Source organism: Paenibacillus ginsengarvi (assembly GCF_003626695.1).
Taxonomy (GTDB): Bacteria; Bacillota; Bacilli; order Paenibacillales; family NBRC-103111; genus Paenibacillus_AB; species Paenibacillus_AB ginsengarvi.
In genome coordinates this window covers 1-57671 of record NZ_RBAH01000022.1, presented here as the reverse complement: position 1 = coordinate 57671, position 57671 = coordinate 1, and the positions used below count along the sequence as shown (strand labels likewise).

The following is a 57671-nucleotide window of genomic DNA, read 5'->3' as shown; positions in this document are numbered from 1 at the left end:
TGCCGGCTCGCGCAAATCGCACTCCTTCAGATGATCGCGGTTGTAGCATACGACAAGCGGAGAAAAAATGAGCGGCCGCACCAGCAGCCTGCCGTCTACCGTAAACGGCTCGCTGGCGAATGGGTATTGACCGGGATTCGGCGCAAGCGGTTCGAGCAGCTCGGCTCTCATCTCTCTCGAAAACTGCCGGATTGTATTGTGGTTCATGATCGCGGCATCGAGCGTTCCTTCGGCCATATGCCGCTGAATGTATCCCGCGTACTCGCTCGTCGGAATCATCACCGTTTCCACGCGGACATTCGGATACCGCTGATGAAATTTCTCAAGCAGATCAGGCAGATCCATTTCCAGTTCGGTCGTACTATATACGCCCAGCCTGACGGTCGCCTCCTCCGCTGGCGGCATTCCGACGACAAGATTGCCCACGCGCGGAATTTTGCGAATAAGCCCTTCCCGGACAAGCTGCTCGAGCCCTTTGCGGACCGAGGTGTTGCCGAGCTTGAACCGCTTCTCCAGATCGCTTTCCGACGGCAAATGCGTCCCGATCGCCTGTACGTTCGTTATAATTTCGCCGCGAATCGTTTGAACCATCTCTTCAATCCGCGACTGGGAATGTTTGCGCACCACTTTTTTTTGCATCGTCCAACCTCGCCCCGACTTGTTGCTTGCTTCTACCAGGTGATCCGAGCGGCTCCGTTATCCGGACGGTAATGCCGCAGCTGGAAAACCTTTTCCAAGCTATAGTCTAGCACCAAGTAACCTTTTACCGCAACAAGCCTTATACAGACTACTTCGATAAAGATCAGGTTTCTCGCAGTCAAGCTCGGCCTGAATCCAGCAGCGTATTCTGCGGGCAAACGGCTCCACGGTCCAGCCGCCGGAGGAACTCAAGTACACGATGGAGAAGCAGCGCCGCCGAGTCCGCGTCATAGGAAGAAGACAAGCTGCAGTCGGCAAAAAGATGCCGGTCGCCCGGATATACATAAAGCTCGGCATGTTGGGCTGCCTTCGCGAGCTCCCGTGCTGCTTCTAAATCTCCCTCATGAGCGAAAAAAGGATCGGCGTCCATTCCATGAATCTGCACCGGCATATCCGCAGGCCAAGGGGATCCGAAAGCCGAGGGCGGAACACAGGCGTCAAAGAACAACGCGCCGCGGGCGCCTTCACGGGTTTGGGAAAGGCTCTGGGCCGCCAATACACCGAGCGAAAACCCCGCATAAACCATCTCGCGGGGAAGTGCTGAGACCGCGCGTTCGCCGCGCGCGATAATCGTTTCGACCCCCACCTCGCTGACGTAAGCCATACCGCTTTCGATCGTTGTAAATAAATGACCTTCGAATAAATCAGGAACATGCACGGTGTGTCCTTCTGCTTCAAGCTTATCCGCGAAAGCGTACATGCCTTTGGTCAATCCTAATGCGTGATGAAATAGTACAACCTCTGCCACATCGTCTCCCTCCCTTTATCGGTACTTCCTTACCGTTGAAGCCGGTATTTGAAGTCGAATATCTCATCAACCGCTCTGCGGTACCCGCCCGATTGCCGAAAGGATGCCCCGACCTGTGCGGTGGCGTTTCTGTAAGAGGAGTCGCTTAGCACTTGATCTGCGGCATCACGCAGTCCGGGAACCGTCAAAGTTTGCATACTCAGCTCAACCCCTGCGCCGATGCTCGCAACTTGTCCGGCAATGACCGGCTGATCCGCGCTTTGCGGGATGACAACGAGCGGAACGCCGTAGTAAAGAGCTTCGTGCGTACTGTTCATGCCGCCGTGCGTAATGAATAGTTTCGTTTTTTGCAACACATCGTTCTGCGGAACATACGGTTTGACGATAAAGTTGCCCGGGATCTCCCCTAAATCGGAAAGCGGCGTTCTGGCGCCAATGGACATCACGACCGTATGGTCCGTGTTCCCAAACGCCTCTATGCTCAGCTTATAAAACTCAATCGCGCGGTTAAAAACGGTACCGAGCGAAATGTAAATGGGACGTTTTCCCTCGATGGCAGCCAGGTCAAAGCGCTCCGGATTCGAGCTCGAAGTGACGGACGGGCCTACAAATTTGTAGGATTCGTCGAATGCTTCTCCATGCGGTTGAAACTCCCTCGTCGTATAGACGAGCGTAAGCGGCGCAGGATTACAAAACACTTCATAGGGGGATTCAATCTCGACCCCGTATTTTTGCTTCACTTTTTCTGTAAGACTGTGGTACGTATCGCTTACAGGTTTAGCGATTTCAGCAGGAACTGTTGTAAAAAACGGCTCCATCACCCGATCGAAATCCGCTTTTGTTTGCGCGAACGACGTACAGGAGTTGATGGCAGGAAGTTTCAAAATCTGCGCAAGCATGCGTCCGCACCCGAACATCGAATCATGGATCATGTAATCGAAGCTCTCACCCTGGATCTGCTCCAGAACGCTCGGTAAAACGATATCCGCCGTAAGCAGAAGACCGTTAATTCTCTGAAGCGCGTATTCCCTTCCGCTCGAGATAAAGGCTTGAATAAACTGCTGACCGTCAAAGGTTCGAACGGTAGCCCCCGTCTTCTCGATCCGCTCCCGAAAAGCTTCGATACAAAAATACACGACCTCCTCGCCGCGTGAAATAAGCTCTTGTACCACTCCGATCGTCGGGTTGATATGTCCTTCCGAGCCGCCGTTCACAAATAAAACGCGCGCCACTTCTATCACTCCTCGTATATCGTCTTGTCTCGCGGTCCGATAACCGCATTATCGCCAATCGTGATTACGGACCCGTCGCTTCATACGTTTGTGGCTATGAAGTTATAGTAACATGTTCTCTCCCTTTCAACTAATTCCCCTTGCTTTTCTCGATACTCAGTTTTATTGCTTTTGTTACATAAGAAGGGATTATTATCCTCAATCGCGAATGTTGATTTATATAAATTTGTTACGGAGCTGGTTTTAAAATGAAGCATAAAATTGCAGACCTGCATATTCACTCTTTATTTTCCGACGGAACATTGTCTCCCGAAGAAATTATAGCTATAGCAGTAGAGAAAGGGTTGGGTTTAATAGCGATTACTGACCACAATGTGCTAGAAGGTTCAAGAGAAATACAAAAGCTGAATGATCAAAAAGAACTATTGTTCATATCTGGTGTAGAACTGGACGCATTAGATAGGGGAAAAAATCTGCATATATTGGGTTATGGAATGGATTTAACTAATGAAAGGTTCAGAGAATTTACTGAAAAAAACAGATTGCTTCTTGAGTCTATAGATGAGCGGCTCCTAGTAAGGATGCAAAGGGAATACAATAACATATCTCTAGAGGAATACTTAAATTATAATTACGACCGAAAAAACGGTGGTTGGAAGGCATTGCATTATTTCATGGAAAAGGGGATTACCAACAGTTTGACAGCAGGCTTTGCATTCTATTCAAAGTACGAACAATCATATAATTGTATGGAGTTTCCCTCTGTTAGCATGGTATGTAATCATATTCACAGTGCAGGTGGGAAGGCAATTCTTGCTCATCCAGGAAGAGTTATAGATGTTACTGAGAGGAACGATTTTAAGAGAGAAGTAACTAGATTAATTAATTTGGGGATTGATGGGATTGAGTGTTATTATCCAACACATTCTCCTGAAGTCACGGAAGATTGCCTGTCCATTTGCAAAGAACTTGGCTTGTTAATTACAGCAGGTTCTGATTGCCACGGTTATTTTGGAAAAACCGAAATTGGAGAGCCGGATATTCCGATTTCCTGGTTAAATCTAGGGGATATTTTAAGTCACAAGTTAGCAAACAAATTCGCCACATGATTGAACTAACGGGAAACGCTCGCTTAATAAACCGCCTTTTTATCAAGGCGGTTTTTCTTATCGCAAAAAATCAATATTGGAATTTAACATAACCATCGTTCAAAAAGACTTCAGCCGCACGGGCTGAAGCCTTTTCGTCAACCTTTCGATGAAGCTTGAAGCTGCCGACCGACCCGGTCTCCCAATTCGGCCGATGCCTGGTGCAAATAGCTTAGAACGACGCTTTGCGTCTCGGCGGATATGCCGGCTAGGCCCCCGGCGAGGTTGTCGACGAGATGCTGCTGTTGTATAGGAGGAAGTGCGGCGTAATATTCGCCCGCTTGCGTGAAGTTATCAGGCCTGGGCAATTCCGAGCGCACAAGGTGTCCTTCTACGAATCTGCCGCTACCGCTCGTTATCTGCGAGTCGGGTGTCCAGTCGGATTGATGGTTGATCGGAATGTGCCGAAAGTCCGGTCCGAGCCGCCGCCGCTGGGAATCCCAGTATATATTCGCCCTTCCCTGCAGCATCTTGTCGTCCGACAATTCTGCGCCCTTAAGCAGATTAGACGGCGAAAAGGCGAGCTTCTCGACTTGCTCCATATAGTTGTCGGGATTGCGGTTCAACACGAGCCGACCGACCGGCAGCAGCGGATACAACCGGTCATCCCATACCTTCGTGTCGTCCAGCGGATCGAAGGGCAGACGCGTTTCGTCCTCGGGATTCATGAGCTGCACATAAAGACCGTATTCGACAGTCTGCCCTGAAGCGAGCGTGTCATATAAATCCTGCGCGGCGTAGTCTGGATTTTGACCCGCCAGCTTGTCGGCTTCCCGGCTGTCGATGTACTGGATGCCCGCCGCCGGGTACCAGTGATACTTGACATAGGTGCGGACGCCTTGCGCATTTTTCCATACATACGTATTGACGCCGTGGCCGGGGATGTGCCGGAGGCTCTTGACCGTTCCCGCGTCCGAATAAAGCCGCACGAGAAAATGAGTCGCTTCCGGCGCGCGGGCGATAAAGCTCCAGAACCGCTCGGGATCGATCAGATTGTTCACCGGCGAGGGCAGAAAAGCTTGGATCGATTCCGGGAAACGGACCGCATCCCGGACCAGAAATACTGGAATATGATTGCATAACAGATCGAAAACGCCATCATCCGTATAAAACTTCGTAGAGAACCCGCGGACATTGCGGGAAGTATCCGGCGTCCCCTTGTTGCTGACGGCGAGGGAAAATCGGACGGTCACCGGAACCTGCTGCCCGGGATGCTGCAAAAAGCCAAGCTCGGTATAGGCCGCCATGGAATGAACGGTTTGAAAATAGCCGAAAGCGCCGCAGCCCTTCACGTGAACGGGCCTTTCGATGATTTTGCTATGTACGAATGTTTCCAGCGTTTCATGTAACAAGCTGTCCTGCTCCAGCACAGGACCTCTCGGACCTACTGTTTGCGAATGGAGCGGTGCCGACGTGTTCGCAGGCCACTTCCGGTAAGGATGCTGTTTCTCATGCGCCTGATCGGGGGGATGCCGGGGAACCTCGCCCCTGTAATCATTTTCGTTGTACTTCACGCTCGAACCTCCTTGTACATAGAGTCACTCTACAAATGTATGTCCGCGATCCGGCTGTCATGAATCCCGATATTCACTCACTCCAAAAACGCGAAATACCGCCGCATCGCTTCGGCGATTGCAGCGGTATCTCTAGATCGTTAACCGGTGTTACGGCTCCGTCGGGGCGTTCGTGGTGGGGGTCAGCACGAGCAGTGTAACCGCGTTCCTTTCCAGGTAAGCGGTCTTGAGGAAGGAGTCGCTACCCGCCGCGACATAGTCCCCCACCTTCGTAAAAGCGGCTTGCGCGGGATTGTACCGGTAATTGCTGTGCGCCGAGTCGATCAGGTAACGTTCTACCCGGATGTTGTTGCCGCTGAACGCGGCCGGAAGGTGCTCGATTGCGATAGTCGTATCGTAATCCGGGCCTGTCGAGGTATACTTCTTCGTCCCCGAGCTGTTCGTCCAAATATGCTCGTACCAGTTGAAGTTCCAGGCCATGACCGCAACTCCGCTGCTGTCCGCGCTAGCAATCCCGTATACGCCGAAGCCGTCGGCGTTCTGCCCGTCGGATGCAGCCGCTACTCCGTTTGCTTTCAGCATGCTTTGCATTTTCATCATGTTGCCGTACGGGGTCAGCACGCCCTGCACATCGGGAGCGAGTATGTTCTTGATCGTGTTGGAAGAATGGCGGTCCACCCAATGGAACGGGGCAAGCCCCTGCATCGCGTATTTGTAATGGATCGTCGCCATGCCGGAAGCTTGCAGCAGCACGTCGCGGTCGTAGCTGTCGGAATGCTCGTTGCCGCCGAAGATGCCGGCTTCGGTTACGTATACGGGCGTGTTCGGGTCCAGTCCTTTGGCGGCAAGCCAGCCTTGCAGCGTTGCCTTCTGCCCCTCTAGCGATATGGGCTTCGCATGGCGTATATACGTATGATAGCTAATAAAATCGAGCCGTTTGTCCGGATTCGGATCGCCGGCAAAATCGTCCAAAAACTGCTCCGTCCAGCCGCTAAGCTGCTCTTCCACGGCCCCGCCCACTTGCAGCGGAATGGCAGGGGTTAGCTGAGCGTTTACGGTACGGACGGCGCGGTCGTACACCTGATAAAAATCGTAGTACGAGTAGTTCACGATATTTTTATAGCCCAGATTCCACTCGTTCAGCGCCTCGACGTATTTGATTTTCGGGTACAGCTGCTTATAGTGGGTCAGGATGTTGACGAGAATCGTTTCGTACTGCTGAAGCGTTATCGTGCCGTTATCGACTTTGTCTACGCCCTTCAAAATGTTCAGCATGATCTCGTCGGACATCGAGCCGACCAGATTGAAATAGGCGTCATAGTAGTTGTAGCTGTATTGACCGGTCGAATAGTTGTAGACGGAGTCCATCGGAATCCACATCCGGTACACCTGAAATCCGAATGGCTGAAGCTGCTGCTTATCCGGGGTATTGTTCACCAGTTGCCAATAGTTCGCGTTCGTCCGTTTCGGCCGGAACAGGTCGAGCGCCGGTTCATAGACGGAAGCGTCAACGCTAATCGTAGCCGTAGCGGCAGCGTTAACGCTCTCAGTTCCGCTCTGTACAGCTGGGACACCAGCAGCGGCTTCTTTTTGCGCCGGAGCCGGAGCCGCAGCAGCTACGGCTCCGGATAGCGAAGCGACAAGCAGCAGAGACATGAGCGCCTTCGCCCTGCTCAAACCGCTGCGGCTTCGCTTGTTTGGCGAATTGTTATGCGACAAGATCATCTCGGGGTTACCTCCCTGTCTTGTAAACGCCGTCCTTCCCGTCTCGCAGCTCGTACAGCCGCTGCTCCAGGGGATGGTAGTAATAGCCGCCGCATTCCCCGGTCCGCTCAGGGACCGAGGCAAACCGGCGATATTGGATATCGTCCCAGTTGATGTCTCCCGTATGCTGGGCGAGCGCCGCATGGGGGATGATGGCCCCATCCCGGACGAGCAGGACGACAGGCACGTTCCCTGCCTCGATCGTTTGCCAGCGCCTCCCCTCGTAATGGAGTCCGCTCTGGTAGTCGATCCAGCGTCCGGGCGGCAAGTACACGTCTCTGGCGGAACCTTCCTCCAGAAGCGGGGCAACCAGCAGGTCGGAGCCGAATAAATAAGCGTCCTCAATCGTCCATGAGGTTTGGTCGTCGGGAAATTCGAAGAACAAGGTGCGTATCATCGGATGTCCGGTCTTCGAGCTCAGCCACGCCTGCGTATAAATGTACGGCATGAGCTTGTAGCGAAGCTCGGCCGCCTCACGGAAACTTTCGACGAAACCGTCCCCATACTCCCACGGTTCCTTCGGCGGAGCGCCATGACAACGGCTGTGCGAGACGAGAAGACCGAACGGCAGCCAGCGGCGGTATAACGCCTCCGGACTTTGCCGGGTAAAGCCGCCGATATCATGGCTCCAGTAGGTGAATCCGCTAAGGCCGAGCGACAGTCCGCCGCGCAGCGACGCCGCCATCGCGCTATCGGATATTTCCGCATCGCCGCCCCAGTGGAGCGGGTAGCGCTGGCTGCCGGCCCAGGCGCTGCGCGCCCAAATGATCGCCTCCCCGGTCGTTTGCCGCGTGATGTCCGCCGCCGCCTGATTGTACCGCAGCGGGTACAGATTGTGCTCGTAGAACCCGCTTTTGCCGGAGTGGTATTGGCCGCCTCGCGGTGCCGCTTCGCCAAAATCGACCTTAAACGCGCCGACGCCGAGCTTAAGTAAACCGGCCAGCTTTTGCTGGTACCACCTGACCGTCTCCGGGTTGGAGAAATCCAGAATCGCATCCTCGGTCGGCAGTTCCCCGTCGGCGTCGCGAATGGCAAGACCCCGGTCGATAATTTCCGCGAACAACTCATTGCTTGGCGTGAAATAGGGCAGCTGCCACAAGCTCGTGCGAAAGCCTTGCCGGTGCAGATCGGCGATCATCGTCTGCGCATCGTTAAATCGCGACGGGGAAAATGTATAATCGCACTGCCAGTCTTTCTCGAACCAGCCGGTATCGAGATGCAGCACGTCGCAAGGAATGCGGTGCTGCCGCAGCAGCCCGGCGGTCTCTCGCACCTCCCGCTCGGACTTGTACGTAATCCGGCTCATCCACAAGCCGAACGACCATAGCGGAGGCACCGGGCTTCGGCCGGTTAGCGCCGTATACTCGGACAGGATGTCCTTCGGCTGGCCGAAGAAAAAGAACAGGTCCAGCGTTTCGTCGGCGCAGTACAGCACGTTGGCTTCATCATACGAACAGCCCATATCGAAGGTCATCGGCGCCGAAGAATGGACGAACATGCCGTACCCGCGGCTGCTGAGCAACAGCGGAACCGGTTTGTACATTTGCGACGTTTGCACGCCGTGGGCATCCTTCACCCACAGGTCGATTTTTTGTCCGCGCTTGTCGAGCCGGGTGAACGATTCCCCGCAGCCGTACAGCTTCTCCCCGGGACTCAAGCAAAAGCTGGCCGCCAGCGCCTGCCGCATGTCGGACGTCGAGCGGACGAACGAGAAAGGTGTCGGTTCGGAATTGACGAGGCATGTGGTGTCGCTGTAATGATACGTCCCCGTCAGCTTGCGGCCTTGCCCGTCGCGGAACACGAAACGAAGCGGATCGCGCTCGATCGTAACGGAGCCGAACGGACTGCTCCATACGATCGGGCCCGCAGTCTCGCCGCCCTCTCCGGCATCGCCGGAAGCGGACCGAGACCAGCTTTCATGTTCATCGCCGGGAAGCTCCCCGTCCAGCATGACGGACGATCGGCTGTCCAAAACGCCCGGTCTAGTTTTCACTCGCAGCCGGACCGTTCTCGGCGATACGAACGACAGCTCGAACGGGAGCGCCGGCTCTTCGGCGTATTCGTTCGGAAACGTCCACGGCCGCGTCGGCTCGAAGCGGAAGTCCCCCTGATTGAAGGCGAACCGCGGCTTTTTGGCGAACCGTTTCCAGCGCAGCAGGCCGGAGCGGCCTGACGGGTCGATGCGGTCCACTCGGGCTCCGAGGAAAAACGTATTGTCTGTTTTTTTGAACTCGCGGATTATATCGATCGATTGATTCAAGCTTTCCGTTTCAAAGGAACTCATTCGTTGCTCTCCTACCCGTATGATGTCGGGACCGTTATTTTTTCAGCTCGGCGAGCTTTTTCTCGGTCATCTCCTGCGTTTCGCGCAAATAATCGTTTATATTTTTTTTGCCCAGCACGACATCGGATATCGCCCGCGTATAAACGGCGTCGATGCGCAGATCGTATATCGTCTTCGCCGGAATCGGAGCCGGCTTCAAGGCGAACATCGACTTGATGTTTTTACCTTTCACCTTCGACTCCTGTCCGGTCGGTCAGATCGCGGATTTTATCGTTCTTGAGCACCGTCATGAAGCCTTGCTTGGACGCGGCAGTCTGGTATTCGTCGGAGATCAAATATTTGATCACCACCAGCGCCTCCTCTTTATGCTGGCTGATCGAGGCGATGCTAAAGTAAACCGGATAATGCTGCGAACCGACTCCCGGCTGTTCCTGGAACGTGGGGAGGGTGACCATGTCCCAATTCATGCTTTCGAGGTCCCGGCTTGTGTAAAAGCTGGACAAAAAGGCGAACATCGCCAAGCTGCGATCCTTCACGAATTCGTTCTGGAACGGGTTTTCATTCGCCTTGTGCGCGAGGTACCAGTTTTTGTACTGCTCCTGCTGGGCTGGATCGACGTACAGCTTCTGGAAAAGCAGCTTCCACTTCTCGTCGTTGTAGGTCGGCTTCTGCGTCTGCGGATCGAGGACCGGCAGGGAGAATTGGCTCATCCGGGCGACGTGCTGCACCGAAGCGGCGAGGCCGAGGAAATCGACGCCTCCGTCGGAGCGGGTTACTTTTTTGCCCAACGCGATCGCTTCGTCCCAAGTCATCCCATCCTTCGGGTAAGGGACGCCGAACTTGTCGAAGATGTCTTTGTTGTAGAACAAAACCAGGTTTTGCGTTTGCACGGGCAAGCCGTATAGGCCGGAAGCCGACATGTTCTTGATGCCTTCCACGAGCGTCGGCTCGAACCGGTTCAGGTCGATCTGATGGGTTTTGACCGCATCCGTCAAATCGTACTGCAAGTTGTAGCGCATGACCGTATCCGGGAAATATCCGATCGTATCCCAGATCAGGTCGATTTTCGTGCCGGCGCTGAGCAGCTCCTCGACATTGCCGTTTTGGGGCCGTTTGATGTAATGGATCGTATAATTCGGGAATTTCTTGCGAATCGCGTCGCCGAACTTGTCGTTGAACCCTTCGTCGGTGTCGCCGCTGTTGGAAAATACGTTCAGCTCTACATGACGATTCGCAATTTCCGCCGAATTCGGCTTGGCCGCGTCATTTGGGCCGCCCTGCGGCGATGCCTCCGGCTTCGATCCTCCGCATGCCGTCAGTCCGATCATGGAGACGGCCAGCAGTGTGCAGGTCACGGTTGTTCTCTTCATGCTTACTCCCCCTTGTCGCAATCGTACGAGTATTAAGCGCTTTCACCTCTTTATCATAGAAAATCGCCCGCTTCCCCGCTAGGCACGTTATTCTCGATCATTCGGACGATATTCCGGTTCTGCTTTTTCTGTATGGGACGCTGCAAAACAAACAACCCTCCCGATTCAGGAGGGCTGCCGCTATGTCGACCTGATGTTCTTGCGAAGCTCCGTCGGACTCATGCTGCGGTATTTGCGGAAGATGCGCCCGAAATAAGTAATATCGTTAAACCCCACCTGCTCGGCGATTTCCGTAATGTAGCGGTCGGTTTCCTTGAGCAGACGTTCCGCCTCGTTAATGCGCAGCAGATGGACGTATTCGATCAGCGTTTTGCCCGTCATCTTCTTGAACATCGTGCAGAAATGATGCGGACTCAAATTAACCGCCCGGGCCGCCTCCTCCACGGTCATGTTCGCCCGGATATTGCCGCGGATCGTTTGCAGCAGCTCGTTAAAGGCGTAGTCGCGCGGACTCATCGTCTTCGCCGGAGGGGCCAGCTCCCGATGATGTCGGAAAATAAGGCCGAAGATGCGGTACAGCTCCGCCTTGACGAACAGCTCGTACCCGTTCGAGCGGTTATCCAGCTCGTCAATCAGCCGGGAGACAGCGCCAAGTATGTCGCTCGACAGCGGGTCGTCCCGCCGCAAAATAACCGGTAATTTCAGCCGGTGGGTAAGGATCGGCAGTATATACCGCTCCTCCGTACTGTCCAGACCGCTGTTGCGCAGCAGCGCCTCGTTAAAGACGATTGCCGCCATATGCGAATCCGGCTCCAACGGATGAGCCGCGTGCAGCTGCCTGGAATTGACGAACACGAGCTCGCCTTCCTTCGCTTCGCCGACAAAAGCATCGACCTGAATGGACACGCGCCCTTTTCTCACGTACACCCATTCCAGATGATCGTGCCAATGCAAATAAAACAGCTTCGTCTTGAATACGTTGATCGGAAACGTTTTGTCGGGAATGCGCGTAACTTCCTTTAAGGCATCCGTAGTCGTTGGTGTGGTCGTCGCCGTTCCCTCCTCCTCGCAAGCGGCTGTTTTTGTATACCATTATACCGCTTACGGGCGGGTTACCAACGTTTATTTTTCGAATCCCGCTGGCTCTCCTCGCGAAATCGCTGCACCCATTGCTCTGCCGTCTCATCGGCCAGTTTATCCAGCGCCGGCGAAGCCACGCTAACATTTAGCAGCGGGATGCCCAGAAACTCCAGCACGTTCAAGACCGTCCCCTCGTAATTCTGAATAAAATCCTCGTATACGATTGTCAGCGGTACGATGCCCGACTCCGAAAAAAAGTCCTCTAAGGCCGCTTCGCGCATCATACTTTCGAAGACCAGATGATGGATCGCTTCATAGTTATACTTGTCTGCAAGCTCGTGCTCCAACGGCTTCTCCCCGAACTTGCGATGCCATTCGCCGGAGACGATCGCACGCCACCAGGAGACCGCGAGTCTGACTTTATTGCGGCGCGTCATGTAAATATGCTTCGTGCAGTTCGGGAAGGCGGCGCTCCATACCTCCGCCCTCGTAACATGCTCCGGAAGCTCAAACATCGTGCGGAAAGCATCGATCCAATCCTGCTTGAAACTTGTTTTTAACCCAAACACACCGTTTGGCGTTGTTCCGTATTGCCACATCTGTTCCAGATGTTCGCGTTTGAACGCAGCCGGGTCATTGTGCTTGTGATGCAGCCATTCGGCAGGATTACCTGCCACTCCGGTCGAAGCCAGCGCATAATTAAGCAAAGTGCTGCCCGTACGCTGCGAAAACCAGATCGTATAGCTAAGTTTCGGTTTCGTCATCTAGGTTCCTCTCTTTCCATCCTGGGATTGATCATTCTGATGATAACGGCTCAGAACCGCTTGATGATATAGCAAAAACAGCTTAAAACGATTTTCTACGCAAAAAAGCCACATCGGCAATGAATCCGATGTGATCGCTCGTGAAGGAAACCATTTAACTCACACTATTTCGCATCATGCGTTCATCCCTGAAGCACAAGGAACGTCCATAAATTGTTGGAATTCGCCCTTTACTGGAGCAGGTTATGCGATATACTTGATATGGTCTTCTGATTCGATTGCGGGTGCCGCCCCACAACGCTCGGTATCCGCATTCCTATGCCCTGCTGCTCTTGTAATCCGGTATCATTTTACTGTGGAAGGACGCGACACCCATGAATAACGCCGCCAGTGAGAAGCCGCAAGCTCTGAAAGCCAGTGCCGTATTAAACGCCATCGAGTTATCGCTTGCGATGATTCAATTCAATACGCAGGGAGATGTCCTGTGGGCGAATGATTTGTTCGCTAAAGCTATGGGGTATCGGGCGTCGGAGATGCCCGGTATGCATCATCGGCAATTTTGCACGCCGGTATTCGCGGCAAGCGCGGAGTATGAGCAGCTATGGGACAACTTGCGCAAAGGGACGAAATTCCAGGAAAAGATCGTTCGCGTTAGCCGGAACGGCGATTTCCTCTGGCTGGAAGCGACATATATGCCGGTTTTCGATGAGGACGAGCGGGTAACGGGTGTACTAAAGGTTGCGACGGATATTACAGCGCGGGAAAAGGCAGCAGCAGCCATGACGACCGAGCTTCAGCGCATGGCGGAACAGTTATTCGGCCGTGCCGTGGAAGGCACGGATCGAAGCTTGCAGGCCGCTGCCGCATATGAAAATATCGTGCGGGACAACAGGAAAAGTCTGGAGCGTCTTCAGGAGCTGGAGCATCACACGAAAAACATTAGGCGGATCGTGCAGCTAATCCGGGAGTTCGCCTCCCAGACGGATCTTCTTGCCTTAAACGCGGCGATCGAGGCCGCTCACGCAGGCCAGTTTGCGCGCGGCTTCAACGTGATCGCGGCGGAAGTAAAGCGGCTGGCGCAAAGTGTACACGCGGCGACCAAAGACATACAAGACACGACGGAAAACATATCCCGCCACGTTCATCTGATCAGCAGCGGCACGAAAGAGGCTCAGAACATCATAGAAAACAGTCGTGACACCATCCGACTCGTGGTCGACGAGTTTGCCGGTATCCGTGAAGCGGCGGACCGGTTGGAGGAACAGGCGAATCATTTGAGCCGGATGCTTTAAGGGTCAGTCGTTGGACCTCTTCTCCAGCAATTTCAAGAAAGCGATATGTATTGCTCTGAGATAACTGATTATACAGATGAAGCCGACAATTAGAATAATGATAACTTCCAATACTCGCTCTCCCTTCGAGCCTTAGTTTTCTACGGTAATTCTACTTATTCGGCTAGAACGCTCTCAGCGTTTATTATCCAGCTCGTCCAATAATTCCAGGTTTTAGCTTGAAGGACCGAACTTTCCGTAGCTTTGCCAGCTGCCCGGATATCTGGCTTGCAAAACAACATACCCGGCATTTGCAAGAGGAATCGCCATATCTTCGGCGACAGGGTGTTTGGCAAGCCCGGGCACCAAACGATACCGACTCCGTTTGCGTGTTTAGGATCGGGTAAAAACAAATCGCCAAGTATGTCACCGTTACGGTCGAAAGCAGGCAAGGATCATACACCTCGCTATACGAATTTGGCTTTAACTGAATCCACTCAGCAATGATACCCCCTGTCTCCCAACTGCTTGAAATAGTTTCCCATTTCTCTAGCATCGAATCTGATCTGGAGCGGCGTTTTGTCCTTCCATGCGCCAATATGGACGTGTGGGTTTCGGGAGTAGCCGTTGTTGCCGACTCTTGCTACCAGGTCTCCTGCCTTGACCGAATCGCCCTCCGTTACAAGTACGTTCTGCACATGTCCTAAGAACACACGGACCCCGTCATTTCTTAAAAAGGTGATGCTGCTCGATCTCGACGGATTAATCTCCCCTACCAGGTTCGTGACCGGATTGAGGTAGACGGATTCGACGATCCCGTCGAACGGAGCGAGCACCTCGGCATCCCAGCCGTACCAGTCTTCGTTTTGTTTGCCGTCGCTTCTGTACTTCCTCATGAAGCCATCGACAAACTTCTCGATCATGCAATCGCAGCCCAGCGCATCGCCGATGTGCTGGTACTGCCCTTCCGGATGTTCGATTACGGAGAACGCATGTTTATGCACCGGGTGTATCGTAATAAACTCTATTTCGGTAGTCATTGGCAGATAGCTCCTTTTCCTACATCGACTTTCTTACCTAGTTCTCCAAAATTATCCATATTCCTGCCCAGAGCCGTTAAGAAAAGCTTCTATCGACGTAATTCGATGAAGTGCATTGGTATTTTTAGCAGCAGTTTCACTTCCTCTTCGCAGGGCAGCGCCGTTCTGTCAACGATAGCAGAACTTCTGCTTCCGTTATCGCTGTCTCAGCGGAACCGCCAGTTCCGTTATCGCCGCTTCACTAGCTTATTAAGCTTGCATAGAGGAAGCCGCTCTTCCTTTATTGCTCCACTTGCCCGGCTCCACTCGAGCTATTGGTCGCTTTAACGGAACTTTTGCTTCCGTTAAAGCCCGGACAGCACCGTTTTTCCAGCTTTAGCGGAACTTTTACTTCCGCTTCCCTGCCCCTGCGTCTAATCGAAGTCTTTCGATGACGCGCATCGAAAAAAAGCCGCAATCCATGCGGCTTTTCATCGGAGCTTCAGTATATTTTTCGCCCATGTTTTCGGGCATGAGCCATCGAAGACCTACAAGCAAGACAGACTACCGCTTCTCCTTACTCGCAAACGATCTCAACCACTCGCGCATGGTCCAACCCGTTTGTGGAGAGAACCTCCAGACGAAGCTTCTTCAACTGCTTCAGCTCAACCGGCAGGTGGATCATCCGCTGATAATGGTCCCGAATAAACGCGATCTCCGTCCACTCTTGCCCGTCAAACGCCATCAGCTTGAACTCCTTCAGCGTCTCGGCTTGCGGCCGCCCCCACTGCATATGCTTCTGGAGCGAATCCAGGTGGCACAGCATGAGCAGCCGGTGAAGCCCCGTATCCAGCACGAGCGTAATCCGGGAAACCTCAATCGGCTCCTTCCATTCCAGCTCCAGCCAAGGACGGGCGTCCCCCGGCTGCGACATCCAGCGATGCGTACCAGCTGTCGTGAGGTCGGGACGTACCCCCTTCTCCCCGTAAATGGCGCGGGTATGACCGTCGACCACATTGCCGCATGCTCCTGCCTCCTGCTCGGACGAAGCGGAAATCCGGGCTTGCCTCGCAAGATTGCGCTCGAGCTTGAGACCGGGCAAAAAAGCGCCCTGCCGAAGCAATTGCTGCTGGGCCTCCTTCACAACGCCGTCATCGCGCCAAGCGCGCTCCAGCGACAGGTTTCGCTTGATCGCCGTCGCCGCAAACGTGCCGAGGCCTTCGCCCATTACCGCGCAAGTCGCCATAACCCGGGTGCTGGAGAAAGCGATATGGGTAGCGGACAGATTGCGGCCGGCGAACATCAGGTTCCCGATGTTCCGGCTGATCATCGAGCGCAGCGGTATGCCATACAAATACGGTGTAAATGGCTGGTTGCACGGCTTCTCGTCTTTCGCGTCGATCCCCTGAGGCGGATGGGTGTCCATCGACCAGCCGCCATAAGCGATCACATCGTCGAAATCCACCGCCTGCTGAATATCGTTTTGGGTCAGCACGTGCTGACCGAGAAACCGTCTGGACTCCCGTTTGCCCGGAACAAAGCCGAACCAATCGAGCGCCCAATTGGCGGAATCGGGGTGATTGCCGCTATTTTTGATGTGATCCCATACCCCCAGCATAATCGCCAGCAGCTCGTCGCGAATCGACTCGTTATCCTTGATCGTATCCAGCGTGCCGCCGAACTCCACCCACCAGTAACCGAACTCCCAGGCGTTGTGATTTCTGAACTTCAAATCTTCCTCCGAAAATTTGCGGGCCCATGGCGGCGGCGTGAATGGCATCGGCCGTCCCATATCCTTCGAGGTGAACAACAGCGAAGAACCGAGCCGGTAAGCGTCTCTGTTCAGGCTCGCGCCGGACTCGTTATATTCGTCGATCCCTTCCCGACCGGTCGTATAATCGGCTCCCGCCTCAAAGCCGAGCCTGCCGTCTCCCGTGCAGTCGACAAACATCTCAGCCCGAATCGCGAACCGGTCTTCCGTGCTCTCCCGCACCGCCGTTACGGAACGAATCCGGGAGTCCTCGACATCGGCACCAACAATCGCCGTGTTCAGCAGCAGCGTTATATTCGGCTCGGCGCGGCATTTCTCGTACAAGATCAGATCCAGCATACTCGCGCTTCGCTGCGGATTGCGCACCGAACATTCGAGCACGATTTCTTCGATAATGCCGCTTTCCCTGCGCTCCGTCTCCAATATCTTCCCGATCGCTGACGCGCCGGATATATTCATACGAATCTCCGACGACGCGTTCCCGCCAAGCACGGGCCGGTCCTGACATAAAATAACCCGGGCGCCATTACGGGCCGCCGCCAGTGCAGCCGCTACCCCCGTCATCCCCCCGCCTGCAATCAAAAGGTCCGTATCCAGCCAGTTCACTTCGTTTCTCTCCATTGTCCATTGACTCCTTCCCAATCCATGATATCTTTAATTACATAGTAAGACCTCCCGCTATCATATTGGAATTCATATAATTTCTTCTTCATATCCAAAATTTCAGAAAACGAACGAGGTGAAGCAATGCTCGCAGAGCTGCCGGAAATCTTATACCTGGTATACTGGCATAAAAAAGAACAGTTTTTGTACGAGACGGATACCTACGTCACTTGGGTTTTATTCGCTGTAGAGGAGGGGAAGTTCGAATATCGGATCGGAGAACATTACGGCGAAGCGGAGTTCGGCGACGTCGTCGTATGCCCGCCGCAGCTCCCTTTTTGGCGAAACGTGCTGGTTCCTTTAAGCTTCCACTCCATTACATTCACTTTGCCTAATGGAATACCGCAACAGCTTCAGCAGCTTCTCGCGTTGCGGAAAATCCGGCTGCCCCAAGTCCGGCGCCTGACCGAAAACTACGACTGCCTCAGGCAGGCAAGCCAGCAGCTGCCCAGCTCGGAACTGCAAAAGCTGAAGCAGCACTACTTGGCGGACCTTTGGCTGATGATCGCACAGCAGGCGGAACAATCTACCGACACCGGCCTAATGCGTCAGCAAGACGAATCCATTCGCGATGTGGCCCATTACTTGAAGGACCATGCCCATGAATCGATCGAAATCCGGGACGTCGCCGGCCGGTTCGGGATGACTCCTGTGCAGCTCATACGTAAGTTCAAAAGCGTCTACGGCGTCAACCCGCTGCAATACTTGACGGCCATCCGGGTCAAGACGGCATCAGGGCTGCTGCTGCAAACGGAGTGGACCCTCGATACGATCGCGGCGGAATGCGGTTACGAAAACGGCTTCTACCTCAGCCGCGTCTTCCGCAAGGCGATGGGACTCAGCCCGTCCGAGTTCCGCAAAATCAACAGATACTAGCGGCGAATCCGGCTTCGCCGCATACAAAAAAGCACAGACATCGGCATGTCTGTGCCATACGCCGGAATCGTTCCCGTTAAGCTAGGTAGATTCCCCTAATCAGGATGTAGAGACCTACACCTATAATGACCACCCCGCCGAAGCGGGTTTGCATCAGAAAGAGATCGCTCGGTTCCGAATCGCCTTCCACCATCCATCCAACCCTCAGCTCCCACAAAAATGCAGGGAACAGCAGCATAACGAGCCCCGGCACGAAAAAAAGCAATGAGAAGAATATCAATATAAACATCACTCATCACCTCTCGCCTTTTTTGAACGAAAATACTCCCTATGATAGTATACGCATCCAAGTTATGGAAGTTTCGTCCAATCGTTCGCGGTGACAAGCAGCATAACTCCGCTTCCCTTTACACTTCATCCCAAACGCGTCTGGCGTAATCGAACCCTTGCTTCGTAGCGCTGCGGCACTCTTCCACACCTTCGAATTCGATTGAGATAGGCCCGTCGTAGCCGGAGCACTTGATCAGCCTGATCATCTCGCGGACGTTCAGATCGCCTTGCCCCAGAATCGCTCCGCGCAGCCGGTTGCCTCCGGCTGTATGAAGCCATCCCGAAAGGTTCTCGCCCGGGCTTCGATCGGGCGTTCGAATATAGAAATCTTTCAGATGCACCATCGAGGCAAGGCCGATCGTTTTTCGCGCCCCCGACAGCGGGTCCTCGTCAACACACAAAAAGTTGCCGGTATCGAGCGTTACCCGGTAATTGTCGCGACCGACCGCATGAACCAGGCTCTGCAAGCGCTCGCTCGCCTGAACATAGTAACTGTGGTTTTCTACGCTGGTCGTAATGCCGTACTGTGCCGCGTAGTCGGCTATCGTCCGGCAAGCCTCGGCGAGTTTCGGCAGATCGCGATTATAGTCCAGGATCGAAGTTTCCGCAAGCGGTCTTGACGCGACGTCGTGCCGCATTCGTTTGGCCCCTAAACGAAACGCCACATCGACATGCCGTTTCACGTGATCGATCACCCGGTCGTATTCGGCTTCGTCTGCCGTAATAAAATTGGCCCGAACGCAGTAGTTGGACACTTCGATTCCGACCTGCTGCGCTTGATGGCGAATGCTATCAGCCAGTTCGGGCTGTTCCAGCAGATCGAATCCGACCGGCACGATTTCGACGTGTTCCCCACCCGCTTCCGCAATCCATTCGATCCCCTCGAGCGGAGTCATTTGTTTCGAGTCGATCGCTTGACGCAAGCAGTGCAGGCCTATTCCGAGCTTCATCCGTTCTCTCCCCCCGTCTCCGGCTGCGCTCGAACCGAATTTCGTTTGTTTTTGGCGAAATCCGGAAAGGAAGCCGGATATCCGCCACGGGCGGCGGATTGCACCGACAGCGGCAGCACACAGCTTACCGCAACCGAGTCATACACGTCGAAGTCCGGCGAGCGGTTCTGAATAATAGCGCTGCTAAATTCTTTCATCACAAAATAATCGCCGAACCGGGAGGCCGACACCGCATTTGCTCTATCGCTTTCGCTCTTCCACCAGGGGTGCTCGAATTCCCCCGCGTATTCGGACAGTTTGGACCAGACCGCGTTCCCGAGATACGACTTGCCGGGTGATCGTCCGTCCAGCCAAACGAGCGGCTCTTCTTGAATATCCCGTCCGGACAAATAAGAGCCTTTCGTTCCTTGCAGCCCGTAATACAAGTAGTTGAACGGACGCGGCGAAGAGAAGTCGTTGCGCAAATAAATGACGGCGCCTTGCTTCGTGCGGATGAGCGAGAGGCAGGAATCCCCCTGCTTCCAAAATTCTGGCTTGGAGCCCGGATGATCCGGACCGAATATTTCGCTAAAGTAGTCGCTCTGCGACGCCGGCTTCGAGACGATCGTCGTCATATAGTCGAACGAATCGCTGCGATTGATGCCGAGCCACTGCGATACCGGACCGAGCGAATGCGTCGGGTAATTGTTACCGTTAAAGTCGCGCATCATTTCGCCGCGCCATTTGATGTTGCCCTGCGCATCATGCGTAGCGGTCCGCACATCATGCACATAGCCGCACTCGGCATGGGTCAGCTCGCCGAAAACGCCCGATTCGGCCATGTGGCGAATCATCATCGCCGAACGGGTGTAGCAGAAATTTTCGGCCAGCATATAAACGGCGCCGGTCTGCTCCACCGTTTCGACGAGCTCCCAGCTTTCCTCGATCGTCATGGCCGACGCTACTTCGCACAGCACATGCTTGCCCGCCTTCATCGCCTGCACGGCTTGAGCGGCGTGAACCTGCATCGGAGTGGCCAGCAGAACCGCATCGATGTCCGGATCGTCCAGAAGCTTCTCGAAGCTGGTGAACGTTCGAATGTTCGGAAAGGTTTGTTTCCATTTCGCAAAAACAGCTTCATTCAGATCGCAGATTGCGTTCACTTCTACGATATCAGATAACAACTCGCATGATTTGCTGTATCCGAAGCCGCGGTTTCCACCCACGACAGCTAACCGGACTTGTTTCTTCGTCATTGGTCAGGCTCCTTTTATACGGGTTTATTCAACGTTTTACTTGCCGAGCTCGCTATTTACAGCCTTCTGCATCCCTTCGGTTGCGTCGCGCAAAGCGACGTTTAAATCTTTGGTGCCGTTGATATAATCTGCGTACGCCGCGGCTAACGGCGTGAGCACCGTGCCTTTTCGGTCGAGCGGATGGATATCGTGCGGCGGCGCCATTTTCGTTTCCATAATCGCCTTGAGCGCTTCCTCCGTACCGAGGCCGGAATCTTTTCCCCACAGCGCCGTAATATCTTTGTTTTTAAGTACCGTCACTTTGCCCGAGCGCGTAATCAAGCTTTGGATTTCCTCCGACTGTATCATCCAGGCGATGACCTCGAACGCCTGATCCGGATATTTGGTCGTTTTCGTTACATAAGAGCTGTGGAAGTCGACTTCGGTTTGATAGGGCCGGTCTTTGAATTCCGGGTAGGTGACCATGCCCCACTTCATATCCCGGTATACAGCCGCATTTTGCACCACCGACGCCAGCCACTCCGTATACATGGCGAGCGTTTTGTCCGTATTAAACGCTTTCGTGGTCGACAAGCCTTGCATACCGGGGATCGTCATTGCCGCCTTCAGCGTCTCGAACACCTTTTCCATCCCGCTTAAGCTTACTTTGTTCGTCTTGTCGATATAACTGAGCGAATATTGCCCGCCCAGATTGATATAGCTGTCGGCGCCGTATCCGTAATATTGGACGCCCCCGTCGGACCGGGTCAGCTTTTTGGAAAGCTCGATCGCCTCATCGTGTGTCATATGGTTTTTCGGATAAGGCACGGCGAACTTATCGAACAAGTCTTTGTTGTACAGCAGCACCTTGAAGTTGATATACAGCGGAAGCGTAACCGTCTCCATGTTGTAGATCGGCGAATACTTTTTAAGTGTCTCTACCGCGGTATTGTCGTACGCGGTCATATCGAGCTTGTTTTTCTTGATATACGGCGCCAAATCTTGAGCCAGTCCGAGCGGAGCCATCAGCTGTGATTGGACAACGCCGCTCAGCACAATGTCCGGCACATTTCCGCCCGCGATCGTATCTTCGAGAAATTTCTGGTCGGCGGTACGGGCTACACCGGAGCCCTGATCGAGCGTAATATGGGGGAATTTCTTTTTTAGCGGTTCCACTACGACGGTCTGCCAATCTTTCTCGTTAAACAAGCCGTTCATCACCTTCAGCGTAATCGGCTGCGGCGGTGCCGCTTTGTCCGTTTCGCCCGCTTTCGGTTCTTCCTTCGTCGTACTGCTTGAGCTGCATGCCGGCAATAAGACGGCAGCCGTTGCCAGAAAAGCGGCCACTCGCCAAAAAAACCTTCGGACCTTCAAAAGAACCCCTCCATAACCGTAATGACATGTACAGCCTCTGTCCCGCCTATTCCGCCTTCCCTTTCTCTCTCAATCGGGCCGATTCAAGATCCGTTATCACCTCCGCTTCGATCTATTTCATTATCAGAAATACGGGCGGTAAAGCATATGGAAATCAGTCAGATGATCCAGGAAAATATTCAGGTTCGTATGTTTCGCATGTTGCTGCTCACCGCCGCATACATTTGGAGCATGCCGGATTCCGCTATGTACGCGGAGCAAATGTCGGGTTATAATGCAAGTGGATAGCGCTTTCAACAAGAAACCTGCCCGAGGGGGAATGTAGGAATGCAGATGTCGCAACGGCAGAAGGAACATTTCGGCACCTACCTTGCCAATGTACAAACCGGTATTCGTGTATCCTCCTATCGCACGCTGGGCGCCGAATGGATTCATTACAATATGAAGTATGAATACAACATGCTGTATTACATCGTTTCCGGCCGCTGCAACATCTGGGTGAACGGACTCCATCTGTTTCCAACCTCGGGAAAACTCCTGCTGCTGCCCGCCGGATCTACGATTTCCGCTACGCCCTACAACAACGAAAATTTCGTGAAATATTACTGCCATTTCACCTCGACAATCGGCGGAACGCGACTGTTCGATCTGCTGCATACGTCGGCGATGATTGAGGTCGGGGACAGGCCGTTCATTGAAAAACAGTTTCGGGAGCTTACCGACAGCTTCACCTCCAAAGGATTAACATCCGCGCTGCGGGCCAAATCCACGCTGCTTCAGCTACTCTGCTATTTTGTCGAGAATAATCCCACTCTCTCTCTTCACGATTCCAGCCATTTCGATATCCAGAGCATCAACCGCGTACTGGAGCATATCGACGAGCATTTATCCGATCGCTTGACCGTTGACGATCTGGCCGGACTGGTTCATTTTCACCCGCATTATTTCATCCAAGTGTTCAAGTCGATGATCGGCTTCTCGCCGATGCAGTTTATTGCCAAGGTCCGCTATGAACGAGCTTGCACGCTGCTTGCGTCGACCGGACTGAGCATGCATGAGATTGCCGTGAGCGTAGGGATCGAACCGGAATATTTCACCAAGTTTTTCAAGCAGCATAGCGGCGTTAGTCCGACCGGCTACCGCGATAATCCGGTTCAGCGAGATTTGGAGCATTCCGTTTTGCGGGCCGGCTTGCATAGAGGCCGATCCAACAAGTGAGTTAACGTTGGAAACGTAACAAAACAAAAAAGGATAGAGCTTCGGAAACGATCCGAATCCCTATCCAAGGCAGGCGCGTGTTACAAATGTTTTAAAACCGCTGCCGCTTAGCACCGAACATATTTGCGTTTAAAACCGAGCTGCCCTTTGAGCTCGGCTTTTTGTATCATTTCGGAGGCGTTCAAAAACTTGCTCTTGACCTTGTCCCGATTGACTTCTACCGGCCCAACGGCCTTCGCGGTTTCAACCGCTTGATCATGCAGGGGCACGTAGGATATCCCTACAGTATATATAAATTGGTTCATGGCGTATTGGGCTCGGTCGGGCGCATCGTGAATCGTTTGCTGCGCCGTTTCCAGCATAGCTGCAAGCTTGCTTTCGCTAAATTCGCGGTCCGGCCGACTGCCGAGCAGCCAGCAGTAGCAGCTCCAGCCCGCCGACCTTCTCAGTTCCTCCCCGCTTGCGATCCATGCATCGGCAACCTCCTGAGCGATATCGGTTTCCGCCAAGGTTACGGCCACCACATAATCGGACAGCATATAAAAATAAGCCCCATCGATCCAGCGCTCGAAATCCGCTTGACTCATCGCTTTCGGGTCGGCAATTACGCCGGCAAAGTACATGGCGTCGTAGTTTCCCGTCGCGTACAGCTGCTCGGCAAGCGGCTGATTGAATTTGATTGTTTTGGCAAGCGGCTTCATTGCACCTGTCGCTACACCAAACAGCGGTTCATGCGCGCCGTTGGACATATATATTTTTTTCGTGCGCTCCTTACCGAGAGCTTCAAGCTCCTGCATAACCGTTTCGAGGTTCATTGCTTTACACTTCCTTATTTTAGGGATATCTTTACTTATCGTCCCCATTTGCCGGACAAATATAGTGTACCGCATTTGCCCCTTGCAATCGAATGGAGGAACCCGGGATACAACGAAAAAAGCCGGATCAGGACGATATCAGCCCTGAACCCGACCTTCATAAAACCGCATCACATCACACCGGCACGGTCCGCTGCGTAAATCTCCCGATCCGCTCCAGCGCCCGCTCCAAATCGACGAGCGAGGTTGCATAGGAACAGCGAACGAAACCTTCTCCGCCTGTTCCGAACACATGTCCCGGTACGACCGCCACCTTCGCTTCCTTCAGCAGCCGAAGCGCAAACTGTTCGGACGAGAACCCGGTAGAAGCAATCGAAGGGAAAGCGTAGAAGGCCCCCTCGGGCTCGTGACAGATCAGTCCGATCGCATTCAAGCCGGCCACGAACAGTTTACGGCGCTCGTTGTAGCTCGCCATCATCTCGTCCTTTGCCTCCATCCCGTATCGCAGCGATTCGAGCGCGGCGATCTGCGCCAGAGTGGGAGCGCACATGGCCGTGTATTGGTGGATTTTCAGCATACCGGCAATCAGCTCATAAGGCCCGCACGCATAACCCACCCGCCAGCCGGTCATGGCAAAAGCTTTGGAAAACCCGCTGACGACGATCGTACGCTCCTTCATGCCCGGCAAGGAGGCGATGCTGACATGCTGACGCCCATAGGTCAGCTCGGCGTATACTTCATCCGAAATGACGACCAGATTATGGCGAATAATCAGCTCGGTCACCGGCAGCCAATCGCTTTCGGTCATTACCGCTCCGGTCGGATTACACGGATAGTTGATCATTAACACTTTCGAGCGGGGCGTGATGACCGCTTGCAGTGCTTCCGCAGTCAGCTTGAACCGTCCCTCCGCCGTTTCGGGCACCTCGACGATCACACCGCCATGCAGATGAGTGATCGGTTCGTAGGCGATATAGCTCGGCGCCGGAATCAGCACCTCGTCGCCCGGGTCGATCACGGCCCGCAGCGCCAGGTCGACGGCTTCGCTGCTGCCCATCGTCACGAATATTTCCCGCACGGGATCATAAGAAACCGCGAAGCTGCCGGACATATAAGCGGATATTTCCTCCCGCAGCTCCATCAGGCCGGCATTCGAAGTATATTTCGTCTGCCCTTCGCGCAATGCCTGGATGCAAGCTTCGCGTACCCGCTCCGGCGTAACGAAATCCGGCTCCCCGATCCCGAGAGAGATCGTATCGCCCCCAGCTTCATTCAAATCGAAAAAAGCGCGAATGCCCGACGGCCGAATATCCCGTACGCGCGATGATAAAAACCGCCCGTTCCCTTCATCACGAAGCATAAGTCTCCCTCCCCCATTCCCGGCAGCGCTCTTGAAGCGAGCAGCTAATGATCTTCTCAAGCAATTGGGCAAAGCTCATTCCAGCAGCAGCCGCACTTTTCGGTAACAAGCTGTTCGCCGTCATGCCCGGCAAAGTGTTCACTTCCAGCACATAGGGAATATCCCCCTGCAAAATGATGTCGACCCTTGCATATACCTTGCATTGCAGCAGCCGGTAACAGGCCAGCGCCGTCTCGCGCACTCGCTGCTCCACAGCGGATGGAAGCCGGATCACCTTCTCCTCGGCACCCCCGGTTTCATATTTCGCTTTATAGTCGAACCACTCCGAATGAGCGGCGCGAATGCCAATGATCGGCAGCGCCTCACCGTCCACGATCGAACAGGTCAGCTCCGTGCCTTGGATGTAAGGCTCGATCAAGATCGCCTGATCCAAGCGGCAAGCCTCTTGAACTGCCGCCAGCAGCTCTTGCTCGCTTCGCACAAGCTGAATGCCGATACTGGAACCGCCCGCATTCGGCTTTACGATAACCGGATAGCCGAGCCGCTCCACCGTTTGCGGATCGTAATCGTCCATCCCCTGCCAGACGAGGCCGGCAGGCGTACACACACACGCTGCCTGGAGCAGCATTTTGGTCAGTCTCTTATTCATGCATAAGCTGCTTGCCAGCACGCCGCTGCCCGTGTACGGAATGCCCAGCGTCTCCAGCGCCCCCTGAACCGTGCCGTCCTCGCCGTACGTACCGTGCAGAGCCAGCAGCGCCATATCGATGCCCGCTCTCTGCACTTGAGCGATGAAATCCTCGCGCCGCTCGATTACGATCGGAACGACCTCATAACGGCTGCGATCCAAATACCGCATCATCTCTTGACCGGTCTGCAATGAAACCTCCCGTTCGGAGGAAAAACCGCCCATGATAACGCCTATCTTCATCTTGGCACCTCATTTTCCAAGTAATCGTAAGGTTAGTCTCTAAAGAAAACTCCGCGCCTGTTCGCCGATGATACGAATCCCGCGTTCGATCAACTCATCCGTTACCCGCGAAAAACCGAGCCTGAGCGTATTCGTCCCTTCGCCCGGATGAATAAAAAATTTGTCTCCCGGTGTGAAAATGACGCCGCGCTCCATGCAAGCTTCCAGCAGTTCTTGCGTATTCACGCTCGGCGGGAACGTCAGGAACAGATGCAAGCCTCCGTCGCCGGAAAGCCGGGCTTCGGGGAGATAGGCTTCGCAGCACGCTTTTGTCAGCTCGTACTTGCGCTTGTACTCGGCTCTCGCCTTCCTCACGTATTTATCGAAATTTCCGTTAATCAAATATTGGTACAAAATCGATTGATCGATTGTCGACGTATGGATGGTGCGCGCTCTTTTGATGCTTTCCAAAGCATCGATTAGCGTCCGGTCGCCGAGCACCCAGCCGACCCTTAGGCCGGGAAAAAGCACTTTGGAGAAGCTGCCGATGTAGATGACTCCGTTTCCCTGCCCCACCGTCGCTATTAACGGCGCCACATGCGCCCCCGAGTAACGCAGCTCCTCGTTGAAGCCGTCCTCGATCACGGGAACCTGATGGCGCATCAATAAGTTCATGACGGCGCTGCGTTTGGCAGGTGACATGACGATGCCGGTCGGGTTGTGGTAAGAAGGCGTCAAATACGCCAGATCGAAACAGCCCGTTTGCAGTACCGCCTCCAGCCGCTGTACATCAATGCCATCGCGCTCCATCGGAATGCCGGTAATCTCAAAACCTTGCAGCTTCATATTGTTGATCGCCGTGTGATGGGTCGGATTTTCACAAATGGCCGCTCCGCTTCGCGCGGCGGGACGCAATGCCGACAGCACAATGTCAAAGCCTTCAGTAAATCCGCTAGTGATCAGCATATCTTTGCCGCGCGTATCGACACCTTTGTTCTCCATATACCGCATCAGGTAATCGATCAGCGGCTTGTAGCCTTTGGCATAGCCGTAGTTGAGCAGCACCTGTCCTTCGATCGCCATCCGGTCCATAAACGCTCGCTTCACATCGCCCAGATCGAACAGCGACTCATCCGGAGCGATGCTGGTGAACGATATCGTGCCCTTAGGGGCGCGAATGCCGTGCTTGATCCTGTCCAGCGCTACAGCCGCTTCGGCGTACTCGTTTACTTTCGTCTTCCAGTCGATCCGCCAGGGGGCGGACTCGCCGGCGCTTCCGTGCTCCTCTGCCGATTGATCCGCCATAGCGGCAACATAGCTGCCTTTGCCCGGGATCGCGTACGTAAACCCGGCATCCTCCAAATCTTCATAGGCGGCAATGACCGTGTTGCGGCTCACCTTGAGGAGCAGGCTCATTTCCCGTGTGGAGGGAAGCTTCTGTCCGGCTTGAAGCGCCCCTTTTATAATTAATCGATTGATGTATTCTTTGACTTGTATCGCGACCGGGCGGTCTTCGACGAGCTTGAAATCCTGGAACATCCTTATCGCCCCCCATTCCTAATGATGGCATAGAACGGTACGCAAAAAAAGAACCGCCGCATTGGATTTTTCATCCTGCGGTGGTTCCTCCGGGTTTTGTGAATTACAACGAAAATCCCAAGTGACCGCGCGTTAATTGGAAATCGGTGTACCCTTTCTGATAAAGGCGCGGCGTATAAGTATGTTCGAGGATTTGTTTGCAGCGCTCCATAATCTGCGCCGTCCACCCGTCCGAGTCTCCGGTGAGCTGCAAATCCAGATCGCTTTCATAAGTTTGCTGAATCGCCGGCTCGGCTGCCAATTGCAGCATCGGCACGAACGGATGCGTCTGCACCGGACGATTGCCGACCAGCGTTATCAACAGCTCTACGCCCGTGGCGGCGAGTCCCGTAACCGTCTCGATAAAATGCTCGGTCGGGCTCTCCATAATATGGAATCCATTATGTCTAGCATGTTCACCGTAAGCAATGGACGGCTTGATCTCGGGCGACACAAGCACATTGTTGCGGTAAGCGTCCGTCGTTAGCAGTCCGCTGTTCTCGGGAACGACTACCAAGCCTCCGGCTCCGGCAACCATTCGGGTCAGCTTCGCCAGCTGCTCTGCGGCTTCAGCAGAGACGGGCCCATCGCTTACGATGCCGATTCGCAGTCCTTCCAGACCGGCGGTCACCTTTTGCGCTTCTCCGTCCGACTTAAGGCGCTCCTTAAACCACGCTTCCACCTTCTCCGAAACTTTTGCAATGCCGCCGTCAAGCTGGATACTTGCATAACCAAGCCGGCTCCCGTCAATGCCCGCTTCCTCCATCTGATGGCGCATGTAGTCGTTGTGGGTTTTCTCGCAGCCGTGCTCCAGCAGCAGACAATGCTTCACCATCGGATGGGTGATATAGCCGATCATCGTCCGGGCGTGCAGCTGTTCGGCTTGTCCCCCCGAATTGCCGCAGCCTTCCGTATGAGCCAAAGCGACAAAACGCGAAACCACGGGCTGGCCGAGCCCTTGCTTGTTCAGTCTTTGCGTAATCATCCCCGCCACTTGGCCGGCGCACAGACTGGTCGGCATAATCAGGCCGATGTTGTCGCTGGATAAACGATCCTGGTAACGGTTGAACGTAAACGCGATGGGGCTGGAAGCCGCTCCCGCCTCCGCTTCTTTCCGGACTTCAATCGGCTCACCCGTCGGGGCCGGAGAATGAAGCAGGGCCTCCAGCCGGCTCGCATCGTTTTGCCGCCAATTGCGCCAGATCTGCACCTGGGCATGGCCTGCCTGCTCGCCTACGCTGCGCTGGCCGGAGGCGATCCGGATCGTTCTCTCGAAAACGTCCTTGCCCAGCTCCTCCATCGAAGCCCCTTCCAGATACAGTCCCGCGTTCACATCCATATCGTTCGACAGCAGCTGGAAGCGGCGCGTCGTCGTAACCACCTTGACCGTCGGCACATAAGGGAAGTTGGTGATCGAGCCGTTGCCCGTCGTAAAAAAGATCATATTGCAGCCGGCGGCAACTTGTCCGGCGATGCTTTCAAGGTCGTTTCCGGGGCTGTCCATGAAATAAAAGCCGCCTTCCTTCATACGCTCCCCGTACTCGGTGGCATAGTCAAGGCGGGTGAACGGATCTTTCTTGCGGGCTGCGCCGATCGATTTGAGATAAATGTTGTACAGCCCGCGGTATTTATTGCCGCCGGAAGGATTGCCTTCCGCACTCGTGCCGTGCCAGGACGTAACCTCCCGAAAGCGCTCAAGCAACTCCAGAAACTTGCGGGCGGTTTCCACATTGCGAACCTTCGACAGCACATAAGCCTCCGCGCCGATTAATTCATCGGTTTCGGCGAGACTGGCGGAGCCGCCGTAGCGCACCAATTCCTCGGATAACCAGCCCAGCAGCGGATTCGCGGATACCCCGGAAAAAGCATCCGAACCGCCGCATTGCAGCCCGATTTTCAGGTGGCTGATCGATTCGCTTGTCCGCTGCATCGCACCGACGATAGGCAGCCACTCGCGTACAAGAGCCTCGCCTTCGTTCAAGCTATCTTCAAAGCCGCCTTGGAGCGACACAAACTTATGCAGCACTTCATCGATCGGGTAACCGTGTTCCCGCGCATACGCTTCCACCATCGCGTTCGTTACCGGTTCGTTGCCGTAATCGGCGATCAGCACGGCGCCGACGTTAGGGTTAACGGTAAACCCAGCTAGCGTCCGAAGAAGCACTTCCAGATTATTCGGCTTTTCCGTCGCGCCTTCCGTATGCGCCGCAGGAACAATTCCATCGATATTCGGGTAGTTTTGGAGTTCGCCCTGCATTCGCGCAGCAAGCTTCTTCACATAGCTGCCGGTCCGGGAAGTCGTGCCGAGCAGCACCACATAATTGCGGGTACCGACGCCTCGGGCTTCGCTGCGGCGATATCCCATGAACGTGCGGGCTTCCGTGTACGCGGGCGATGCCGGGGCAGGCTGGAAGCTCAACTCGTCCAGAACAAACGGTTTGATCTGATCCGTAAAGTTCGGTTCGTCCGGCAGTGCGAATTTCAACTGACGCACGCGAAGCTCACCGAGCACGGCGTCATTGACGACGTATTGTCCGGGCTGAATCGCTTGCAAAGCGACACCAAACGGCAATTCCCAGGACAGCAGCTCTTCGCCGGGAGTTATCGCTTTTACCGCGAAACGGTGGCCTTCCATCACAGCGTAGTCCAGGGTCAGCCTTTGGTCTTCGTAAATAATGAGGGCGCCGGCGTCCAGATCGCGAATCGCGACGGCACAATTATCCCCGGGCAAGGGAAGCCGGGCCACTTCGTCAAATTGGTAAACTGCGTTCATCCTGTTCCAGCTCCTTAGTTATAGTGGGTTTCATCTGGCTGGCAGCTCATAGCAGGAAGCGCCCCGCGGAGGTCTTGCATCAGATGCTCCAGATTCGCTGTTAGTTCAGATTATATACCAAGATCACGCAACGATGATATACATAACTCGATTATTACTTAAAAGTTAATAGGAGCTGCCCCTGCGGCAGCCCCTTGTTATTCCGATTCTCGATATGGAGTTTCGCCAAACTTCACAACGATTTTCGCACGAATTGCATGGTATAAGTTTCTTGAAAGCCAAGGCTGTCGTACAATTTCCTGGCATAATTCCCGACTACGCACCACAAAGTGACGTCAGCGTTGCCGCGCCGGTAAATCTCGTTGCACATCCTCATCGCAAACTTTCTTCCGATCCCGCGACTTTGCATGTCGATACGGACGGAAATGCTGCCAATCTCGTTGCCGGAGATGTGGCTGTACGCGACGATTTCTCCGCCCATCTCGTAAACGAAACGGTCCTCCGCATCCTCCTGCCACGCTCTCCGTTCTTTCTCGCTCGGCGGGGCAATTACGGAATCCGGAAAATGCCCGACACGGACGCGCATGTCGTGAAAAGCCTTGGCATAAAACGATTGAGTGGCGATATAGTCTTCGTCCTTATACACCCTGACCGGAAGCTCCCCCAGGGGGAAGGGACCGCCGCTTCGCTTCATGAGCAGCGATGAAAAATACGGGTCATACCCGAGCGAACGCGCAAACGCCATAGACGTCGGGGAACCGGCGCGGAAGGAACTCCTGATTAGATGGGTTCCTCCCTCTCTTAATACGGACTCCGCCTGACGGACCAGAGCGGTAGCGATTCCTCTCCTTCGCATCGAAGGAGCGACATACACGGTGACGTAGGCTTGGGGGGATGGTTCGGTTACTTGAGCGAGTGCGACCAGCTTATCCTCAAGCTTTGCAGTCCTAAACAATTCCGGCGCTTTAACAAGCACCCGTAGGATGTCTTCGCCCGCCTCCGCGTCTTCGCTTAACAACAGTTTGACGGAATCATAATCGGTTTCGCTGTAATGTTCAATGCGAATACGATCTGTTATCATTCGTTTCGCTCCCTCCCTTAGTTGTTCGGCCAAACAACGATACCAGATCGTCATGCCAAAAGTAAGGGAAAAAACAATTACACTTATGTATCCTGCGCATGGCAAATCCGATTGCATTGCCCTTTCGAGCTAAGTTTTCGATCGGCCGGCCCACCCCGTAAAAATAGCGGAACCGATTTTCCGCTATAAAAGCCGCCGAAAACGGCGGCCGAACTTGTTACTCTCTTCCGTGCAATTCGTTCAAAAGCTCCAGCGCCGCCTGGACGAACAGTTCTCCGGCTTCTTCGGCGAATTTGGTGCCGGTAGGCTCATAGCCGCCGCGATCATAAGCTTCCCGCGTACAGACGTACCCGTTGCCGGAGCCGCCGGACAGCTCGTTAATGATCGTATACGCATACGGCGACTTCGCCTTGATCTCAAGCCCGAATTCGACGAAAATTTCCGCCGGCAGCGCCACGACAGCCAGTTCGCCGATAGCGGCTGCTTGAACTTCGTAATCCCGGGAAGCTAACGGCCGGCCGGCGGCGGCGAGTCTTAACTCAGCCCGCGCTTTTTCCATCGCCTGCCTGCTGCTGAGCGTATCGGCCGGCATACCACCCAGCTCCGCCAGTGTATGCTCCGCCCACTCGATCTCATGCTGCCGCAGCGCCCGCTCCGATACGTTCATGAATCGGCTGGCGACAGCCAGATCAGCCTCCTCGGAGGCCGCTTTCGTTTTCTCGCGCACTCTGGCGATTTCCCGGCCGAGAATGTTGCCCATGCGTACCCGATGCGGGACCACCTTCGGATCGTGGCGGCCTTCGACATCGATATGGTTGATGTTCCCGCAAGCGCCTTGCATAAACAGGCTGACGACCGACTCGCCATACAACTGCTTGATCGTTCGGCTGATGAAGGCCGGATAGTCGCCGCTGTACTCCGTTCCGCTCACGCAATCCGTATGAACGGCGTAATTGCTGACGATTCCGAGCGGTTCCCCTAACGCGTTATCGATCCGGACGACGAGCACCTCCGGGTCGATCGGCCCTTCCGTCCGGTCGATATTCGGATTGCGGATGCCCGGATTCGTCTGAACCGTGCCGTCCTTCATGAAGAAGCGGCGATTAAAAGCGACGCTGTCCTCGCTTCCCCGTCCGCAGCCGATCCTCGCTTCCTCCCGTTTGCCGTAGGCCAATATTGCCGCATCCGCGGACTTCGCCTCCAGTGTCGGATAAAAGGCCAGCGCAGCCTCATCCAGAGGACGCGGCGGACCGGTATGCGTATGCGTGCACGCAACCATCACCTGCTCGGAAGGAATCCCGGTATAATCACGGACCCGACTGCGGATTCGCTGGCACGAATCCAGCTCGAGCGACACGATATCGATCACGATAAACGCAAGCAGCGTCTCCCCCGACTCGATCACCATCGCTTTGGCAAACAGCTCATCCTTCACTCCCGACGCCAGCCGCTCCTTCGGACCGTAACCCGGAATTTGCATCCCCAGCGGCGGTGTAATATTTACTTCCGCCAATCCGATCTTCATCGCAATCCCTCCTTGATTGGACGTGCTTTACACGCTCGCCTTTCCCTCATTTACTGCACACTTCTCCCATATTTTACATGCGCGCCCACCGTATCGTAAATGTTTGTTTCACAAAAAACGGATTGACTAATGCCGAAATCCAATATACAATGATCCAGTAGTTTAGTAAATTACTAATTTAGTAAACGGAGAGAAGGAGAAAAAAATGAAAATACCGACTACTTTACACCATAAGCCTGTTGTCGTCGCCGAAAACTATGAGCGAATTGACGGCAGACTCGCCCGAAATACGGATGCCAAAGGCCTTTCTTTAGGTTTAGCGCAGTGGAACGATCGGGATACGGTCGACATTTCCGCCAAGGTGTGGAGATATACGGGGGAGAAATGGTCCAGACAATCGGAGGAGCTGCCCCTGCATCGCGTGCTGGACTTGTCCATTCTGCTATGCCGGTCGCTTGCGCACTTTCGCGAGGCATACCGCTATGAGCATTTGTACGATCCGCAGAACCCTGTCATCGACCGGGTCGGGCTGCAAGGGGATGCCATGACGGTGTCGGTCTGCACGGATAATGAGAGAATTAACGAGGATTTGAAACTGTTTTATCAGGCGCTGAGCGAAGACGATGAGATGATCGGCGAGCGTCTGCGCACGTTATCGACTATTTTGCAGGAGATGGGGTATTAAAGTGTTAGCCAATCGTTATGTACGGACCATTATTCTCTCTCGCGTGCTGCTGCAGCTCGGGATCTGGGTCCGCAATTATGCCGTTTTACTTTATGTTACCGATTTGACCCATAATGATCCGGTAAGCGTATCTCTCATTTCGGTAGCCGAATTTGCTCCGATCTTTCTACTCGGCCTCATCGGCGGGACGTTTGCCGACCGGTGGCGGCCCAAGCGCACCATGGTCTGGAGCGACTTGATGTCCGGCTTGTCCGTTGCTGCCGTCCTGCTTGCCATTCTGAATGGCGGATGGATCGCGCTTCTGATCGGATCGTTCGTCTCCGCCAGCCTGTCTCAATTTTCCCAGCCTTCGGCGATGAAGCTGTATAAACGGCATGTGCCCGCAGAGCAGCTTCAAGGCGTGATGGCGATGTCTCAAACGATTGTCGCCGTCTTTATGGTGCTGGGGCCGGTCATCGGCACCTTTGTTTTCATTCGTTTTGGCATTCATGCCTCTCTGATCATGACGGCCATCCTGTTTCTGGGGTCATCCATGATCTTAGCGATGCTTCCCCGCGACGAGGAGGAGCCGAGGTCCGGCCATGCCGGGGGTTTCATCAAGGAATTGACAGCCGGGCTGCGCTATATCGGCTCCAGTTTGCCTTTGCGAACGCTTTGCCTGACCTTCTCGGCAATCGGTTTGGCATCGGGACTAACTCAGCCGCTGCAAATTTTTCTTGTCATGGAACAATTGGGTCAAGACAAATCGTTTTTGCAATGGCTCGTCATGACGAACGGCGCTGCTATGTTAGTAGGCGGAATAGCGATCATGGGAATAGCCAAAAAAATAAAACCGCAGCAGCTGCTGCTGATCGGGTTGCTCGTTATTGCCGTCTGTACGATTGGAATCGGGGCATCGACGAACATTGCGGTAACGATGCTGCTTTTGGCAATCAGCGGTTTATTTTTCCCCTGTATTCAAGGCGGTATCCAGACGCTTCTGGTTCGGAACACGGAAGGCGCTTTTATCGGCAGGGTATCTGGAGCGATTACGCCCGTTTTTATGGGGATGATGGTGCTTGGAATGTTTGTCTCCGGATATATGCTGAAAGTCTTTTCTCTGCTGACGATTTATGCGATGAGCGGCGGTTTGATTCTAATAGGAGCGCTTCTGCTGCTCCCTCTTTTCCCCAGGAAGAGAACAAGCACAACGGAAACAGCAAAGCCTACTAACGGAGGAGAACGAATTGGAACACGATGAATGTTATATATTGTCGCCAGAGCGAAGATGGACCGATGAGGAGAAAAAACTGCTTTGGCAAAAGCCGTTATCGCACAAGGTCAGCGAAGAAGAACACCGCATCAGCAAAGAGATCAAGCGCAACTGGAACCGCGGAGAAATGAAAATCGCCAATATTTTGCTGGAGGGCGACGCCGGTTCCGGCAAAACGCAGCTGGCCAAAGCTTTGTCGGCCAACCTCGGGCTGCCTTATACGAAGGTGACTTGCTTTGCCGATATGGATAAATCGGATATTATCGGCGCCATATTGCCGGTCCTTTCTACAGAACGCTTAGCGGCAATGGAGCCTGCGGATCAAGCGGTGTTGAAGGCTCTATACGATAGCGACGGCTTAGGCAGTATCGCGGCAATTTTGACGGACGTTCTGGGAATGACGCAGGAGCAGGCCGCTTCCAAAATGAAGCGGGTAGTAAAGCTGGCTGCCGAACAGCCCGCCGGCGAAGCGGTCGAGTACCGGTTCTATCCGTCGGAAATCGTCCGAGCGTATCGGAACGGTTATTTGCTGGAAATTCAGGAACCTAACGTGATTCGCGACGCTGCGGTATTGATGGCTTTAAACGCTGCCCTGGAGCTGGACGGGAGTTTCAATCTGCCCACGGAAATCGTTCACAGACACTCCGATTTCATCGCCGTCATTACATCAAACCGAAGCTATGCGGGTACCAGGCCGTTAAACGAAGCACTGCGCGACCGCGTACAGCATACGGAAAAGATGGATTTGCCCACAAAGGAAATCATGATGGAACGTGTAATGGCCAAAACCGGATACAGAGACGAACAAGTATTGGGCCTGCTGGCGGATATCATTATCGTTTTGGACAAAACGGCCCGGGCCAATGCGATCAAAGGTGTCGCCGGCATGCGTTCCTACTTCTACTGGGCCGATGCAGTTGCCGAAGGGGCTTCCGCCAAACAGTCCCTTTATTATAAGGTCATCTACAAAATCACAACCGATTCCGAAGAAATCAAGCTATTGGAGGAAGCTCTCGAAAAGAGTGGGTTAATCGGCAGGCTGGATACGGTCGCAATCGAAGTAAAAAAAAACGAGAAATGAAGGAAGCCGTAGAAATTAAGACTTGGGGAACTATCGAGGATACCGATGCCGATGCGGATAGGGGCGGCCATGATGAGGAACAGGGGATCATACTCAAAAAATATACCGATAGTGAGGAAAATGGCTCATCTGCCATCGACAATTCGACCAAAATGGAAAAGTCGGATGACGAACAACAGGTAACTCCGAAATACCATCAATCCAATCCCGAGCCTATCGGGGATGAGGAGAAACAAAAAGAGCGCGATTTCCGCAAAAAGCTGAATCAAACCGCAAGGGAGACGGTGTCGGATTCGATCCATCAGAGGGTGAAACTTATTGTTCATCGTCCGGATTACGATCAGGAAAACTGGCAGGAATATGCCACATTAAGTCAAGGCATTATGCCCATCGTGAAGGAGCTTGCCAGGCGAACACAGCTGTTTCTGGAACATGAAATACGTTCCGAGCTTGCGAGGAATCATTACTACGGCAGCAAATTTCTGGCGGACAGCATCGCTTACAAGGATTACAGGTTCTTCGCCAAGAAACGCCCTCCCTCCGACTCCCCTTCTCTTGCGGTCGGTGTAAGAATAGACGAATCGGCGTCTATGTCGGCTATGGGAAGACTGGAAGCGGCTAAACGAGCCGTAATCGCCGTCTACGAATTTTGTCAAAGGTGTCAGATTCCCGTCCTCATCTACGGCGATACGGCGGATGTGTCACGAATGGAGCAAATGTCGATCTATGCTTATGCAGACTGGGAGCGCACGGACTCCAGCGATCGTTACCGGCTCATGGGCATTCGGGCCCGAAGCAATAATCGCGATGGAATGGCTCTCCGAATTATGGCGCAGCGATTGGCGGAAGCTCCTCAGCAGACGAAGCTGCTGATTAGCATCAGCGACGGGCAGCCGAAAGCAATGGACGACTATACAGACCGCTACGCCGTTCAAGACATGCAGCAAACCATAGAACAATATGAACGGAAAGGCATCACCTTTTTAGCGGCGGCTATAGGTCAGGACAAAGAGAAAATCGCCGAAATCTACGGGAAGGAGCGATTTCTGGATATAACCGATCTGCAGGAGTTCCCTTCCCGATTAGTTCGGATTATTGCCCGGTATTTGTGATCCGTCCGGGTACGAGCCTTAAGATTTAGGCTGGTTCGGGCTAGTATTGACTACGACGGCAAGCATACGCTCGCTCTTGACCATCTTGGATTGACATTTGGGACATACGGGAACGTTGGAAAAAGCGAAGTTTTCCCTCATCCATCCGTTGCAATTTTCATCCGAGCAAGACCATATAACAGTCCGTTCAGTAGGCAGATCCTCTGAAGGTCTTTTTCGAGAATTATACATGTGCATCCCTCTTTCCAACCGGTTTATTCATCAGTGGCGCCGTGTAGCGTCATGATACTCTCTAATGATAAAAATAATGCCCCGAACCGAATGTTCGGGGCATTTCCGCTGATCTTACAGCCTTACGACATTCTCGGCTTGAGGTCCGCGATTGCCTTGAACAATATTCAGCTCAACGCGTTGGCCTTCATCCAAAGATTTGTAGCCGTCGCCTACGATCGCACTGAAATGTACGAACACGTCGTTGCCGCCATCTACGGAAATAAAACCATAACCTTTTTCTGCGTTAAACCATTTCACTACGCCTGTTTGCATACTGTTTACCACCTTGTGTTATTATTTTACATGAAATTCCTTATTCGTTTACAAATAAAAAATTCACATATTGTACAAGGTTATTAATATCAACAAGAACAACCCTCTACATTATGTGAATTAGGTTAGTTTCAATGTGCCAATGCACTTATAATACTACATTCCATTTCAAAAAGCAACCCCCTGAACCCGGCTTCGCACCGCAAATGGTGGTTTGCCCAGCATCCCCGCAAGGGAAAGCTCAGCATCGCAATCGCTTGCGGCGCAAGAGCTTTTCCTTGTCGCCGATTTCATCCTGCATGAAATTCGGCGTGCCGGGAGCTTCTTTTTTGTAGGTTCCTTTATATAACGGCTACCTACGTCTGCGGCGCATTTGCGCCAAGTACACATCCTCCAGCGTCGGTTCCCATTCGGACCAAGAGCCGGAAGCAGCACCGTCCAGAACATCCTCATGGAGAAGAGCCGATTTCCACTGCCGGGGCGTCTTCGGCCCTTCCACACGTCCGTCGGAGAGAAACAGCACCTGCTCGACCCAATGCTCGATTTCGGTAAGGATGTGGCTCGCCATAATAACGACACCGTCGCCTGCAAGCTCCAGCAGCCGCTCCATGACGTTCGCCCGCTCTTCCGTATCGAGTCCCTCGAGCGGTTCGTCCATTAACAGCAGATGCGGGTCGTTCAGCATCGCCTGAGCGATCGAGAGCCTCCGCCGCTGTCCGGTCGACAGCGAACGGATGCGGAATTTGCGATAGTCGGCGAGACCGAAGCTTTCCAGCACCTCCGTCACCCGATCCGCGATCAGATGGGAAGGGATCAGCTTCATGCCGGCCACATATGTCAAGTATCGATCCGCCCTCATCTCTTCATAAAACGCAAACTGCTGGGATACGTAGCCGAGCCGCTCCCGGAGCCGCTTTCCCGCAAGCGGACTGTCCCGCAGCACGAAACGGGCCTCGCCCGCGCCGAACGGCCGGATGCCGGCCATGCATTCCAGCAGCGTCGTTTTGCCGCTGCCGTTTGGTCCGAATAAGCCGTATATGCCGGGGGAAAGCGCCAGCTCGACGTCTTCGAATAGCCACGGCGCGGATGCCGTGTGACGGACCGAAACGCCGCAAAGCTCAAATCTGGTCATAACGTCCGCCCTCCCCTACTGCTTCGCGCCTGACGGTGCGATACGCGATAACCGCGAGCACGATCGTAATCCCGAGCGCCAGAAGGCGGCTGCTCCCCCAGAACGCATACCCGGGGTTGCTGTACACATAAAACGGCCCCAGAACGTCCTTCATCACAAGCTGGATCACCCAAACCGCCGTAGACAATCCCGCTCCAAGCCAAGGACCTAGACGCACAACGGCGACAAACGTCAGCAGCGTGCACATGCACAGCGGAACGAGCCAACTGACGATAAAAGCAAACAGAGGGCCGGTCTGTCCGCCCAGCGATAACACGAGACTTGCCGCCAGCGCCAGCACAATGTCGTAAAATACGACGATGGCGAGCCGGCCCGTCATCACCTCGACCGGATTCGCCGGAAACGTCGATTCCAGCCGGGCCATCGGCGTGCCGAACGAGCGCAGCGCATAAAAAACACCGGCTCCGGAGACAAATGACGATACGAGGAAAAAGCTGTTTGAGCCGCCCCCCTCTACCGGTTGGAGAAACGCGCCCAGTACGATAATGACGGCGGAGGCAATCCAGAACGATGCGGAAAACAGCCTGACTTGCGAGGCGATCATGCGGACCAGCCGGAGCCATATCGTCGTTTTCCCCGACTCCGCAAGCAGCAGCCGATCCGCGAACTTGACCCGCTCCGGTTCGGCCATCAGCGTGGTCAACCGGCCGACCAGCTCTCTGGTTTGCTCCGACGACGGTCCTGCCACCTGATACCGTTCCAGCGTCGTGGCGGTTTGCCCAAACTTCTCCCGATCCAGCCCCTCCACCTCTTTCGGCGACGAATCGTCTAACTCGCTCAGCTCCTCCCACAGCCGCTGCAGCCGTTCACTTCGGTCGCTTCGCCGCTCCATACGGCCCCGCCTCCTCTTCCTCCAGCATAAGCGCCAGCTTCTTAAACGATTTGTACAGCTTCGTCTTCACCGATCCGAGCGACAGTTCCAGCGTTTCGGCGATTTCGTCCAGCTTCAGCTCGTGGTAGAACCGGAGCACGACAATTTCTTTCTCGTCCTCCGCCAAACGGCCGAGCGCGCGAATGACCGCCTCCCGCTCCCATTGGCGCTCCAATAAGGACGTTACGGTTTCCCCGTCTTCGTGTTGAGACATTTTGTCCGCTCCCCACAGCGCTTCTCTGCGATACGACGACGACTTCCAGACGTCCTTGCAGAGATTGGTTGCGATGCGGTATATCCAGGGGCGGAACCGGCTGGGCAGCCTTCCCGAGCGAACGGTCCGGTACAGCCGGATGAAGCATTCCTGAGCGAGGTCCTCAGCAAGCGAAGCGTCGCCCAGCATACGCTGCAAATATTCGTAAATCGGCTTGTGATACCGGTATACGAGTGCCTCCATACCGGCCCCGCTGCCCGAGGCGATCATCTTCAGCAGCTCCTCGTCGGAATCCACCGGCACCCCTCCTTTCTTTTTTCCGCGAGCGGGATTGAACCACCTTACCGAGTACCCGGCAACCCATTCAAGAAGGCGATAAAATCGGCGTCCGTCCGTTCCTCATTTCCTTTATAATCGCGCGCAAACTCGTATATCGCAACCATCGTCTTGCGGAACTGTTCTGTGTCCGCTTGTGCCAATACGTCGTTCATCTTCATATAAACCGGATGCGGACGGCCGTTGTACCGGTACGCATCGGGAGCGAACAATCGTCCCTCGGACGGATGTCCGTCCGTTTCGATCCATTTCGTAACGGCGGCCGTCATATAGCGGAACAAGGCAGCAATCGAATCGGAGAGCGGCCCTTCCGGTAAAACCGTCTTCGCCAGCAAATATTCGTCGAAGCGAGCGAGCCGGTCGCGGGTCATCGATGCCGGAGTAATCTCCGCCGGCAAATAAACGAGGCCGTTTTTATCGATAGGCTCCCGCGGCCGCTCGTTTAAAGACACGCCGGTCAAGCTTTGGCTGCCTGCCGTGACGCCCTCATCGTCCCTCTCCAGCTCATCTAAGCGGATAAACCGGACACGGTCAGGAAACGTAACGTCCGGACTCAGACGTTTGGCAAGCGCGGACAATTCCGTGTAATGACGGAGCATGAGCCCCGCAAGCCGCTTCCCCGTCTCGGGAGAGGTTTGGCCGGAGGTGATCATCGTAAGCTCCTTGCCTGCGCCGGCTGCCGTCCACTCCGCGATGTCTCCTCCAAACAGCGAGAACACACGAGCGCCCTGCGCCTCAAACATGACACGCTGGCGACCTCCCGCAGACTGCACGGTGCTTCTGCTCCCGCTGGCGATCAGATTCGCCGCAGCGCTCGTTTCCACCTCCACGCGGAACTCGGCAGGCAGACGGAGCGGTTCGGCAGGCAGGACCGTTTCGCTTCTCACCTTCATCGGCGCTCCTTCGGTGTGAATCTGCTTCAGCTCAGCTACCCTCACGGTTCCCGGATACGGATACCAGCCGTATTCGCCCGGCAGAAGCAGGTTATGGTCGTCTACGAAGGCGGGCCGCATCCAGTGCATATTCAAGATGTCATCGATGCCCTTCGCGCCACTCGAGTCGAACCAGCGCCATTCGTTGACCGCGCCACTGTAGCGCATCGCGACGTCCGCTTTCGTCCCGGGCAGCACGGGGCGCTCCGGCACGACCCATACGACGTCGTGACCGGGCTCCCAGTCGAAGGCGGCTTTCACGCCGTTTACCGTCATATCCGTGATCCGGAACGAATGCCGCAGCATAAGCGGAAAGCGGTCCAGCTGTTCCCGTCCCTCATGGCTCAGGCGAAGTGTCGTCGAAACGTCCATCTGATGCTTCTCCGCCGTCGTTACCTTCATATCGTAGCTGACCGGCTTAAGCGAGCTGTAACGCCGATTCAGCTCGAGCATCCGTTTGTGTTCATCCGCAAGCGGCTTCCAGACCGGATTCGCCGCTTCCCCCGCCATATACCGGCGAACGGCTTCCTCCTGAATGCCCGGCGCATTTTCCCGCACGAGTCCGCGATAAAAGTCGATGCTGCTTGCATAAGCGGCAGACCGCTCGTTCCACACGGCCGTATTCGCGATAAGCGACAGCACGATTGTGAGAGCAGCCCCGGCGAACAGCGGGAAATAAATCGCGATCCGCCGCCGTTCCTTCCGGCGTCTTTGTTCGCGATAAACGATTGCGGCGAAGAAAAGTACTACTAGCGAAGCGTACGCAAGCCGGTGGAGCCAGTAAGTCGCATCACCGGTAAACCCCCACAATCCCGAGTAAAATCCGGTTTTGATGAAGTCAAATAACCCGTAATCGAGCAGATGGGTCCACGATAACGGAAAGACTCCTTGCAGCGCCGCCTTTGCGAACAAGAGCAGCAGCAGCACCGCGCCGAAGCTGTATACGTAAACAAGTCGGCGGTGATTCCATGCACCCATCCAATAGCCGAGCAGGACGGTAAATGCCGTCGGCACCGTCATGGAGGCGAGCATGGCGATTCCCGGCGCCGAGGCCTGCAGTGCAAGGCCCGATATCCAGGAGGCACCGGTGTAAAAAACGGCCGGAACCAAGGCGAGTGAGCCGAACAGAACAAGCAGGACGGTCAGTTTGGCGCCTACGAGCGCCCCCGAGCTGTAAGGCAAAGCGGCTTGTAACAGGTAGACCTTCGACGCCGTTTCCCGCCGCGCCGCCGAAACGGCCCAAAACTGCGCCAGCAGCGAAAGCCCCCACATGTAACGATACGCTGCCTCCGAAGTAAACCGGCCGATATCCGCGCCGTATGGATTGTCGATAAAAGCGACAAGCACCGACAGAAACAATCCAACGAGCAAAAAAATAACGGATGGGCTGCGCAGCGTCAGCTTCCATTCGACTTTTACATACGTCCAATACTCACTCACTTTCCATCCCCTCCGATCGCAAAACATACAGATAGGCGTCTTCCAGAGCGGCTGGCGCGAGCGTTGCTCCTTCGAACGGCCTGGTGCCCGACAACACTCGAATGTCGTAGCCGTAGGCTGCTTTTCGGGCGGAGATGACGTTCGACTCCATTCTGACCCCGTCAAAACGCGACTCCGAAACGTACCCGGTCCATACCCGTCCCCTCACCGTCTCCAGAAGCCGCTCCAGAGAACCATCGTAGACGAGCCGTCCGCGTTTCATAACCGCCAGCCCGCAACATGTTGCGGCGATATCGGCTACGATATGCGTCGACAGGAGGACCGTCCGGTTTGCGCTCAGCTCGCTGAGCAAGCTGCGAAACCGCATCCGCTCCTCCGGATCGAGCCCGGCCGTCGGTTCGTCGACAACGATCAACTCGGGAGACCCGAGCAGCGCCTGAGCGATGCCGATTCGCTGCTTCATGCCGCCGGAATACGTTCCGGTCCTCTCTTTCGCTCTGGCGGACATATTCACTTTCTCAAGCACCGATTCGACTTCCGTCCTCCGCCGCTGCGAATGCCGGAACCCCTTCATCACCGCCGCATAATCCAAATACTCGTAGCCCGTCAACTGCTTGGGCAAGCCAAACTCCTGCGGCAAATAGCCAAGCAGCGAACGGATCGCCTGATCGTCCCGGCCCAGTCTGTAATTGCCGATCGTCACGCTTCCCCCGGATGGCGGCAGCGTCGTGGACAATACGCGCAAAAGCGTCGTTTTGCCCGCGCCATTCGGGCCGAGCAGCCCGAACATGCCTTTGCCGATCGTAAGCGTCACGTCTTGAACCGCCTGAAACTTGCCGTATCTTTTACTTAAGACGTCCATATGAATAAACACCTGCCGATGCCTCCCAGCGAATGAGGGCCGTTTCCTGCGCATGCTAGCCTGCGCCGGCAGCCTTCCGACCGTATAACGAGCGAACGGGCAAAAAGTTTTCGCTGTCGCCGCTTTTTGGCAAAAAAATCCCGGCGTCCGCTCTATCGAGCATGAACGCACGGGACTTCGTTGCCGACAGTCCGTTTACACGAACTGGCGAATATCGTTGTTGCGGCCGAACCGGAAGATCGCGATCAGGGCGAACACGGCGGCGAAAGCGATCAGGATCGCCATGTTGAGAGACAAGCTTGCGATCGATACCCCTTGCTGGAGCTTGTTAATCATATCGAGCAGCCAATGCTGCGGCATAAATTTCGAGATGTCGCGCACCGTTTCCGGCATGATGTCCATCGGGAAGAAGCAGCCTGCGAGCAGGCATGTCGGCGTGATGATGAGCGTTTGCATGGCGCCTGCGCCTCTGCTTGTTTTAGCGAAAGCGACGATCATCAGCGACAGTGCGATCGCGGTCAGCGCGAACAACAGCAGCGCCGGGACGAACCGGCCGTACGGGATGCCCGAATCGATATGGAACACCTGTTTCATGACGATCAGCGTCACGATGATCTGCACAAGCATGATGACTATGTTGACGACTACGTTGGAGAGCACGTACATCTTCGCCGACAGTGGCGACGACAGCAGACGAAGGAAGGTGAGGTTTTCCTTCTCCTTAAGGATCATCTCCGACATATTCACCGCAGAGAACATCATGAACGTAATCAGAAACCCGATCGCTTGATACGTAATCGCCTTCGTATTCGACGAATCCTGAAGCGTCTCCGCGGTTACCTGGAAGCTTTGCCGGGTATAGGCGGCGTACAAAGAGTCGAACCGGCCTGCATCGCCTTGTGCGTTTCTGGCTATCGCGGCAATATTGCCGACATAGTCGTTCAGCATGGCCTTGACGTATCCGGTTGCCTGCGCCCCTTTCACGGATATGATGCTCAGATGGTCCGGAGCGCCCTGCCGCACGCTCGCGGCAAACCCCTGGCCCAACACGATCCCGCTGTCCAGCTTGCCCGCCGCGATCTGATCGTTCAACGTTTGTTCGTCCGCCACCGGCGTTACCTTGACCTGGCCGAGCCGTTCCAGAAACCGAATCGCGTCCTGCGTAATCGCCTGATTGCCGTCCTTGTTCAAGGTGCCGACGCGCAGTGTGCCGCTGGTGTCGCCGCTCACGAACAAGGAGACAAATATGCCGACGATTGGCAATCCGATATAAATAAACCAGCTTTTTTTGCTGCGGAATGTGCGCGCAAGCATTTTACGGACGAGCCATATCATTTCTTTCATCTTATAACGCCTCCCGTTTGTGCATGGAGTAAACGGCGACGATCAGAAAAGCGACGGCGACGCCGATATTGACCAGTACTACCGGCCAGACGGCTGCGGCATTGTCGTTGTAAATGATTTGCATCAAAGCCGTATTCGCCCAGCGCAGCGGCGACAGCTGCGTCAGCACGCTCATAAACCCTTCCGTATCGCCGATCGGAAAATACGCCCCGCCGATAAAAGAAGCGATCTGCGTGAAAATGGTCATGACCGAGCTTGCTCCGTCGCCCTTGACCAAGAAGCTTACGCCAAGCCCGAGGCTGACGGCGAGTATCACTTCGGTGAGCAGAACGAGAATCACCGCTCCGTAATGCGTGCCCCAATCGGCGCCAAACGCGAATTTGCTGAACAGGAACACGGCCATAATGCAAAGCAGGTTGATGAAGGTGCAGCCGGCGATTTTGCCGATGAAAATTTCCCCTCTGCTGACGGGAGCCGCCATCAGCCGGATCGACGTGTGGCGGGTGCGCTCGCCGCGGAACAACGAGCTGGCGGACATGACGGAATACAGCGCGATCATCGTCGTCATCGCAATGGCATAATAGTCGATCGAGCCCGGCTTTTTGCCCGGATTCAGCGCCGTCTCCTTGACGAAATCGCCGCTTGGCCCGGAGCCGCTCGCGAGGGCCGGCGCCGAAGCGGGGTCGATTCCGTAAGCGGCGGACACAAGCGAGTAACGTCCCGCGAACGCCGTCAGCATGCCTTGCAAAATATCGCTTTCGATCCTATTTTTGCTGCTGCCGTAAAAGCGGATGCCGTCATCGCCCACTTCCGCATAAGCGGCGTAACGACCTGTGCGAACTTCCTCCCGGCCGTCAACGCCCGGCTCCGCACGGTCGATCTTGACGCCTTCCCGGCCGAGCGATTCCGCGAATCCGACCCATGCAGTCGCAAGCTGCGTATTCGACGTTTGCTGCTTCACCAGCAGCCACAAGTCGCCAACGTTCGAACCCGACCCGAACGCGTTCGAGAGCGCCGTACCGAGTATGAGCATCATTACGATTGGAAAGGCCAGCATAAACAGAAACGTCCGGGTGTCGCGAAGGTTCGAGCGGATTTCCTTGACCGCAATATGCCAGATGTTCATCGCCATCTCCCCCTAGTCCCGCAAGTTCCGGCCGGTCAAGGTCAGGAACACCGTTTCCAGGTTCGGCGCCTGCTCCTCGACCGAGCGAATCTCCACCTGGTCTTTGATCAGCTGCTGAATGATCCGGTTTAAATTGCCCACCTCCGCCTTGGAGACGATCTTCAGCATGTGCTCCTCCAGCCGGACCGAGTCGACGCCTTGAATACCCTTCAGCGGCTCGATCGGCAGCGAGACGTTCGTTTTTACGCCGATCCAGATTTCCTTCGAATCGGTAATGATCGCCTTGAGCTGCTCCTTCGTTCCTTCCGCGATCACTTTGCCGTGATCGACGATGGCGATGCGGGTACAGATTTCTTCGACTTCCTCCATGTAGTGGCTCGTATAAATGATCGTGCAGCCCATCTCGTTGAGCTTGCGCACCGAGTTCAAAATGTAGTTGCGCGAATGGGGGTCGATCCCCACCGTCGGTTCATCCATAATAATCAGCTTCGGCCGGTGCGCGATCGCGCAGGCGATATTCAGTCGGCGCTTCATGCCGCCCGAGAAGTTTTTCGGAAAGCTCTTGTGCTTGTCGCCGAGCCCGACGAATTCGAGCGCTTCCTCGGTCCGTTCCTTCAGCAGCGCCCCGCGAAGCCCGTACAAGCCGGCGAAAAAGCTCACATTCTCATAAGCGGTCATATCCTCATAGATAGCCAGATCCTGCGGTACGATGCCGATGTTCATTTTGGCGAATTTGCCGTTTTTTTCGATATTTTTGCCGAGCAGCCCGATTTCGCCCTTCGTATAGCGCAGCAGCGATGCGATCATGTTGATCGTCGTGCTTTTGCCCGCTCCGTTTGCGCCGAGGAAGCCGAAAATTTCCCCTTCGCGCACGTTCAGCGTCATATTGTCGACGGCAATGAAATCGCCGAATTTTTTGGTCAAGCCGCGAATTTCCAGTACGTTGCTCACTCGAATCTCTCCTCGCTTCTATTATGTCTGTATTGTAATAAAAGAGGATGCCCTTATGTCAGTGCATAAGTTCATCCTCCGACTATGAGAATATTCACATTGTATACGCGTGATTATATTCACCGGCTCTCGTACGGCAGCAGCGTCGTAACGCTAAACCCCTTCGCCCCGTCGACGATCACGGTTCCCCCCACCGACGCGGCCCGCTCCTCCATGCCGACGATGCCGAGCCCTTTGACGACCTTCTCCGCCCCGACCCCGTTGTCGGAAACAACCGCCTTGATGAATTTGTTCAGCACCCGGATTTCGATATGAATAGCGGAAGCTTTCGCGTATTTGAGCGCATTCGTTACCGCTTCGGTAGCGTTCTGCTGAATGATCTTCCACTGGATCGGCGTAATGACGTCGATATCGCCGTCGCAGCTCAGCGTCGCGGTTACCGTTTCTTTGGCCGACAGCTCGTCGACGAACAGACGGAGACGGTTCACTCCCAGCTCCTCCGCTCGCGGCTTCATATCTTTCAGCGTTTGACGAATCCGCTCGAGCCCTTCCTTGGAGATGGAGATCGCATTGCCAAGCAGCTCGGATGCCTTGTCCCGGTTCGTCTGCATCAGCAGCCGCGACGCCTCCATCTGGAAAAGCGCACCCGCCATCGCATGTCCGACATCGTCGTGAATTTGCTGGGACAGCCGGTTCCGCTCCTCGAGCTTGATCGTATATTCGGACTGCCGAATATATTCGTGATTCTCGCTCAGCATGCGGGCTAGCCGCTGCAAATCTGCACGCATCCGCTCGCGCTCCTTCTCGAGCCTCCCGAGCTTATCGCTTAACGCGCCGCCGTACGCATATAACAGATAGCTCAACAAGCCGCACAGCAAATAAGAGGGTATCAGGCTGTAGGGGACAAGCAGCACCGCAAACAGGACCAAAAGTAAGGCAGCAAGTCTTTTTCTCGCAAACCGCTCGGCCAGCTCGCACAGGTTCGCAGGCAGCAGCAGAAGCAGCAGCGGCTCGAGACGAAAGGCGGCATAAACGGCGAGGGCGACCGAAGCTGCGGCCAGCAGCCATTTGGCAGAAGGCGCCTTGAAGATCAGAATCGTTACATTGATCGCGAGATACAGCAAATAGACGAGCATATGCCACGACGCGACCGCAGACGAGGGATCGTTTAGGAAGGCGGCGGCAATGACGTAGCCAAGCAGCACCGCCTTATTCCCGATCGCCCACAGCTCGGGCTGCAAGGGAGACCTTTGTTCGTCTTCTCTCATTCGTCCGACATTCTCGTTTCGCCCGTCAAATAATAAATCGCGATTTGCGTCCGATGCTCCAGACCCGTTTTGTTTAAAACCGAAGTAATATAATTGGCGACCGTTCCTTCGGAGATGAACAGCTTTTTGGCGATTTCCTTGTTGGACAGCCCGTTCGCGATTCGCTCCATTACCTCGAGCTCCCGTTCGGTGAACAGGCTGCGGTCGATTTTATGGCCTTCTGTAAGATTTGCCTGCGCCTCCCCCTGCTCCGGAGAAGCGGTCTGCGCCGCGGTTCCGCCTGCCCCCGCCGCCAGATTCGATTTGATTTTGTCGAGAACGACATCCTGCAGCACGTGATGATTGTGGTAGACGCTCTTAATCGCGTCGCGTATGCGCTCGGGGTCGTTATTTTTGAGCAAATACCCGCGCGCGCCCGACTGCACCGCCTCAAGAATATATTCGTCGTCGTCGAACGTGGTAAGGATAAGCGGCTTAACGCTCGTCTGCTCGGTTATCAGCCGAGTTGCCTCCACACCGTTCATATTCGGCATCCGCACGTCGAGCAGCGCCACGTCGACCTTGTTGCTTTTACAGAAAGCGACCGCCTCGGCCCCATCCTCCGCCGTGCCCACGACATCGAACTCCTCGAAGCTGAGCAGGATGATTTTCAAACCTTCCCGAATAAACGAATTGTCGTCGGCTATCAATACTTTGATTTTCAAACGGTTCTGCCTCCCGGTAAAATAGCTGTGCTACCATCTTAATCCCCCGTTTCGATTTAGGCAACGTTTTGCTGAGGGTCCGGTAACGCCGAAACAGGCAAAGCCTCGTTTCCGGCTTTGCCTGTTCGCGTGTTTGAGCGATCCGGGGAAACTAAACCCCCGTCCGTCTTTTTTGGTTGTTCGGTTTTTTGTTGATTTGGGTTTTCATTTGTTTGACGTCGGTCGTGTGGTGTCCGTTTTGCAGATCTTTCGTTTTGGCGGACGCCTGTTTTTTCTGTTCCAGCTTGCGCTTCATCGCTTCAGCCAGCGTAATTTTTCTCACTTCGCCGTTTGGTTCGGCATTAGGTTTGTCCAGTTGTTCGGACACGTCTATCACCTCGAATAGGGGTTGCACCCATTCTACCACATCTTGCGCGTTACCGCCCGCTACATTATGTTGAGAACTATTTTTTCTTCTCCGTGTCTATTCATATATTCATCTCTTCCTCCGTCAAACGCGATGAGTTTTGCGAAACTGCGTAGGAGTCACGTTCAAATGCTTCATAAAAATGCGATTCAGGTAATAGCCGTTCTGGTAGCCGCAGCATTCGGATATTTTTTCCAAAGTCATGTTCGTTTCCAATAACAGCTTTTTCGCCTTGTTCAACCGAATCGAGGTCAAATATTGAATGGGGGTGACATCATAGGCCGTCTTGAATTTTTTGGTCAACTGCACGGCGCTAATGCCCAGAGAGGAAGCGATTTCCTTCAGGCTGATCGTTTCCAGCGCGTGCTTTTGTATCAGCGAACGGGCCTTTTGGGTCACTTCGTCCGACTGCTTCGCTTGGGCCGGTTCGGCCGATTGTTCATCCGCGCTTAATTCTTCGCAGAAGAGCAGCCAAATATCGTGCAAATAGTGGTTGCCCTTGATCATGTCAAGCGGCTCAAATCGCTCGCGAAGCCGTTTCATCGCTTCGAAATTGGCGGTCAGCCGGCCCGTGTCCTGAATATTGATTTTACCGACAGGGATGTTATGGAGCCCGTCCGGCTCCAGCTCGCGTCCGTCGGCGGTTTTCCAGTGCAGTCGGATTACAAAAAAGGTAAGCTGCGACATAACAATTCGACAAAAGGCCGTCTCCGGGGGGCATAAAACGAGATCGCCGGGCGAAGCCGTACCTTTTACGCTGTTAATTTCATAATAAAACGAACCTTCCTCCACGGCAAAAATAACCCAATGCCGGTAGATGTCCTTGTAGAGCAAAAATTTCATCTTTCGCTCCCAATATTGCCAAAAGATCAGGCTGGGAATGCAGCTGACCAACGCGGCCGAATTCATCTCCCTCACTCTCCTTCGCGGTTGACATTGTGGAAATTTTGTATACAGTATACATAAATAAAATGCATTTTAAAAGGAAAACGCTTCCCCTATGATGGAATTACGGACAGAGAACAATATTTATGGGGGCAACGGGCAGAACCGAAGAAAGGAGGGCACGGCAACCGCAAAATGGCTGTCTGCAATACCGGCGGTCTCCGCAACCACTACAAAACGGAGTGATGCACATGAACGGCACTATACGTCATTGGTCCAGCTTGACGATGATTTCCTTGTCGACCGTTATCGCTTTATCGGCCTGTTCTCCAAAAACGGCCACCAACAACAACGCCGCCGATCCCGGTGAGCAGACGAAAGTTCCCCAAGCTGCGATTAACGAGCCGGTCGAACTGACCTTTTATTATATGTACGCCGATTGGAGCACCGAGAAGTTTATGGGCTTGGTCGGCAAGCATATTCAGAAGCAATATCCGAACGTTCGCTTCAACTTTATTCAGACCGGAACAGGAACAACGATCGAAGATACGGTAGCGGCCAAACAGAACCTCGATGTCATCATCGCCTCGCAAGGGCAGCTTCAGAAGCTGGCGGACTTGGGGCTGCTGTCCGATATTTCCGATCTGGTCACTACCTACAAGTACGATTTGAATCGCATCGAGCCTTCGCCCCTGGAGACGATGAGGCGTATCGCGAACGGATCCATTGTCGGGCTCCCTTATAAAATCAACGCCCTGGCGCTGTATTACAACAAAGACATTTTCGACAAGTTCGGTGTCCCATATTTGAAGGACGGAATGACGTGGGATGAAATTTACGAGAAAGCCCGGCTCCTTACACGGACGGACGCAGGCGTGTCGTATACCGGCATTTCCTTCGGCTCGTACGGCAACCTGCTGACGTTAAATCAATACGGTCACGAATTGGTTGATCCGAAAACCCGCAAGCCGACGTTTGAGGACAACTTCTGGAAGCCGTATGTGGACAGCTTTACCCGGTTTTATCAGCTCGGCAGCGGCCCCAACCCCGATCTACTGAACGGCCCCAAAGTGAAGGAAGCATTTACCAAAAACAAAACATCGGCGATGTGGTTTGCAACGATCGGCGATTTCCCGCGCATCAACGAATGGGATTTCAACTGGGACGTTGCCGCTTATCCGACATTCAAGGAACTGCCCGATGTAGGCCCGCCGCCGGCTCCGACATACATGCTCGTTTCCGCAAACAGCAAGCACCGCAGCGAAGCGTTTCTTGCCGTTGCTTCCATGCTGTCGGACGAGACGCAAACCGAATTGGTCAAGCAGGGGGACGCCACTTCCTTAAAAAACAAGCAGGTCCGCGATCAGTTCGGCACCGCGTATCCGTATTTGAAGGATAAAAATGTGAAGGCTCTGCTTCCGGGCAAGATGGCGGGCCCGATATCTTGGAACAAGGAAACGATTGCCGTGCAATCCGTGTTCAGCAAAGCGTTCGCCGACGTCGCTCAAGGAACGAAGGACGTCAACACCGCCTTGCGCGAAGCGCAAGAGGCCGGACAAAAAGCGATCGACGCGCTGAAATAGCTCACGTAATGACGCACGCCTGCTGTCATCTCAGCTATAGAAGCAGATTCATTCAAGCTAACAAAAACCGTCAGGGAAGATCGCCCTGACGGTTTTTTTCGGTTTGCGACACAATCGATGACTCTGGAATCTTTTCGAAAAAGTCGCTGAAGTACTCCTCAATGGTTGGATAGCGATCTTCTTTTTCCTTGGAGACCGCCTTTAGAGCGAAGGCATACAATTCAGCACCGGCCTTCCATTGATCGAATGACCGGTCTGTTCCACCCCCGAACAATTGGAAGGCCGTAGCCCCCATCGTATAAACGTTCGACCTCTCGTCGATGTGCGCCCCCAATTGAAACTCCTCCGGCGACATAAACCGGCTCGATCCCCACATGCGCCCCATCGTATTGATAACCGGCATCTTGCTATACAGCTCGACATCGCATAGCCTCGTTTGTTTGGTGTCAAAGTTATACATCATGCAGCCGTCGTAAAAATCGATGGCGATATAGCCGCACTTGTGCACATGCACATGGAACCGTACAATTTCCCGGTACAGCTTTTCTTTTTCGCCGATTGGCAAATCCGCGAATTTGGCGTGAGCCTCGTATTGTTTGCCCATACATTCGCCCTCGAACCATTCGAAAACAGTGACGAATCCCGCGTTTATTTCTTTATGTTCGATGATGGGAAGGAGACTCGGATGAGCCAAATCCTCGTAAATCGGCACGGTTGATTTCAATCGGGCTATCGCTTCTTCTTGACTTACGTGACTTCTCATCGTTGACGCTCCGGCTACCTTCAAAAACAGCTTTCGGTTTTCGTTCTGAACGCCGAAGCAGATGTATCCGGAATCCTGCTTATCGAATACAGCGAATACGTTTCCGTATGAGGACAGGAAATCGAAGTCGAAATCTTCTTTTAGTTCGAATGAAACGCCGTCGATTGTTTTGGTTATCATGTCTTGGTCCCCGTTTCTTTCTTATGTTCCAATAACCATTCATAAAGTTCTTGCTTGTTAAGGGTGCATTCCAAGATGTCATGTCCCAATTCCGGGTACATAGTAAGTTTGATGTTTGATTGATACTGCTCGACGGCATGGATCATTCCGGTCATTTGTTCAATCGGTACAATATTATCCAAAGCCCCGTGAAAAGCCCACACAGGCGTAGTCTTTAACCGGGCAGCTTTAGAGACTTGCCCGCCGGAACTTATAGGAACAATTGCCGCAAACATATCTGGATAATGGATGGCTAAATCCCAAATCCCGTATGCCCCCATGCTGTATCCGATTAAATAAATACGGTTGGAATCTACACGGTAATTAGCAGTAAGTTCAGTTATCAAAGCCACAACAGCGTCGCGTTCCATGTTCCAGTACGATTCAGTAGGACATTGGGGGACAGCAATAATAAATGGAAGTGACAGTCCTTTGCCGATACCGAGAATCCCGTAATTCTCCAGCTTAGACATATCTTCGCCTCTCCTATCCATTCCGTGCAAGAAAAGAATAAGTCCCCATTCTATCTCTTCGTCCTCGTACCCTTCGGGAAGGGAAAGCAGAAACTGAATACTTATGCGTTTTACAATCTGAGTTTGCAGATGATTGGATGTAATCCTCATGGTCTCCCCTTTGCCCTTTCATTTTGTTGAATGGCATACTGCTACATCTAAAGTACATAACCCATAGAATGACTACATTTATGCTAACACGCCGAGTAATAAATGTTATTGTAAATTTCAATTAAGCTTAAATGATCCTGCGCGAGTAGAAAAAGTTCTGACCCAAGTTTATTAATTAGAAAAACCGTCCTGGCGGACGGTTTCTTCAGAGAATGGCTCTACGTCGTGCTATGAAGGGAGCGCCAACAACTCTCCTTGCAAACCGCAGTGGCCGCTGCTTTTGCGGAACTTTCGCTTCCGCTAACGCCTCTTTGCGAGCCAACGTCGACGGCTTAGAGGAAGCTCCGCTTCCTTTATTGCCCATTATGTCTAGCTGCACTTGGGCAATTGGCCGCCATAGCGGAACTTTTGCTTCCTCTATGTCCCGTCCAGCAGCGTTCCGCCTGCTTTAACGGAACTTTCACCTCCGCTACCGCTCGCTTAGCGGAACCTTTAGTTCCGCTTTTTTACCGCAACTCGCTTCTCACTCTCCGTTTGCAACGGCTGGTTCGCAGGACGGCGGCACGACAGGCTGCCATTTAGCCCACTTTATAGCCGCCCGTCATCGTTCCAATCGCCATACATTCGATTGTTACGGGTATGCTCGATGAATTTAGTTAACCGTTTCCGATACAACTCGGCATCGCTTCGCACGGACTGAATGTTATCCAGCTTGATTCTGACATAAAGCTCCGGCATATGTTGGAAATGGCGATATAACGCCTCATCCTGGCGCAGTTCCGCCAAAATCGCTTCATCAATCGTAAACGATTCGGCCGACATATCCGGCAATACTTTCCTTCCCGCCTCCGTCATCAAGCCTAACCGGTCTAATCGCCGGACACGCTCCTTGTTGAGCTCGGTCCAGTTGCTGTTTTTTCTCCGGGGTGAGTAACGCTGCGCGGTTTGCGTTTCGTTCATTTTTTTGCGAGTGCTATCGATCCAGCCGAAACACAAGGCTTCTTCGACCAAGTCGAGGTAGGTGACGGGTTCATCTTTAGTAGTGAGCACCCAGCAGTAAGGTTCGCCGGTATGATGGTCGCTCAGCCAGTTTCGCCACTCCTCCCGAGTGTGCACTTCTACGATTTTATCCACGATCATTGCCAATGCTCCGGTCCCCTTCGTTTGTTTATACAATGAGTATAAACGATCATTACTGACAACCGTATGTCAGTGTTTTCTTTCCGATATAGCAATGCCGGAAACAGAAAAAGGCCGCCCGAAGGCAGCCTGTCTCTAATTTAATCTGCAATCAAACGCTTCAGCGTCTCCGCATCCCGCAGAAATTGTTCGGGACTCTCGTCCTTAACGAACTCCAGCATCAGATAGGCGCGCTTTTCCGTTTCCCGGACAGCCTGTATGTACCGAAGCCAGTCGTCCGAGCCATCCGCTAGCGGATATTTCACTCCGACTCCCCAATGAAAGACATGAACGTTCGCCAGCCACGGCGAAATGCGCTTTAATCCGTCGAGTCTCTGTTCGAACGTTTCATTTACTGGAGGCTGCCAATTGCAGCGCACATTCGGGTGATCGATCAATTCCATCAGGAGAACGGCGGAATCAGCCGTATCGGTAAGCGTCCGCGCGTGGTACTCAAAATCGATCGTTACGCCTTCCTTCATAGCTATCTCGGCGATGGCCCGCGTATCTGCGGCTACCTGTTCCCGCCATGCTTCGTCCGTGTCGGCCGAGCCTTTGTCTCCCGCCCATACGCGAATGGACGGAGCGCCCAGGGCGATCGCCGTTTCCAGTACACTGGCAAACCCGACTTTGGCCGAATCGGGAATGCCCGCCCGGTAATACGAGCCGTACGAAGCGACTCGAATGCCGCTTTCCGCCGTCAAACGCCCGACCTCCGCAGCCGCTTTGACATCACCGTGCGGCACGTGAATGTCCCCGCCCCACTCGATCGCCTGCAAACCGGCTTCCCCCGTCAACCGGATTACGTCGACAGGGCTCAGCTTGCGGAACGTTACTGATAAAAGACCGCTTCCAACCATGCCATCCCTCCGTTACACAACTTCTTATGCCTGGCTTCGTTTCTTATTATAGCAAGTTGAGCCGCGCATGTGGAGGCAAGTTCGGCGCTTCTGTATACGTTGTATAATCGGTCAGTGCATAGCTTCAAAAGCGGCTTCCCGTCCGGTCGCCGATTCGGCCTTGACCGTGCCGCGGCGCAGGAACAAGCCGAGGAAAATGCCGACGACCGCAACGACCAGCATCACGCCGAACGTATAACCGAACGCATCCGGCGCCAGCGACAGCATCGCCTTCTGCATGTCGGCCGGAGTCGCCGCCTGCACCTGATTGTCTGCAATCAGCGTCGTCATACGCGAGGACAGTATCGTCACAAGCGTAGCGACGGCGAACGAGTTGACGACCTGCTGCATCGCGCTCGTGAGCGACGTCACCCGGCTGACCAATTCGCGCGGCGCCTTGCCGATCAGGTGCGAATTAAGCGGCATCATCATAAGCCCCATTCCCGCTCCCGCCATAAGCAGCGGCACGATCAGATCTCGTCCCTCGGTCGTCAAATCCACGTGCGAGTATTGGTAGATTGCGCCCGAGACCAGACTCAGACCGGCCACAACCAGCCATCTGACGCCGATTTTATCGAACAGGTACCCACCCAGCGGCATCATAACCGCAGACGCCAGCGCCTGCGGAAACAGGGTCAAGCCGGTGTCAAAAGCGCCATAACCGCGAGCTTGTTGCAGAAATTGCGGCAGCAGGAATATCGCGCCGAATAGCGAAAATTGCAGCACCCATTGCACGAATATGCCAAACGAGAAATCTACCGAACGGAATACGCGCAGCTCCAGCAGCGGAATTTTGGCCCGCAGCTCGACAATGATGAAGGCGATCAGCGCCACTCCCCCGATAATTAGCCCGGCGAGCGTTTTGCTGGACGTCCATCCTTCCGCCCCTTGCGTAACGCCGTACGACAGCGCTGCAAAGGCGATCGGTCCGAGAATCATGCCGGGCAAGTCAAATCCGGCTACTTTTTTACGAGCCGCTGCCGGCAGCTTCCACAAACCGAAAACGAAAGCGAAGATGCCGACCGGCAAGTTGATCAGAAAGATCCAATGCCATGAATGGTATTCTACGAGCCAGCCGGACAACACCGGACCGATCGCCGGCGCCAGTAAAACCGGAACGCCGAGCATACCCATCACTTGGCCGATCTTGTTCGGCGGACTAAGCCGATACACATAGGCCATCGCGACCGGCATAACGAAGCCGCCGCCTAGCCCCTGAAGAACCCGAAACGTGATCAGCATGCCCGCGCTGTTCGGCGTAGCGCACAGCAAGGAAGCGATCGTAAACAGGACGACGGAGGCTAAAAATACCTGTTTCGCTCCAAACCGGTCGGACAGCCAACCGGCGAGCGGAATGACGGCTGCCGTCGCCAGCATATAGCCGGTGACCGCCCACTGGATCGTCGGCAGGTCGGTTTGAAAGTCGACGACGAGCTTGGACAAGGCGACGTTCATCGCCGTGGAGTCGAGAATAACCATAAAGATGCCGAAAATAATGGCGATTAAGGGTACAATGATACTGGACATTTTAAATTCCGGCGCCCCTCCGGCAGCTTGCGATTGACCCATAAGGGTTCCTCCTTACCCGATCCGTTTGTATATGGTATAATAGAGCGGACAATTGTCCGCAAACATCATATTACGGACAATTGTCCGCAATGTCAAATGTTTCTTTGAGCGATAGAGGAAGTTTAAGTTGGGTAAGCGCCAAACGAAACGAAGTATAGACTGTTTTTCTTTACGTTACAGACAAACATGCTGCTTTGCGGCACCACTGATGAATGAAAATATTGTCCATACTGGTACTGGGCTGGCGAAGGTAGGTCGTACTTTCTTGGTGTCACGAACCCGTGTTACAGACGGACCA

At 54.2% G+C, this 57671-nt stretch carries 51 protein-coding genes (1 of these 51 running past the window's edge); 9 read left to right on the top strand and 42 right to left on the bottom strand.

The genetic code is table 11. From position 1 onward, the window contains the following. From D7M11_RS25315 to D7M11_RS25305, 3 genes are all read right to left on the bottom strand, one after another. On the bottom strand, positions 1-639 hold the start of the coding sequence (locus D7M11_RS25315; RefSeq protein WP_120750060.1) for an extracellular solute-binding protein. The gene continues 759 nt to the left of window position 1, outside the view; the window shows 639 of its 1398 coding nt (coding positions 1-639); the start codon lies at positions 637-639; its stop codon lies beyond the left edge, outside the window. Between the two features lie 178 nt (positions 640-817). Further along, a complete protein-coding gene (locus tag D7M11_RS25310; RefSeq protein WP_120750059.1) occupies positions 818-1447 on the bottom strand; it encodes a dienelactone hydrolase family protein in 630 nt (209 codons plus the stop codon). A gap of 29 nt (positions 1448-1476) precedes the next feature. After that, positions 1477-2679, bottom strand: coding sequence for a macrolide family glycosyltransferase (locus tag D7M11_RS25305; RefSeq protein WP_120750058.1), 1203 nt, complete (start codon positions 2677-2679; stop codon positions 1477-1479). Between the two features lie 248 nt (positions 2680-2927). Here D7M11_RS25305 and D7M11_RS25300 point away from each other — a divergent pair, with 248 nt between their 5' ends. Beyond that, on the top strand, positions 2928-3788 hold the full coding sequence (locus D7M11_RS25300; RefSeq protein WP_120750057.1) for a PHP domain-containing protein: 861 nt from the start codon (positions 2928-2930) through the stop codon (positions 3786-3788). Between the two features lie 137 nt (positions 3789-3925). On the opposite strand, the gene D7M11_RS25295 is transcribed toward D7M11_RS25300, so the two are convergent. The 7 genes from D7M11_RS25295 to D7M11_RS25265 all read right to left on the bottom strand — a co-directional run bounded on the left by D7M11_RS25295 (position 3926) and on the right by D7M11_RS25265 (position 12603). After that, positions 3926-5341, bottom strand: a complete 1416-nt coding sequence (locus D7M11_RS25295; RefSeq protein ID WP_120750056.1) for a catalase — start codon at positions 5339-5341, stop codon at positions 3926-3928. A gap of 150 nt (positions 5342-5491) precedes the next feature. Continuing rightward, positions 5492-7066 (bottom strand): hypothetical protein, encoded by a 1575-nt coding sequence (locus D7M11_RS25290; protein ID WP_120750055.1) that lies wholly within the window; start codon positions 7064-7066, stop codon positions 5492-5494. A gap of 7 nt (positions 7067-7073) precedes the next feature. After that, positions 7074-9389 carry a glycoside hydrolase family 31 protein gene (locus tag D7M11_RS25285; RefSeq protein WP_120750054.1) on the bottom strand — a complete coding sequence of 772 codons (2316 nt, stop codon included), beginning with the start codon at positions 9387-9389 and terminating at the stop codon, positions 7074-7076. A 34-nt stretch (positions 9390-9423) separates the two neighbouring features. Next, positions 9424-9621, bottom strand: a complete 198-nt coding sequence (locus tag D7M11_RS25280; protein WP_120750053.1) for a hypothetical protein — start codon at positions 9619-9621, stop codon at positions 9424-9426. Continuing rightward, complete coding sequence (locus D7M11_RS25275; protein ID WP_120750052.1) at positions 9611-10759, bottom strand: ABC transporter substrate-binding protein; 1149 nt, start codon at positions 10757-10759, stop codon at positions 9611-9613. The genes D7M11_RS25280 and D7M11_RS25275 overlap by 11 nt, the downstream gene beginning before the upstream one ends. A 180-nt stretch (positions 10760-10939) precedes the next feature. Continuing rightward, entirely contained in the window at positions 10940-11713 is a 774-nt protein-coding gene (locus D7M11_RS25270) for a helix-turn-helix transcriptional regulator (RefSeq protein WP_120750051.1), read from the bottom strand. 158 nt (positions 11714-11871) lie between these two features. Next, a complete protein-coding gene (locus D7M11_RS25265) occupies positions 11872-12603 on the bottom strand; it encodes a Stf0 family sulfotransferase (RefSeq protein WP_120750050.1) in 732 nt (243 codons plus the stop codon). 374 nt (positions 12604-12977) lie between these two features. Here D7M11_RS25265 and D7M11_RS25260 point away from each other — a divergent pair, with 374 nt between their 5' ends. Next, positions 12978-13895: a methyl-accepting chemotaxis protein gene (locus D7M11_RS25260; protein WP_120750049.1), complete on the top strand. Its 918-nt coding sequence runs from the start codon at positions 12978-12980 to the stop codon at positions 13893-13895. 476 nt (positions 13896-14371) lie between these two features. On the opposite strand, the gene D7M11_RS25255 is transcribed toward D7M11_RS25260, so the two are convergent. Together D7M11_RS25255 and D7M11_RS25250 are read right to left on the bottom strand one after the other, a co-directional pair. Continuing rightward, positions 14372-14914, bottom strand: a complete 543-nt coding sequence (locus D7M11_RS25255) for a M23 family metallopeptidase (protein WP_120750048.1) — start codon at positions 14912-14914, stop codon at positions 14372-14374. Positions 14915-15470: 556 nt separating this feature from the next. After that, positions 15471-17285 carry an FAD-dependent oxidoreductase gene (locus D7M11_RS25250; protein WP_120750047.1) on the bottom strand — a complete coding sequence of 605 codons (1815 nt, stop codon included), beginning with the start codon at positions 17283-17285 and terminating at the stop codon, positions 15471-15473. A gap of 126 nt (positions 17286-17411) precedes the next feature. Between D7M11_RS25250 and D7M11_RS25245 the strand changes: the two genes are divergently transcribed. After that, positions 17412-18203 carry an AraC family transcriptional regulator gene (locus D7M11_RS25245; protein ID WP_120750046.1) on the top strand — a complete coding sequence of 264 codons (792 nt, stop codon included), beginning with the start codon at positions 17412-17414 and terminating at the stop codon, positions 18201-18203. Between the two features lie 76 nt (positions 18204-18279). On the opposite strand, the gene D7M11_RS25240 is transcribed toward D7M11_RS25245, so the two are convergent. The 4 genes from D7M11_RS25240 to D7M11_RS25225 form a co-directional block, all read right to left on the bottom strand. After that, complete coding sequence (locus D7M11_RS25240) at positions 18280-18492, bottom strand: DUF6199 family natural product biosynthesis protein (RefSeq protein WP_120750045.1); 213 nt, start codon at positions 18490-18492, stop codon at positions 18280-18282. A gap of 118 nt (positions 18493-18610) precedes the next feature. Next, positions 18611-19483 carry a sugar phosphate isomerase/epimerase family protein gene (locus tag D7M11_RS25235; RefSeq protein ID WP_120750044.1) on the bottom strand — a complete coding sequence of 291 codons (873 nt, stop codon included), beginning with the start codon at positions 19481-19483 and terminating at the stop codon, positions 18611-18613. Next, positions 19480-20718, bottom strand: a complete 1239-nt coding sequence (locus tag D7M11_RS25230; protein WP_120750043.1) for a Gfo/Idh/MocA family protein — start codon at positions 20716-20718, stop codon at positions 19480-19482. The genes D7M11_RS25235 and D7M11_RS25230 overlap by 4 nt, the downstream gene beginning before the upstream one ends. Positions 20719-20754: 36 nt before the next feature. Next, positions 20755-22071, bottom strand: coding sequence for an ABC transporter substrate-binding protein (locus D7M11_RS25225; RefSeq protein ID WP_120750042.1), 1317 nt, complete (start codon positions 22069-22071; stop codon positions 20755-20757). Positions 22072-22398: 327 nt separating this feature from the next. Here D7M11_RS25225 and D7M11_RS25220 point away from each other — a divergent pair, with 327 nt between their 5' ends. Beyond that, positions 22399-23289 (top strand): helix-turn-helix domain-containing protein, encoded by an 891-nt coding sequence (locus D7M11_RS25220; RefSeq protein ID WP_120750041.1) that lies wholly within the window; start codon positions 22399-22401, stop codon positions 23287-23289. Between the two features lie 107 nt (positions 23290-23396). On the opposite strand, the gene D7M11_RS25215 is transcribed toward D7M11_RS25220, so the two are convergent. The 7 genes from D7M11_RS25215 to D7M11_RS25185 form a co-directional block, all read right to left on the bottom strand. Continuing rightward, entirely contained in the window at positions 23397-24104 is a 708-nt protein-coding gene (locus tag D7M11_RS25215) for a DNA alkylation repair protein (protein ID WP_120750040.1), read from the bottom strand. 175 nt (positions 24105-24279) lie between these two features. Then, positions 24280-25464: an aminotransferase class I/II-fold pyridoxal phosphate-dependent enzyme gene (locus D7M11_RS25210; protein WP_120750039.1), complete on the bottom strand. Its 1185-nt coding sequence runs from the start codon at positions 25462-25464 to the stop codon at positions 24280-24282. After that, positions 25454-26395 carry a D-alanine--D-alanine ligase gene (locus D7M11_RS25205; RefSeq protein ID WP_120750038.1) on the bottom strand — a complete coding sequence of 314 codons (942 nt, stop codon included), beginning with the start codon at positions 26393-26395 and terminating at the stop codon, positions 25454-25456. The genes D7M11_RS25210 and D7M11_RS25205 overlap by 11 nt, the downstream gene beginning before the upstream one ends. A 39-nt stretch (positions 26396-26434) precedes the next feature. Next, entirely contained in the window at positions 26435-27913 is a 1479-nt protein-coding gene (locus tag D7M11_RS25200; protein WP_120750037.1) for an aminotransferase-like domain-containing protein, read from the bottom strand. A 103-nt stretch (positions 27914-28016) separates the two neighbouring features. Beyond that, the gene (locus tag D7M11_RS25195) at positions 28017-30725 is read right to left on the bottom strand and encodes a UxaA family hydrolase (protein WP_120750036.1); all 2709 of its coding nucleotides are present in this window, start codon (positions 30723-30725) and stop codon (positions 28017-28019) included. A gap of 232 nt (positions 30726-30957) precedes the next feature. Then, positions 30958-31806 carry a GNAT family N-acetyltransferase gene (locus tag D7M11_RS25190; protein WP_120750035.1) on the bottom strand — a complete coding sequence of 283 codons (849 nt, stop codon included), beginning with the start codon at positions 31804-31806 and terminating at the stop codon, positions 30958-30960. Positions 31807-32023: 217 nt separating this feature from the next. Further along, positions 32024-33331 carry a neutral/alkaline non-lysosomal ceramidase N-terminal domain-containing protein gene (locus D7M11_RS25185; RefSeq protein WP_120750034.1) on the bottom strand — a complete coding sequence of 436 codons (1308 nt, stop codon included), beginning with the start codon at positions 33329-33331 and terminating at the stop codon, positions 32024-32026. Positions 33332-33536: 205 nt separating this feature from the next. Here D7M11_RS25185 and D7M11_RS25180 point away from each other — a divergent pair, with 205 nt between their 5' ends. From D7M11_RS25180 to D7M11_RS25165, 4 genes are read left to right on the top strand one after another with little or no spacing between them, the layout of a single operon-like run. After that, positions 33537-34016 (top strand): DUF6530 family protein, encoded by a 480-nt coding sequence (locus D7M11_RS25180; protein WP_120750033.1) that lies wholly within the window; start codon positions 33537-33539, stop codon positions 34014-34016. 1 nt (position 34017) lies between these two features. Then, the gene (locus tag D7M11_RS25175; protein WP_120750032.1) at positions 34018-35256 is read left to right on the top strand and encodes an MFS transporter; all 1239 of its coding nucleotides are present in this window, start codon (positions 34018-34020) and stop codon (positions 35254-35256) included. Next, the gene (locus D7M11_RS25170; protein WP_120750031.1) at positions 35243-36349 is read left to right on the top strand and encodes an AAA family ATPase; all 1107 of its coding nucleotides are present in this window, start codon (positions 35243-35245) and stop codon (positions 36347-36349) included. Before D7M11_RS25175 ends, D7M11_RS25170 begins: the two co-directional genes overlap by 14 nt. After that, positions 36346-37461 (top strand): vWA domain-containing protein, encoded by a 1116-nt coding sequence (locus D7M11_RS25165; RefSeq protein ID WP_240041301.1) that lies wholly within the window; start codon positions 36346-36348, stop codon positions 37459-37461. Before D7M11_RS25170 ends, D7M11_RS25165 begins: the two co-directional genes overlap by 4 nt. Positions 37462-37479: 18 nt before the next feature. Here D7M11_RS25165 and D7M11_RS25160 read toward each other — a convergent pair whose 3' ends face one another. The 14 genes from D7M11_RS25160 to D7M11_RS25095 form a co-directional block, all read right to left on the bottom strand. After that, positions 37480-37692: a cold-shock protein gene (locus tag D7M11_RS25160; protein ID WP_120750030.1), complete on the bottom strand. Its 213-nt coding sequence runs from the start codon at positions 37690-37692 to the stop codon at positions 37480-37482. Positions 37693-37806: 114 nt separating this feature from the next. Next, positions 37807-38007, bottom strand: a complete 201-nt coding sequence (locus tag D7M11_RS25155; RefSeq protein ID WP_120750029.1) for a cold-shock protein — start codon at positions 38005-38007, stop codon at positions 37807-37809. Between the two features lie 352 nt (positions 38008-38359). After that, positions 38360-39139 (bottom strand): ABC transporter ATP-binding protein, encoded by a 780-nt coding sequence (locus D7M11_RS25150; RefSeq protein WP_120750028.1) that lies wholly within the window; start codon positions 39137-39139, stop codon positions 38360-38362. Beyond that, entirely contained in the window at positions 39126-40031 is a 906-nt protein-coding gene (locus D7M11_RS25145; RefSeq protein WP_120750027.1) for a hypothetical protein, read from the bottom strand. The genes D7M11_RS25150 and D7M11_RS25145 overlap by 14 nt, the downstream gene beginning before the upstream one ends. Beyond that, on the bottom strand, positions 40006-40581 hold the full coding sequence (locus D7M11_RS25140) for an RNA polymerase sigma factor (RefSeq protein ID WP_120750026.1): 576 nt from the start codon (positions 40579-40581) through the stop codon (positions 40006-40008). Before D7M11_RS25140 ends, D7M11_RS25145 begins: the two co-directional genes overlap by 26 nt. Positions 40582-40625: 44 nt before the next feature. After that, positions 40626-42992 (bottom strand): MFS transporter, encoded by a 2367-nt coding sequence (locus D7M11_RS25135; protein ID WP_120750025.1) that lies wholly within the window; start codon positions 42990-42992, stop codon positions 40626-40628. Continuing rightward, positions 42985-43854 carry an ABC transporter ATP-binding protein gene (locus D7M11_RS25130; RefSeq protein ID WP_476703838.1) on the bottom strand — a complete coding sequence of 290 codons (870 nt, stop codon included), beginning with the start codon at positions 43852-43854 and terminating at the stop codon, positions 42985-42987. Before D7M11_RS25130 ends, D7M11_RS25135 begins: the two co-directional genes overlap by 8 nt. A 195-nt stretch (positions 43855-44049) precedes the next feature. Then, the gene (locus D7M11_RS25125) at positions 44050-45198 is read right to left on the bottom strand and encodes an ABC transporter permease (protein WP_120750023.1); all 1149 of its coding nucleotides are present in this window, start codon (positions 45196-45198) and stop codon (positions 44050-44052) included. 1 nt (position 45199) lies between these two features. Continuing rightward, complete coding sequence (locus D7M11_RS25120; protein ID WP_120750022.1) at positions 45200-46324, bottom strand: ABC transporter permease; 1125 nt, start codon at positions 46322-46324, stop codon at positions 45200-45202. 12 nt (positions 46325-46336) lie between these two features. Further along, complete coding sequence (locus D7M11_RS25115; protein WP_120750021.1) at positions 46337-47275, bottom strand: ABC transporter ATP-binding protein; 939 nt, start codon at positions 47273-47275, stop codon at positions 46337-46339. A 119-nt stretch (positions 47276-47394) separates the two neighbouring features. Next, the gene (locus tag D7M11_RS25110; RefSeq protein WP_120750020.1) at positions 47395-48543 is read right to left on the bottom strand and encodes a sensor histidine kinase; all 1149 of its coding nucleotides are present in this window, start codon (positions 48541-48543) and stop codon (positions 47395-47397) included. Next, positions 48540-49247, bottom strand: coding sequence for a response regulator transcription factor (locus tag D7M11_RS25105; protein ID WP_120750019.1), 708 nt, complete (start codon positions 49245-49247; stop codon positions 48540-48542). The genes D7M11_RS25110 and D7M11_RS25105 overlap by 4 nt, the downstream gene beginning before the upstream one ends. Positions 49248-49398: 151 nt before the next feature. Continuing rightward, positions 49399-49614, bottom strand: coding sequence for a hypothetical protein (locus D7M11_RS25100; protein ID WP_120750018.1), 216 nt, complete (start codon positions 49612-49614; stop codon positions 49399-49401). Positions 49615-49737: 123 nt separating this feature from the next. Next, positions 49738-50562, bottom strand: coding sequence for a helix-turn-helix domain-containing protein (locus tag D7M11_RS25095; RefSeq protein ID WP_120750017.1), 825 nt, complete (start codon positions 50560-50562; stop codon positions 49738-49740). Positions 50563-50789: 227 nt separating this feature from the next. On the opposite strand from D7M11_RS25095, the gene D7M11_RS25090 reads away from it, so the two are divergent. Beyond that, entirely contained in the window at positions 50790-52121 is a 1332-nt protein-coding gene (locus D7M11_RS25090; RefSeq protein WP_158606824.1) for an extracellular solute-binding protein, read from the top strand. 70 nt (positions 52122-52191) lie between these two features. Here the strand turns inward: D7M11_RS25090 and D7M11_RS25085 are convergent, their stop codons facing one another. From D7M11_RS25085 to D7M11_RS25065, 5 genes are all read right to left on the bottom strand, one after another. Then, positions 52192-53064, bottom strand: coding sequence for a serine/threonine-protein kinase (locus D7M11_RS25085; protein ID WP_120750015.1), 873 nt, complete (start codon positions 53062-53064; stop codon positions 52192-52194). Then, positions 53061-53576, bottom strand: coding sequence for a carboxylesterase family protein (locus tag D7M11_RS25080; RefSeq protein WP_158606823.1), 516 nt, complete (start codon positions 53574-53576; stop codon positions 53061-53063). Before D7M11_RS25080 ends, D7M11_RS25085 begins: the two co-directional genes overlap by 4 nt. A gap of 738 nt (positions 53577-54314) precedes the next feature. Further along, entirely contained in the window at positions 54315-54866 is a 552-nt protein-coding gene (locus tag D7M11_RS25075; protein WP_120750013.1) for a YdeI/OmpD-associated family protein, read from the bottom strand. Between the two features lie 140 nt (positions 54867-55006). Further along, positions 55007-55765, bottom strand: coding sequence for a sugar phosphate isomerase/epimerase family protein (locus tag D7M11_RS25070; protein WP_120750012.1), 759 nt, complete (start codon positions 55763-55765; stop codon positions 55007-55009). Positions 55766-55876: 111 nt separating this feature from the next. Next, positions 55877-57373 (bottom strand): MDR family MFS transporter, encoded by a 1497-nt coding sequence (locus tag D7M11_RS25065; protein ID WP_120750011.1) that lies wholly within the window; start codon positions 57371-57373, stop codon positions 55877-55879. Positions 57374-57671 lie beyond the last annotated feature (298 nt).

Coding starts and splice junctions, on each gene's coding strand:
- D7M11_RS25195 (WP_120750036.1), bottom strand. CDS start 30,725: ATGAACGCAGTTTACCAATTTGACGAAGTGGCCCGGCTTCCCTTGCCC.
- D7M11_RS25075 (WP_120750013.1), bottom strand. CDS start 54,866: ATGATCGTGGATAAAATCGTAGAAGTGCACACTCGGGAGGAGTGGCGA.
- D7M11_RS25220 (WP_120750041.1), top strand. CDS start 22,399: ATGCAGATGTCGCAACGGCAGAAGGAACATTTCGGCACCTACCTTGCC.
- D7M11_RS25230 (WP_120750043.1), bottom strand. CDS start 20,718: ATGACGAAGAAACAAGTCCGGTTAGCTGTCGTGGGTGGAAACCGCGGC.
- D7M11_RS25145 (WP_120750027.1), bottom strand. CDS start 40,031: ATGGAGCGGCGAAGCGACCGAAGTGAACGGCTGCAGCGGCTGTGGGAG.
- D7M11_RS25110 (WP_120750020.1), bottom strand. CDS start 48,543: ATGAGAGAAGACGAACAAAGGTCTCCCTTGCAGCCCGAGCTGTGGGCG.
- D7M11_RS25185 (WP_120750034.1), bottom strand. CDS start 33,331: ATGAAGATCGGATTGGCGGAAGTAAATATTACACCGCCGCTGGGGATG.
- D7M11_RS25120 (WP_120750022.1), bottom strand. CDS start 46,324: ATGAACATCTGGCATATTGCGGTCAAGGAAATCCGCTCGAACCTTCGC.
- D7M11_RS25265 (WP_120750050.1), bottom strand. CDS start 12,603: ATGACGAAACCGAAACTTAGCTATACGATCTGGTTTTCGCAGCGTACG.
- D7M11_RS25255 (WP_120750048.1), bottom strand. CDS start 14,914: ATGACTACCGAAATAGAGTTTATTACGATACACCCGGTGCATAAACAT.
- D7M11_RS25125 (WP_120750023.1), bottom strand. CDS start 45,198: ATGAAAGAAATGATATGGCTCGTCCGTAAAATGCTTGCGCGCACATTC.
- D7M11_RS25200 (WP_120750037.1), bottom strand. CDS start 27,913: ATGTTCCAGGATTTCAAGCTCGTCGAAGACCGCCCGGTCGCGATACAA.
- D7M11_RS25085 (WP_120750015.1), bottom strand. CDS start 53,064: ATGATAACCAAAACAATCGACGGCGTTTCATTCGAACTAAAAGAAGAT.
- D7M11_RS25065 (WP_120750011.1), bottom strand. CDS start 57,373: ATGGGTCAATCGCAAGCTGCCGGAGGGGCGCCGGAATTTAAAATGTCC.
- D7M11_RS25300 (WP_120750057.1), top strand. CDS start 2,928: ATGAAGCATAAAATTGCAGACCTGCATATTCACTCTTTATTTTCCGAC.
- D7M11_RS25130 (WP_476703838.1), bottom strand. CDS start 43,854: ATGGACGTCTTAAGTAAAAGATACGGCAAGTTTCAGGCGGTTCAAGAC.
- D7M11_RS25155 (WP_120750029.1), bottom strand. CDS start 38,007: ATGCAAACAGGCGTAGTGAAATGGTTTAACGCAGAAAAAGGTTATGGT.
- D7M11_RS25210 (WP_120750039.1), bottom strand. CDS start 25,464: ATGCTTCGTGATGAAGGGAACGGGCGGTTTTTATCATCGCGCGTACGG.
- D7M11_RS25285 (WP_120750054.1), bottom strand. CDS start 9,389: ATGAGTTCCTTTGAAACGGAAAGCTTGAATCAATCGATCGATATAATC.
- D7M11_RS25290 (WP_120750055.1), bottom strand. CDS start 7,066: ATGATCTTGTCGCATAACAATTCGCCAAACAAGCGAAGCCGCAGCGGT.
- D7M11_RS25240 (WP_120750045.1), bottom strand. CDS start 18,492: ATGTTTATATTGATATTCTTCTCATTGCTTTTTTTCGTGCCGGGGCTC.
- D7M11_RS25275 (WP_120750052.1), bottom strand. CDS start 10,759: ATGAAGAGAACAACCGTGACCTGCACACTGCTGGCCGTCTCCATGATC.
- D7M11_RS25080 (WP_158606823.1), bottom strand. CDS start 53,576: ATGTCTAAGCTGGAGAATTACGGGATTCTCGGTATCGGCAAAGGACTG.
- D7M11_RS25190 (WP_120750035.1), bottom strand. CDS start 31,806: ATGATAACAGATCGTATTCGCATTGAACATTACAGCGAAACCGATTAT.
- D7M11_RS25150 (WP_120750028.1), bottom strand. CDS start 39,139: ATGACCAGATTTGAGCTTTGCGGCGTTTCGGTCCGTCACACGGCATCC.
- D7M11_RS25160 (WP_120750030.1), bottom strand. CDS start 37,692: ATGTATAATTCTCGAAAAAGACCTTCAGAGGATCTGCCTACTGAACGG.
- D7M11_RS25095 (WP_120750017.1), bottom strand. CDS start 50,562: ATGAATTCGGCCGCGTTGGTCAGCTGCATTCCCAGCCTGATCTTTTGG.
- D7M11_RS25235 (WP_120750044.1), bottom strand. CDS start 19,483: ATGAAGCTCGGAATAGGCCTGCACTGCTTGCGTCAAGCGATCGACTCG.
- D7M11_RS25165 (WP_240041301.1), top strand. CDS start 36,346: ATGAAGGAAGCCGTAGAAATTAAGACTTGGGGAACTATCGAGGATACC.
- D7M11_RS25070 (WP_120750012.1), bottom strand. CDS start 55,765: ATGGTTGGAAGCGGTCTTTTATCAGTAACGTTCCGCAAGCTGAGCCCT.
- D7M11_RS25260 (WP_120750049.1), top strand. CDS start 12,978: ATGAATAACGCCGCCAGTGAGAAGCCGCAAGCTCTGAAAGCCAGTGCC.
- D7M11_RS25090 (WP_158606824.1), top strand. CDS start 50,790: ATGAACGGCACTATACGTCATTGGTCCAGCTTGACGATGATTTCCTTG.
- D7M11_RS25215 (WP_120750040.1), bottom strand. CDS start 24,104: ATGAACCTCGAAACGGTTATGCAGGAGCTTGAAGCTCTCGGTAAGGAG.
- D7M11_RS25245 (WP_120750046.1), top strand. CDS start 17,412: ATGCTCGCAGAGCTGCCGGAAATCTTATACCTGGTATACTGGCATAAA.
- D7M11_RS25180 (WP_120750033.1), top strand. CDS start 33,537: ATGAAAATACCGACTACTTTACACCATAAGCCTGTTGTCGTCGCCGAA.
- D7M11_RS25250 (WP_120750047.1), bottom strand. CDS start 17,285: ATGGAGAGAAACGAAGTGAACTGGCTGGATACGGACCTTTTGATTGCA.
- D7M11_RS25205 (WP_120750038.1), bottom strand. CDS start 26,395: ATGAAGATAGGCGTTATCATGGGCGGTTTTTCCTCCGAACGGGAGGTT.